Annotated in this window: 49 protein-coding genes (2 of these 49 running past the window's edge); 38 read left to right on the forward strand and 11 right to left on the reverse strand. The window is 50.1% G+C overall.

Translation table 11 applies throughout. The features are described 5' to 3' along the window. The 8 genes from rseP to rnhB all read left to right on the forward strand — a co-directional run. On the forward strand, positions 1–945 hold the 3' portion of the coding sequence (rseP, locus tag V5J35_RS21605) for a sigma E protease regulator RseP (RefSeq protein WP_354009115.1). The gene continues 441 nt to the left of window position 1, outside the view; the window shows 945 of its 1,386 coding nt (coding positions 442–1,386); its start codon lies off the left edge, out of view; it ends in the stop codon at positions 943–945. A 170-nt stretch (positions 946–1,115) separates the two neighbouring features. Next, positions 1,116–3,473, forward strand: a complete 2,358-nt coding sequence (bamA, locus tag V5J35_RS21610; protein WP_354009116.1) for an outer membrane protein assembly factor BamA — start codon at positions 1,116–1,118, stop codon at positions 3,471–3,473. Between the two features lie 329 nt (positions 3,474–3,802). Then, positions 3,803–4,312 (forward strand): OmpH/Skp family outer membrane protein, encoded by a 510-nt coding sequence (locus V5J35_RS21615; protein ID WP_354009117.1) that lies wholly within the window; start codon positions 3,803–3,805, stop codon positions 4,310–4,312. Between the two features lie 4 nt (positions 4,313–4,316). Further along, positions 4,317–5,336, forward strand: a complete 1,020-nt coding sequence (gene lpxD, locus V5J35_RS21620; RefSeq protein WP_354009118.1) for a UDP-3-O-(3-hydroxymyristoyl)glucosamine N-acyltransferase — start codon at positions 4,317–4,319, stop codon at positions 5,334–5,336. Positions 5,337–5,563: 227 nt separating this feature from the next. Continuing rightward, positions 5,564–6,004, forward strand: a complete 441-nt coding sequence (gene fabZ, locus V5J35_RS21625) for a 3-hydroxyacyl-ACP dehydratase FabZ (RefSeq protein WP_262598457.1) — start codon at positions 5,564–5,566, stop codon at positions 6,002–6,004. 56 nt (positions 6,005–6,060) lie between these two features. Further along, positions 6,061–6,849 carry an acyl-ACP--UDP-N-acetylglucosamine O-acyltransferase gene (gene lpxA, locus V5J35_RS21630; RefSeq protein ID WP_354011335.1) on the forward strand — a complete coding sequence of 263 codons (789 nt, stop codon included), beginning with the start codon at positions 6,061–6,063 and terminating at the stop codon, positions 6,847–6,849. Positions 6,850–6,877: 28 nt separating this feature from the next. Beyond that, a complete protein-coding gene (lpxB, locus tag V5J35_RS21635) occupies positions 6,878–7,972 on the forward strand; it encodes a lipid-A-disaccharide synthase (RefSeq protein ID WP_354016495.1) in 1,095 nt (364 codons plus the stop codon). A 50-nt stretch (positions 7,973–8,022) separates the two neighbouring features. Further along, on the forward strand, positions 8,023–8,694 hold the full coding sequence (rnhB, locus tag V5J35_RS21640) for a ribonuclease HII (protein ID WP_354009120.1): 672 nt from the start codon (positions 8,023–8,025) through the stop codon (positions 8,692–8,694). 38 nt (positions 8,695–8,732) lie between these two features. Here rnhB and V5J35_RS21645 read toward each other — a convergent pair whose 3' ends face one another. Beyond that, on the reverse strand, positions 8,733–11,927 hold the full coding sequence (locus V5J35_RS21645) for an ATP-binding protein (RefSeq protein WP_354009121.1): 3,195 nt from the start codon (positions 11,925–11,927) through the stop codon (positions 8,733–8,735). A gap of 273 nt (positions 11,928–12,200) precedes the next feature. Here V5J35_RS21645 and dnaE point away from each other — a divergent pair, with 273 nt between their 5' ends. The 16 genes from dnaE to rpoS all read left to right on the forward strand — a co-directional run bounded on the left by dnaE (position 12,201) and on the right by rpoS (position 32,643). Continuing rightward, positions 12,201–15,710: a DNA polymerase III subunit alpha gene (gene dnaE / locus V5J35_RS21650; protein ID WP_354009122.1), complete on the forward strand. Its 3,510-nt coding sequence runs from the start codon at positions 12,201–12,203 to the stop codon at positions 15,708–15,710. Between the two features lie 386 nt (positions 15,711–16,096). After that, complete coding sequence (locus V5J35_RS21655) at positions 16,097–17,167, forward strand: protein kinase domain-containing protein (RefSeq protein WP_354009123.1); 1,071 nt, start codon at positions 16,097–16,099, stop codon at positions 17,165–17,167. A gap of 199 nt (positions 17,168–17,366) precedes the next feature. Then, positions 17,367–18,317, forward strand: a complete 951-nt coding sequence (accA, locus tag V5J35_RS21660; RefSeq protein WP_354009124.1) for an acetyl-CoA carboxylase carboxyl transferase subunit alpha — start codon at positions 17,367–17,369, stop codon at positions 18,315–18,317. After that, a complete protein-coding gene (gene tilS, locus V5J35_RS21665; RefSeq protein ID WP_354009125.1) occupies positions 18,317–19,762 on the forward strand; it encodes a tRNA lysidine(34) synthetase TilS in 1,446 nt (481 codons plus the stop codon). The genes accA and tilS overlap by 1 nt, the downstream gene beginning before the upstream one ends. A 130-nt stretch (positions 19,763–19,892) precedes the next feature. Next, positions 19,893–21,518: a CTP synthase gene (locus V5J35_RS21670; protein ID WP_354009126.1), complete on the forward strand. Its 1,626-nt coding sequence runs from the start codon at positions 19,893–19,895 to the stop codon at positions 21,516–21,518. A 105-nt stretch (positions 21,519–21,623) separates the two neighbouring features. Further along, the gene (gene kdsA / locus V5J35_RS21675; RefSeq protein ID WP_354009127.1) at positions 21,624–22,475 is read left to right on the forward strand and encodes a 3-deoxy-8-phosphooctulonate synthase; all 852 of its coding nucleotides are present in this window, start codon (positions 21,624–21,626) and stop codon (positions 22,473–22,475) included. 407 nt (positions 22,476–22,882) lie between these two features. Further along, positions 22,883–24,175: a phosphopyruvate hydratase gene (gene eno, locus V5J35_RS21680; protein ID WP_354009128.1), complete on the forward strand. Its 1,293-nt coding sequence runs from the start codon at positions 22,883–22,885 to the stop codon at positions 24,173–24,175. Positions 24,176–24,344: 169 nt separating this feature from the next. Beyond that, positions 24,345–24,617, forward strand: a complete 273-nt coding sequence (locus V5J35_RS21685; RefSeq protein WP_354009129.1) for a septum formation initiator family protein — start codon at positions 24,345–24,347, stop codon at positions 24,615–24,617. A 69-nt stretch (positions 24,618–24,686) separates the two neighbouring features. Beyond that, positions 24,687–25,421 carry a 2-C-methyl-D-erythritol 4-phosphate cytidylyltransferase gene (gene ispD, locus V5J35_RS21690; protein ID WP_354009130.1) on the forward strand — a complete coding sequence of 245 codons (735 nt, stop codon included), beginning with the start codon at positions 24,687–24,689 and terminating at the stop codon, positions 25,419–25,421. Next, positions 25,421–25,903: a 2-C-methyl-D-erythritol 2,4-cyclodiphosphate synthase gene (gene ispF / locus V5J35_RS21695; RefSeq protein WP_354009131.1), complete on the forward strand. Its 483-nt coding sequence runs from the start codon at positions 25,421–25,423 to the stop codon at positions 25,901–25,903. The genes ispD and ispF overlap by 1 nt, the downstream gene beginning before the upstream one ends. Before the next feature lie 66 nt (positions 25,904–25,969). Beyond that, positions 25,970–27,028: a tRNA pseudouridine(13) synthase TruD gene (gene truD, locus V5J35_RS21700; protein WP_354009132.1), complete on the forward strand. Its 1,059-nt coding sequence runs from the start codon at positions 25,970–25,972 to the stop codon at positions 27,026–27,028. Beyond that, positions 27,009–27,752: a 5'/3'-nucleotidase SurE gene (surE, locus tag V5J35_RS21705; protein WP_354009133.1), complete on the forward strand. Its 744-nt coding sequence runs from the start codon at positions 27,009–27,011 to the stop codon at positions 27,750–27,752. The genes truD and surE overlap by 20 nt, the downstream gene beginning before the upstream one ends. 33 nt (positions 27,753–27,785) lie before the next feature. Then, positions 27,786–28,421, forward strand: a complete 636-nt coding sequence (locus V5J35_RS21710; RefSeq protein WP_472924770.1) for a protein-L-isoaspartate(D-aspartate) O-methyltransferase — start codon at positions 27,786–27,788, stop codon at positions 28,419–28,421. 82 nt (positions 28,422–28,503) lie between these two features. Then, the gene (locus tag V5J35_RS21715) at positions 28,504–29,430 is read left to right on the forward strand and encodes a polyprenyl-phosphate transporter (RefSeq protein ID WP_354009135.1); all 927 of its coding nucleotides are present in this window, start codon (positions 28,504–28,506) and stop codon (positions 29,428–29,430) included. A 1,374-nt stretch (positions 29,431–30,804) separates the two neighbouring features. Next, entirely contained in the window at positions 30,805–31,503 is a 699-nt protein-coding gene (locus tag V5J35_RS21720) for a peptidoglycan DD-metalloendopeptidase family protein (RefSeq protein WP_354009136.1), read from the forward strand. Between the two features lie 111 nt (positions 31,504–31,614). Further along, positions 31,615–32,643: an RNA polymerase sigma factor RpoS gene (gene rpoS / locus V5J35_RS21725; protein WP_354009137.1), complete on the forward strand. Its 1,029-nt coding sequence runs from the start codon at positions 31,615–31,617 to the stop codon at positions 32,641–32,643. Positions 32,644–32,760: 117 nt separating this feature from the next. On the opposite strand, the gene V5J35_RS21730 is transcribed toward rpoS, so the two are convergent. Then, positions 32,761–33,051, reverse strand: coding sequence for a hypothetical protein (locus tag V5J35_RS21730; protein WP_354009138.1), 291 nt, complete (start codon positions 33,049–33,051; stop codon positions 32,761–32,763). 318 nt (positions 33,052–33,369) lie between these two features. Here V5J35_RS21730 and V5J35_RS21735 point away from each other — a divergent pair, with 318 nt between their 5' ends. The 3 genes from V5J35_RS21735 (at position 33,370) to V5J35_RS21745 (ending at position 34,914) form a co-directional block, all read left to right on the forward strand. Further along, a complete protein-coding gene (locus V5J35_RS21735) occupies positions 33,370–33,780 on the forward strand; it encodes a hypothetical protein (protein WP_354009139.1) in 411 nt (136 codons plus the stop codon). Between the two features lie 91 nt (positions 33,781–33,871). Further along, entirely contained in the window at positions 33,872–34,342 is a 471-nt protein-coding gene (locus tag V5J35_RS21740; protein ID WP_354009140.1) for a hypothetical protein, read from the forward strand. 242 nt (positions 34,343–34,584) lie between these two features. Further along, on the forward strand, positions 34,585–34,914 hold the full coding sequence (locus V5J35_RS21745) for a hypothetical protein (protein WP_354009141.1): 330 nt from the start codon (positions 34,585–34,587) through the stop codon (positions 34,912–34,914). 64 nt (positions 34,915–34,978) lie between these two features. Here the strand turns inward: V5J35_RS21745 and fdxA are convergent, their stop codons facing one another. After that, positions 34,979–35,302 (reverse strand): ferredoxin FdxA, encoded by a 324-nt coding sequence (gene fdxA, locus V5J35_RS21750; protein WP_354009142.1) that lies wholly within the window; start codon positions 35,300–35,302, stop codon positions 34,979–34,981. Positions 35,303–35,502: 200 nt separating this feature from the next. Then, positions 35,503–38,109: a DNA mismatch repair protein MutS gene (mutS, locus tag V5J35_RS21755; protein WP_354009143.1), complete on the reverse strand. Its 2,607-nt coding sequence runs from the start codon at positions 38,107–38,109 to the stop codon at positions 35,503–35,505. A 327-nt stretch (positions 38,110–38,436) separates the two neighbouring features. Between mutS and ovoA the strand changes: the two genes are divergently transcribed. The 4 genes from ovoA (at position 38,437) to V5J35_RS21775 (ending at position 42,565) form a co-directional block, all read left to right on the forward strand. Next, positions 38,437–40,569, forward strand: coding sequence for a 5-histidylcysteine sulfoxide synthase (gene ovoA / locus V5J35_RS21760; protein WP_354009144.1), 2,133 nt, complete (start codon positions 38,437–38,439; stop codon positions 40,567–40,569). 89 nt (positions 40,570–40,658) lie between these two features. Then, the gene (locus tag V5J35_RS21765) at positions 40,659–40,937 is read left to right on the forward strand and encodes a hypothetical protein (protein ID WP_354009145.1); all 279 of its coding nucleotides are present in this window, start codon (positions 40,659–40,661) and stop codon (positions 40,935–40,937) included. A 117-nt stretch (positions 40,938–41,054) separates the two neighbouring features. Beyond that, the gene (locus V5J35_RS21770; RefSeq protein WP_354009146.1) at positions 41,055–42,239 is read left to right on the forward strand and encodes a thiolase family protein; all 1,185 of its coding nucleotides are present in this window, start codon (positions 41,055–41,057) and stop codon (positions 42,237–42,239) included. A 47-nt stretch (positions 42,240–42,286) separates the two neighbouring features. Beyond that, the gene (locus V5J35_RS21775) at positions 42,287–42,565 is read left to right on the forward strand and encodes a peptidylprolyl isomerase (protein WP_354009147.1); all 279 of its coding nucleotides are present in this window, start codon (positions 42,287–42,289) and stop codon (positions 42,563–42,565) included. 7 nt (positions 42,566–42,572) lie between these two features. Here V5J35_RS21775 and V5J35_RS21780 read toward each other — a convergent pair whose 3' ends face one another. The 4 genes from V5J35_RS21780 to V5J35_RS21795 all read right to left on the reverse strand — a co-directional run bounded on the left by V5J35_RS21780 (position 42,573) and on the right by V5J35_RS21795 (position 44,771). Then, positions 42,573–43,130, reverse strand: coding sequence for a ProQ/FinO family protein (locus V5J35_RS21780; RefSeq protein WP_354009148.1), 558 nt, complete (start codon positions 43,128–43,130; stop codon positions 42,573–42,575). 98 nt (positions 43,131–43,228) lie between these two features. Then, positions 43,229–43,612 carry a DUF2237 family protein gene (locus tag V5J35_RS21785; RefSeq protein ID WP_354009149.1) on the reverse strand — a complete coding sequence of 128 codons (384 nt, stop codon included), beginning with the start codon at positions 43,610–43,612 and terminating at the stop codon, positions 43,229–43,231. 167 nt (positions 43,613–43,779) lie between these two features. Further along, positions 43,780–44,019 (reverse strand): hypothetical protein, encoded by a 240-nt coding sequence (locus V5J35_RS21790; protein ID WP_354009150.1) that lies wholly within the window; start codon positions 44,017–44,019, stop codon positions 43,780–43,782. A 200-nt stretch (positions 44,020–44,219) separates the two neighbouring features. Next, positions 44,220–44,771 carry a hypothetical protein gene (locus V5J35_RS21795; RefSeq protein WP_354009151.1) on the reverse strand — a complete coding sequence of 184 codons (552 nt, stop codon included), beginning with the start codon at positions 44,769–44,771 and terminating at the stop codon, positions 44,220–44,222. A 223-nt stretch (positions 44,772–44,994) separates the two neighbouring features. On the opposite strand from V5J35_RS21795, the gene V5J35_RS21800 reads away from it, so the two are divergent. Genes V5J35_RS21800 through V5J35_RS21810 form a run of 3 tightly spaced genes read left to right on the forward strand, consistent with a single transcriptional unit; the run spans position 44,995 to position 48,403 of the window. Beyond that, positions 44,995–46,428: an efflux RND transporter periplasmic adaptor subunit gene (locus tag V5J35_RS21800; protein ID WP_354009152.1), complete on the forward strand. Its 1,434-nt coding sequence runs from the start codon at positions 44,995–44,997 to the stop codon at positions 46,426–46,428. After that, positions 46,428–47,177 (forward strand): ABC transporter ATP-binding protein, encoded by a 750-nt coding sequence (locus V5J35_RS21805; protein WP_354009153.1) that lies wholly within the window; start codon positions 46,428–46,430, stop codon positions 47,175–47,177. Before V5J35_RS21800 ends, V5J35_RS21805 begins: the two co-directional genes overlap by 1 nt. Next, on the forward strand, positions 47,174–48,403 hold the full coding sequence (locus V5J35_RS21810) for an ABC transporter permease (protein ID WP_354009154.1): 1,230 nt from the start codon (positions 47,174–47,176) through the stop codon (positions 48,401–48,403). The genes V5J35_RS21805 and V5J35_RS21810 overlap by 4 nt, the downstream gene beginning before the upstream one ends. Before the next feature lie 49 nt (positions 48,404–48,452). Here V5J35_RS21810 and V5J35_RS21815 read toward each other — a convergent pair whose 3' ends face one another. Next, positions 48,453–50,003, reverse strand: a complete 1,551-nt coding sequence (locus V5J35_RS21815) for a hypothetical protein (protein ID WP_354009155.1) — start codon at positions 50,001–50,003, stop codon at positions 48,453–48,455. 299 nt (positions 50,004–50,302) lie between these two features. On the opposite strand from V5J35_RS21815, the gene V5J35_RS21820 reads away from it, so the two are divergent. Then, positions 50,303–51,697 carry an SET domain-containing protein-lysine N-methyltransferase gene (locus V5J35_RS21820; protein WP_354009156.1) on the forward strand — a complete coding sequence of 465 codons (1,395 nt, stop codon included), beginning with the start codon at positions 50,303–50,305 and terminating at the stop codon, positions 51,695–51,697. A gap of 135 nt (positions 51,698–51,832) precedes the next feature. On the opposite strand, the gene dcuC is transcribed toward V5J35_RS21820, so the two are convergent. Next, complete coding sequence (gene dcuC, locus V5J35_RS21825; protein WP_354009157.1) at positions 51,833–53,206, reverse strand: C4-dicarboxylate transporter DcuC; 1,374 nt, start codon at positions 53,204–53,206, stop codon at positions 51,833–51,835. Between the two features lie 382 nt (positions 53,207–53,588). Here dcuC and V5J35_RS21830 point away from each other — a divergent pair, with 382 nt between their 5' ends. Next, the gene (locus tag V5J35_RS21830; RefSeq protein ID WP_354009158.1) at positions 53,589–54,257 is read left to right on the forward strand and encodes a DUF3313 domain-containing protein; all 669 of its coding nucleotides are present in this window, start codon (positions 53,589–53,591) and stop codon (positions 54,255–54,257) included. A 44-nt stretch (positions 54,258–54,301) separates the two neighbouring features. On the opposite strand, the gene V5J35_RS21835 is transcribed toward V5J35_RS21830, so the two are convergent. After that, positions 54,302–55,345 (reverse strand): phospholipase A, encoded by a 1,044-nt coding sequence (locus tag V5J35_RS21835; protein ID WP_354009159.1) that lies wholly within the window; start codon positions 55,343–55,345, stop codon positions 54,302–54,304. Between the two features lie 172 nt (positions 55,346–55,517). Between V5J35_RS21835 and V5J35_RS21840 the strand changes: the two genes are divergently transcribed. Both V5J35_RS21840 and V5J35_RS21845 read left to right on the forward strand, forming a co-directional pair. Next, positions 55,518–56,588, forward strand: a complete 1,071-nt coding sequence (locus V5J35_RS21840; RefSeq protein ID WP_354009160.1) for an efflux RND transporter periplasmic adaptor subunit — start codon at positions 55,518–55,520, stop codon at positions 56,586–56,588. Continuing rightward, positions 56,585–57,671 carry the 5' portion of an efflux RND transporter permease subunit gene (locus V5J35_RS21845; protein ID WP_354016496.1) on the forward strand. 2,012 nt of this gene lie beyond the right edge of the window, so the window shows 1,087 of its 3,099 coding nt (coding positions 1–1,087); it begins with the start codon at positions 56,585–56,587; its stop codon lies beyond the right edge, outside the window. Before V5J35_RS21840 ends, V5J35_RS21845 begins: the two co-directional genes overlap by 4 nt.

Below are 57,671 nucleotides of genomic sequence, written 5' to 3' on the forward strand. Positions count from 1 at the left end.
CCGGGAGATGAAATCGTCAGTATTGATGGTGAGGAAACCCTTGGCTGGCAGCAGGTTAATATGGAATTGCTGTCTTCTATTGGCGATACCCGTGACCTGGCTGTTGGTGTGCGGGCTGGTGAGCCGGGACAGCTTTCTTCCGCCGCCGTTCGGGAAAAAAATATTGCTATTTCAAACTGGCTCGTCGATGACAGCGGTGAAGGCATTGCTGATCCGATCAGGCAGTTAGGTATTGAACCTTACACGCCACTGGTTCCCGCTGTGTTGGGTGAACTGACACCTGACGGGGCTGCGCAGGCTGCAGGGCTGGAGCCGGGTGATCGTATTGTTGCCACTAACGGGCAACCGGTACGTGACTGGTTGAGCTGGGTTCAGGTGATCAGGGCCAATCCTGGTCAGGAAATTCAGGTTGAGCTGGAGCGTAACGGTAAAATTCTTGATCTGGTACTGACGCCGGGCGTCAGAGAACTGAATGGTGAGCCGTCCGGTTATATTGGTGCAGGTGTTCAGCAGGTTGGCTGGCCGGATGAGATGGTTCGTAAACTTCAGTACAATCCTGTTGCCGCTTTGCCCAGGGCGCTGGACAGTACCTGGTCTCTAACCAGTATGACCGTTGAGTCGTTGTGGAAAATGGTCGCGGGGCTGGTTTCGGTTAAAAACTTGAGCGGCCCGATAACCATTGCTAAAGTGGCTGGCGCATCACTGCAATCCGGATTGGAAAATTTTCTCTATTTCCTGTCGATGCTGAGCGTCAGTCTGGGTGTTCTTAACCTGTTACCGATACCGGTACTTGATGGTGGGCACCTGTTGTTTTATCTGGTTGAGCTGGTTCGGGGTAAGCCGGTTTCAGAGCGGGTGCAGCTGCTCGGTCTGAAAATTGGTGTAACCTTTGTGGTCGGCATTATGATGCTGGCTCTGTATAACGACCTGAGCCGACTGTTTTGATGAAGGTCAGGTGCTATGCTGCATTGAGCTATGTTGTATCGAGCTATGCGGTTTAATGGCACCTGATCATTGGTTAATAGCCATGAGCGAAGAAAGTCACGTTTTCATCGCTTCTCGAACTGGAAAGTGACTTTTATGGTAAAAACGAACACGGACAAAGAACGGATTCCATGAAGCGATCATTGTTGTCTTTGCTGATTGGCTCGATGGCCTACGCGTCAGGCGCCAACGCATTTGTTGTGTCTGATATTCGAATCGATGGCCTGCAAAGGGTATCAGCAGGTACGGTTTTTAATTCACTACCTATCGAAGTGGGTGACGATGTACTGTCTCCGCAGATTGCCGAAGCAGCCAAGTCGTTGTTCCGGACCGGGTATTTCAACGATATCCAGATGGGGCGTGATGGTGATGTCCTGGTGGTCTCTGTGGTCGAGCGTCCTTCCATCAGTGAGATCAAAATTGAAGGTAATAAGGCGATCAAGACCGATGACCTGATGAATGGTTTGCGTTCCTCGGGGTTGTCAGAGGGCGAGATTTTTCAGCAGGCTACGCTGGAAGCGATCCGTCTGGAGCTGGAGCGACAGTATGTTTCTCAGGGACGTTATGGTGCCAGTATTTCTGCCGATGTTGAGGCTTTGCCACGCAATCGGGTGAAGCTGACCATTAACGTTAAAGAAGGAAAGGTCGCGACCATTCGGCATATTAATGTCGTCGGTAACACCGTATTCCCTCAGGATGAAGTGCAGGGTCTGTTTGAGCTGAAAGAGACAGGCATGTTCTCTTTCTTTGGTTCCAGTGACAAGTATTCCCGGGAAAAACTCTCCGGTGATCTGGAGCGACTGCGTTCGCACTATCTGGACCGTGGCTATATCAACTTCAATGTCCGGTCTACACAGGTTTCTATCAGCCCGGACAAACAAAGTGTATTTATTACCGTTAACATCGATGAAGGTGAAAAATACACCATCAATGAAGTGAACCTTTCAGGCGACCTGATCATTGGTGAAGAAGAAGCACGTAACCTGGTACTGGCGAAGCCTGAGCAGACATTCTCCCGTCGTGTGATTACCACTACGGAAGAAATCCTAAGTCGCCGACTGGGTAACGAAGGTTATACCTTTGCCAATGTTTCGGGTATTCCAACGCCGGATCATGAAAATAAGACCGTTGACCTGACGTTCTTTGTTGACCCTGGTCGCCGTGCTTATGTACGCCGTATCAACTTCTCCGGTAATACCAAAACGGAAGATGAAGTGCTGCGCCGCGAAATGCGCCAGATGGAAGGCGGGTCTGCCAATACTGAGAATATTGAGCAATCCAAGGTGCGACTGGAGCGTCTAGGCTTCTTCCGTCAGGTGGATGTGGAAACTCCACCGGTACCGGGAAGCAGTGATCAGATTGATGTGAACTATACCGTAGAAGAACAGCCCTCCGGCAGCATTACTGCCAGCGTGGGTTATTCTCAGTCTGACGGTCTGCTGTTGGGTGGTTCTGTCAGCCAGAGTAACTTCCTGGGTACCGGTAATAACGTGTCGGTGGGTCTGAACAAGAGTGACGTGAGTCAACTCTATAACTTCAGCTTTACTGATCCTTACTACACAGTTGATGGTGTCAGTCGTGGCTTTGGCCTGTATTACCGTACCTATGATTACGATGACTCTGATATCTCCAGTTACGCTGCTGACACCTGGGGAACGGATGTACGCTTTGGCTATCCGATTTCCGAGACGCAGTCGATCAACTTCAGCGCAGGTGTGGAAGGTACCAAGATTTCAACAGGCACTGATACACCACAGTATATTCGTGACTATATCGCCAGTGAGGGTAACCAGTTTACCAATGTTCAGGGTACTATTGGCTGGTCAGAATCCGAGTTGAACCGGGGCCTGCTGCCAACCCGAGGTTATTCCCAGAGTGCTTCAGCCCAGGTGACGATCCCCGGTTCGGACGTGACATTCTACAAGCTGAATTACCGGGCGCAGTACTTCCAGCCACTGACCAAGAGCCTGACTGCCCGCTTTGCAGGTCGCATTGGTTACATTGGTGGCTACGGCAGTACGGATGACATCCCATTCTTCGAACACTACTACGGTGGTGGTTTCGCTTCTGTCCGAGGCTACAAGGATAACACCTTGGGACCTAAGGCAAAGGAGTATAACGGTAGCAGTTATAACTCCATTGGCGGTGATGTCATCTTTGAAGGTACGGCTGAAATCCTGTTTCCGATGCCGTTTGTATCGGACCAGCGCTCAATGCGAACCAGTTTGTTCCTGGATTTTGGTAACGTCTTCGACACCAGTTGCAGTGGCAAGAAAAGCAGCTCGAACCCGGGTGTGGAGCCTTTTAGAGGCGATGACATCGTTGACTGCTACAGTCCTGACCTGAGTCAGCTGCGTTACAGTGTTGGTCTCGGTCTGACCTGGATTACTCCGCTGGGACCTCTGACTTTCAGTCTGGCCAAGGCGCTTAACGCAGAGGGTGAGGACGAAACTCAGGTGTTCCAGTTCTCTCTTGGTGCGCCGTTCTAATCGCTGTCGTTTGTATAAATTCAGGGGCTTTAATAGCCCCTGATTAGTTTCTAAACTATTATCCTGCTCTTGGAATGGGTGTAGAAATTTTGTCCTGAGACAGTTTTTTATTATTTTTTCAATGAGTTGCGAATATCTGGTTGATAAAGTGATGCGTTCTAGCGTCTTTTCATTATAATAACCATTTGCCTTAATTCTGCTTATGCACGAAGCCTGAGAGGAATCTGCTTTGAACCGTTTTCAGGCGTCCGGGTATTGGTCGCCTCAGGCAGGGTCTGAATATCAGTCAGGCAATAAGCACGTATATTATCTCAGGAATTATCAGGAGAATGAGCTTGAAACAGATTGGATTGGCACTACTGGCTCTGGTCATGCTGGTACCTGCAGTTGAAGCTGCGGACATGAAAATTGCGGTTATTGATTCAGAGATGGCGGTGCTGGAGTCTGATGCTTCCAAACGTTACGCGAAAGAGTCTGAAAAGAAGTTTGCGCCTCGTATCAAACTGATTCAGTCTCTGCAGGAAGAGTTGCAGAAAATGGAAGCTGACCTTGAGAGAAACGCCCCGACCCTGTCCCAGACCCAGGTTGAAGCGAAACAGCTAGAAATGCGCCGAAAATATGAAGATCTGCAGATGCAGGATCGTCAGCTGCGCATGGACAAGAACCAGGCAGACCAGCAGGAGCTGGGCCAGCTGCGTCCGAAGCTGGAGAAGGCTATCGAAGAAGTCTCCAAAGAACAGAAATACGACATGGTTATCGAGCGTGGTGCTGTTCGTTATGTTAAGTCCGATTACGACATTACCCGTCAGGTCATTGAACGCCTGAACAAGATGAAGTAATTCGATGAAGCAGTCTTATTTCTACACCCTGGCTGAACTGGCAGACAGACTTGGAGCCAGTTTGAAGGGTGATGCCGGCAAAGTGGTTACAGGTCTGAACACGCTGCAGGAAGCCGGTGAGTCCGAGCTGGCATTTCTGGCTAATCCAGCATATTCCCGCTATCTGGAAACCTGCCGGGCTGCGGCCGTCATCCTGTCACCGGCGTCGGCAGAAACATACGCCGGCAATGCTCTGGTTCTGGATAATCCGTATCTTGGTTATGCGCAGGCGTCGCACCTGTTTGAAACCGATAAAGGCCAGCCTGCCGGTATTGCTGAATCCGCAGTGGTCAGTCCCGATGCGCAGGTGCATGAAACGGCGGCTATTGGCGAAAATGTGGTGATTGAAGCCTGTGCGGTGATTGAAGCCGGTGTTCGTATCGATGCCGGGGCTGTGATCGGCCACGACTCCGTTATCAGCAAAGACGCTCACATCTGTCGCAATGTTACCGTTTGTCATGGCGTGTTTGTTGGACAGCGAACCATTATTCATGCCAATGCGGTGATCGGGGCGGACGGTTTTGGTAATGCTCATGCCGATGGTCAATGGCATAAAATTGCTCAGATAGGCGGTGTGGTCATTGGTGATGATGTCGAGATCGGCTCATGCACCTGCATTGACAGAGGGGCTCTGGGAGACACTGTGATCAAAAACGGTGCCAGATTGGATAACCTGATCCAGATAGCCCACAATGTGGTGATTGGCGAAAATACAGCGATTGCGGCCAATGTTGGCATCTCTGGCAGTACTGTCATTGGTAAAAACTGTACCATAGCGGGTGCTGCTGGTCTGGCTGGTCATATAACCATTGCGGATAATGTACACCTTGGCGGTATGGCCATGGTGACCAAGTCGGTGTCGAAATCCGGTGCTTACGCTTCGGGTACGGGACTGATGGAAGCGGGAGAGTGGCGGCGCAACGCGGTCAGGTTTCGCAAGCTGGACGATATAGCCAGACGAATCAGGCTGCTTGAAAAACGTTAGGAGCTTGTCGGACCTAAGCGTCCGTAGCGAGGATTGCAACCGCAGTAGGACAGCCTTAAGTCCGACAGGCTACTAGCTACGGTTTAATGACCCGGATTAACCGTGATTTTTTACAGAGAGGCTGGAATTTCCAGCCTTTTTGTGTAAGTAAATGACTGTTTGGTTATTTGCTGTGTGCGCGCTTTGCTGTGTGATCTTTTTCAATTTAACAGTTGAGTCGACATTACATGATCTCGATCGAGGAAATCAGGAAAATTTTACCCCATCGCTACCCCTTTCTGCTGGTCGATCGGGTACTGGACGTAGATCTTGAAAAAAATGTGATTGAGTGTATCAAGAACATTTCAGTCAATGAACCGCAGTTTAACGGCCACTTTCCGGAACATCCGATTATGCCCGGAGTGTTGCTGATCGAGTCAATGGCCCAGGCTGCCGGCATACTCGGTCACCAGATGAGAGCTAAAGATGTCGATGACCACAAGATTTATTATTTCGCCGGTGCCGATAAAGTGCGCTTTCGCCAGCCAGTGGTCCCCGGTGACCAGGTCAGACTGAGAGCTGAATTTATAGCGATGAAGCGTGAAATCTGGAAATTTTCCTGTGCCGCCTCGGTTGATGGTAAGATAGTCTGCTCTGCTGATGTAACCTGTGCAAGAAAGGAACTTTAGTCTTGGCTGATTCCCATTCCAGCGACCTTTCCAGTTGTGCTACTGCCGATGATCAGCTGGCAGTACACCCTACGGCCGTTATTCACCCTGCGGCTATTGTTGATCCGACTGCCCGAATTGGTCCAGGCGTAAAAATTGGACCCTGGACCCTGATTGGACCCGGTGTAGAAATTGGTGAAGGAACCATTGTCCACTCCAATGTTGTTATCAAGGGGCCTACACAGATTGGCCGTAATAACCAGATTTTTCAGTTTTCCAGTGTTGGTGAGGACTGTCAGGACAAGAAGTTTGCCGGTGAGCCGACGCGTCTGGAAATCGGTGACAATAATGTTATTCGTGAAGGCTGTACCATTCATCGCGGTACGATTCAGGATCATAGCCTGACTCGCATTGGCAGTAATAACCTGCTGATGGCTTATGTTCATATTGCCCATGACTGTATGCTGGGCGATAACATTATCATGGCCAATAATGCGACACTGGCGGGTCATGTAAAAGTCGGTGATGGTGTTATTCTGGGCGGTTTTACGACGGTTCATCAGTTCTGTCATATTGGTGCCTACAGTATGAGTGCTGCGCAGGCTGCGATTTTTAAAGATGTTCCTGCCTTTGTTATGGTCAGTGGCAACCCGGCCAAACCTCACGGGATGAACTTTGAAGGTATGCGCCGCCGTGGCTATAGCCCCGAGCTGATTCGCACGTTGCGTAGCAGCTACAAGATTATTTACCGTCAGGGACTGCGAACCGCCGAAGCCCTTGACCGGCTGGAATCCATGCCTGCCTGCAATGAAGTGCAGCTTCTGATTGATTCACTGAAAGCCTCTACCCGTGGCATCACCCGATAATCACTGTGCAGTTAGAAAGGGATAGAGAATGTCAAAACCTCTGACTTTTGCCATGGTGGCGGGTGAAGCATCGGGCGACCTTCTGGGCGCGGCCCTGGTTCGCGAGATTAAACGTCATCACCCGGACGCACGTTGCTACGGTATCGGCGGTCCCAAGATGATAGCCGAAGGTTTTGAAAGCCTGTTTCCCATGGAACGGCTCTCGGTCATGGGGCTGGTTGAAGTGCTCGGGCGTTTGCGTGAATTGCTGGGTATCCGCAAACGCTTGCGGGAAACCTTTCTGCAGGATCGTCCGGATGTCTTTATTGGTATTGACGCACCTGATTTCAACCTGGCGCTTGAGCGTCATCTGAAAAGTAACGGCATTCCCACGGTGCATTACGTCAGTCCGCAAGTCTGGGCCTGGCGTGAAGGGCGGCTGAAAAAGATACGCCGTTCAGTGGATCACATGCTCTGTCTGCTGCCATTTGAGGCGGAGTATTATCAGGGGCATGATGTACCAGTCACTTTTGTTGGACATCCGCTGGCCGATCAGGTCGCGATGGAGCCTGATCAGACTCAGGCCCGTCAATCATTGAATATTGCTGGCGATGGGCCGGTAATGGCTATTTTGCCGGGTAGTCGTAAAGCGGAAGTGGCTCGTCTGGCTGAGTTATTTCTGGATACTGCCCGTCAGGTTCACCAACAGATTCCATCCATTCGATTTCTGGTTCCTGCAGCGAACGAACGTCGAAAGCAGCAGTTGTTGCCACTTCTGGAAGGTTACCCCGATCTTGATATTGTGCTAACCGATGGCCGTGCCTCAGAGGTGATGGCGGCGTCAGACGCGATTCTGATTGCTTCGGGTACGGCTTCACTGGAAGCCGCCCTGCACAAGCGCCCCATGGTGATCAGTTATCGTATGGCAAAACTGAGCTTTGCAATTTTAAGCCGGTTGGTAAAAGTGAAGTATGTGGGATTGCCTAACCTGTTAAGTGACAGGCCAATGGTGCCTGAGCTGTTGCAGGATGATGCGACCGTCGAAAATCTTACGAATGCCATGCTGAAAGCCTTGCAGGATGAAAACTGGCGTCAGGAAGTGACCGGTAATTTTTGCCGACATTCACCGAACCCTGAAACGTGATGCCAGCGTTCTGGCCTGGCAGGCCATTCAATCTGTGATTGGGAAATACGATGTCAGGTAATAGAAAGTCAGGCAGTGAAAATCATCAGGCTGAACTGGATCTGTTTGCACAACCTTTGTTTGAACAATCTAAAGTTGCGGGACAGCTTGTTTGCGGTGTTGATGAAGTGGGGCGTGGGCCTTTATGTGGCCCTGTTGTTACGGCAGCGGTCATCCTTGATCCTGCCAGACCCATTGAAGGGCTGAACGATTCCAAGAAGCTGTCAGAGAAAAAGCGCGATGCCCTGTTTGATGAAATCAGGGAAAAGGCGCTGGCCTGGTGTATCGCCAGGGCGGATGTGGAAGAAATTGATGAACTCAATATCCTTCATGCCACTATGCTGGCCATGCAGAGGGCTGTTGCTGGCTTAAGCGTAAAGCCTGATCTGGCGTTGATTGATGGCAACCGTTGTCCGTCTCTTCCCTGTCGTGCAGAAGCGGTCATCAAGGGTGATGGAAAAGTGCCGGAAATTGGTGCCGCTTCCATTCTTGCCAAGGTGGCAAGGGATCGTGAAATGGCGGAGATGGAAAGGCAGTACCCCGGTTATGGTATTGGCGGGCATAAAGGCTATCCCACTAAAGTGCATATGGAAGCACTGAAAAAGCTGGGGGCAACGCCTATACATCGTCGTTCATTTAAGCCTGTCAGGGAAGCGATCGAGAAAACCAGAACCCCGGTGTAGGTCATGCCCATAATCTGGTTCTGAGTATTCACTCCCGGTTAAGACTTGTCTGGGTGCCTTCGGATTTTGCTGAAGGCATCTTTCAGGAGTAACTGAACTGTCAGGCTTCTGAGTCTAAGGGCGAGGCCTTTATAAACGGTGCCAGCGAGTGAGCCGGTTGAAATCAGTTGAATGCATCTTTCTGTGCTTTTATAAGCGTTGCGCAGAAATTTCGGGTCTTTCTCTTTGTTGATCTGCCATTTCCGAATGCTAAGAAGAGACAGTGCAAGATGATACTGGATATTCAGGATGCCATTTTCGATCAGGGGCTGTTCAACCTGGCTTATAAGGGCTTTTCCATCTTCAAACTGCCGTATAAGGATTTCTTCCTGCTCCGGGTGTTGGGTGCTGTCTCGCTGTAACCAGGAGCGGCCTGTCCAGAGTATGGCGATTGCTTTGTTTATTATGGCCTCCTGCGTCAAGTGGGTACCTAGGTTCAGGCATTCCAGACTGACGAGTCGGGCATATTTCAAAGCGTTCTCAAAATTGCTAACCGCCTGAACAGATAACTCAATGCTCCTGTCTGCGACAGCGATTTCACTTGCTTGCTCCATGGCCACTAAGCCAGCCTGTAAATTCAGCAAAGCTTGCATTACGCCATCGTCCGCTCTCGTGGTCAAAAGCCCGTGGCATAGGCGGTTGTAGTTGTCCGCTAACGAGATGGTTCCGGACTCATGCCCTAAAATGGAGCGAAGCCAGATGGTGTACTGTCTGGGGATATCAGGATGATTTTCATCACGCTCATATTCCTGCAGCAGTTGGTGTGCTTTCCGATGGAGGCCTTTAGCAGAGGTTCGGATAATTTTAAGCCCTTCAAGAAGCTGTTGAGCCGCCTGATTATTCGTTTTCGCAGCCTGTGATTCCATGCGCTGTCGAATGGCCTCTGTATCAATGCCGTCCCTGAAGTCAGCGTATATTTCTTCCAGGGGGTGCCAGTACTTTTTCATTGTGATATGGGTGTTCAGGCGAGATCTGGCTCCCGGGTCTGCGGGCATGAACTTGCTCAGCCAGTTAGCCCAGGGCATTCTCTCAATACGACCATTTTGTATCCAGTAGGCTTCTGGTCCCGGACTCTCGAGAAATACACAGCCATTTAGCGCGGCGACTGTAAGGACAATGACGTAAGTGTCAGGGACAGGGCTGCCGCCCTGCTCATGAAGAACTTCCCTGAACTCTATATTCCAGTGGGTACCTCTTTCTATTATGTTGCCAGAGTGAAAGAGTCTGGCTACAGCTTTGGCTACTTTATTTCTGATATTGTCAAAACCTTCTGAGGTGATCCGTTCGCCCTGCACATTACCGTTGTTATCTACTCCGTAATAAATAGCCCCTCCATCTCCGTTTGCCATACCCGATACGTAGTGCGTGAGTTTATTGCTCTTGCCCGTGATTCTGTCAGCAAGGGTTGTCCTTTTGGATTCCTCGCTCTTAAGATGTTTAAAGACAGCTTGTTCATTGCCGGGAAGAGGAGGTTTTTCCCCCTGAATAAAAACAAGATCTGAAGTTTGGCATTTGATTGGTTTGGCGGTTGGGCGTCTTAATATCTGTTTAAACAGTTTTTCGTCAGATAATACGTTGACCTGCTCGTCTGTCATTATGCAGCAGTTAGGCGAAACATTGCAGGGTTCGGGTGAGGCATAAATCGTATAACAAAGTGCATTTTCTTCATTATTTTTTTTGATGAAGTTATAGTAGATGTACTGCCCGAAAGAACACATTACTTTTTGCTCAATAATCCGCGCCCAGTCGTTGCGGCCTTCTCCCTTGATAGCAGGGCCGCGCACCGTTAGTGTTCCTCCATCACTATTTAATAATGCAGACAGGCATATGGAAATTTCCTGTAAATAAGATTCCTTGTCTTTTTTTGTTCCTGTTCCTTTAATGAGCACCTTCAGATGGTCTGGTGGTGGCTGGGCAGCACGGGGTCTGACTTTTTCCGGGATATTGTTCTGGTTCGTGTTCAAAGAGGCGCTGCTATGACCAGTATCGTTATTTTCGGCAATTGCTTCTGAGGCTGGCAGTTGCTGTTGTATATGCGGCGCTGGTGGAGTCCCGGAAGAAGGGGGAGAGGGGGCGTTGGTTGAGGGTGTGTCGCCATCGGTTAATTCTTTAGTGTCCGCTGTTGTTTCGGAGCGCTCTGTTTCAGGTTGGTATAATCTGATTCTGACTGGCAGTACGGGGTTTAATGCGCTTTCGGGTTGGCGTGTATGGTCTATTCCCCCTGTGGTCATCTTTTCTATCAGCCCCTCAAACCAGATGGACTTTCGATTCCGATACTCTTCCGCTGTCATGGTTTCCGTCTGGCCATCTGGAGTGCGGATGGTAACCATCAATACGCCGGCGGCATTGTAGCTGAAGATAATGGATCGATGATTATCGTGTACTTCCTGCACCGTTCCCGGAGCCTTAGGGAAGTCATCACACAGGAGTGTCAGACTGCTGCCATCCTCATCGGTGACGAACAGTGCCGGGCAGTAACCTTTGATGATGACCAGAGCTTTGGAAGGCGGTCCGGCGCGGTCATCGTCCACGTGAAGGTAAGGCTGGCCATCAGGGCCGGGGAAGAGCCAGAGACGGTCATTCAGGAAAGGAGCGAGGTCAGCTTCTGCGATATAGGGCGTATATCTCTGTCCGTTTCTTAACAGTTCGGGCTGGCAGTTGTTTCGTCGGGTGCCGTTGCCCGTCTGGTTGTGTGCAGGTAAACGATCAGGGTACGGGTTGCTCTCAGTTACTTTTTCACTGAAGTCCGGCAGCTCCGGGTCGCCATCCCCGTTATCAACCGATAATGGTTTTGGAATGGACAGAAGTTGGATATAAACCGGACCGTCCTGAGTGCTGATCTTGTTCAGCCCTCTGGTCAGAGGATAGAAAGGGCCGGTTTCATCAGTGGTACCATAACCTTTGTACTGAGAGGGAAGTTGAATGGCGATGTTATCTGTGTCCGGGGCCAGAGGGTCAGAGATAATTACCCAGTGCTTACTGGCGCAGCTATAAGGGGAAGGCGCTGGCGGCGTGTCTGGCCCGGGAACCAGAGGATCTTTTTGCGACAGTCTGTAGAGGTCGGCTGCCGGGTCAGCCAGTCCGGGAGGAATAGAAAAATCCGTAGTCAGACCTGCCAGAACATAGTTGACCTGGAGAAGCAACAGGATGTTGACAAGCCTGCGGAAAAAGGCTTGAGGGCTTCGAAATGCCATTTCAGGTCTTACTATTGTTATATCGTTTGTAAGATTGGTCAGGTTAGACCAATACAGGGTTATGACAAGTTCTGTTTACAGGCGACTTCCTGCTGGAAAAACAAGTGGCTGTTTTCCTGACTACAGGCTTCACAATGAAGCTCTCTGGCGACATCAGGTTAACGGATTATTATTCGGGCCTCATGTTCTGCCTGGTTGCTCAATGTCAGGGCTGGAGAACAGTCCGGCAGAGCTGTTAAACTGGTGTTTTACGGTTTCTGGTTTCCTACCCCCATGTCCGCACGTTTTATACACCTGAGATTACATACCGAATTTTCCCTGAGTGATGGATTGGTCCGGGTCAAGCCTTTGATCAAGGCGGCTTCGGAGGCAGGCTTTCCTGCTATAGCGGTTACGGATCAGTCGAATCTGTGCTCGCTGGTGAAGTTTTACAGTGGTGCTCAGGGAGCGGGTCTCAAGCCCGTCAGTGGTGCAGACCTGTGGATTGCCCACAGTGACCCGGAGCTGGAACCGGTTCGGGTGGTACTGCTGTCCATGAATGAAAAAGGTTATCGAAACTTGACCGAGCTGATCTCCCAATCCTTCCTTGAGAACCAGGTGCATGGCAGAGCCATCGTTAAACGTGAGTGGATCAGGGAGAAGTCTGAGGGTTTGATTGCCCTGTCTGGTGCTAAAGACGGCGATGTAGGGCAGGCGATTATTAACGGTAATCTGCCTCTGGCGGAACAGCTGGCCCGTGAGTGGATGGAAGTGTTTCCGGATCGATATTATCTGGAGCTGCACCGAACCAATCGAACCGGCGACGAGGAGTGTGTACACGGTTCAGTGGCGCTGGCAGAAAAACTGGGCTGCCCGGTAGTCGCGACCAATGATGTCATGTTCCTGACCCGTGAAGAGTTTGAAGCCCACGAGTCCAGAGTGTGTATTGGCGAGAGTATGACGCTGGACGATCCACGTCGTATAAAGCGCTACAGTGAGGAGCAGTATCTCAAATCGGAAGACGAGATGCTTGAGCTGTTCTCGGACATTCCTGAGGCCATTGAGAATACCGTTGAGATTGCCCGGCGCTGTTCGGTCTATGTGCATCTGGGGGAATACTTCCTGCCGGAATTTCCGGTACCGGAAGGCATGACCATGGATGAGTATTTCCGCAAGTTTTCCCACGATGGTCTGACTGAACGCCTGCGGTTTATTTTGAAGCCGGACGATCCTGAGTACGCTGAAAAAGAAAAGATTTATCGGGATCGTCTCGATTTCGAGTTGGATATCATTCTGCAGATGGGTTTCCCCGGCTATTTCCTGATCGTAATGGACTTTATCCAGTGGTCCAAGAATAACGGCATTCCGGTAGGTCCCGGGCGGGGTTCCGGTGCTGGTTCCCTGGTGGCTTATGCCCAGCAGATTACCGATCTGGACCCGATTCAGTACGACCTGCTGTTCGAACGGTTTCTGAACCCGGAACGTGTTTCCATGCCTGACTTTGACGTCGATTTCTGCATGGACGGACGGGACAAGGTGATTGATTACGTTGCCCAGACCTACGGGCGTAATGCGGTTTCCCAGATCATTACCTTTGGTACCATGGCTGCCAAAGCGGTAGTGCGTGATGTAGCGAGGGTTCAGGGCAAGTCCTTTGGCCTGGCTGATAAACTGTCCAAGCTGATTCCCTTTGAAGTCGGCATGACCCTGAACAAGGCCTATGAGCAGGAAGGCATGTTACGTGACTTTCTGGAAGGGGATGAGCAGGCCCGGGAAATCTGGGAGATGGCGCTGAAGCTGGAGGGTGTTACCCGGAACGTAGGTAAGCACGCCGGTGGTGTGGTGATTGCGCCGACCAAACTGACCGACTTTGCCCCCCTGTATTGTGACGAACACGGTCAGGGTGTAGTGACCCAGTTCGACAAGAATGATGTGGAATCAGCGGGTCTGGTCAAGTTCGACTTCCTGGGTCTGCGAACCCTGACCATCATCGACTGGGCGCTGAAAATGATTAACCCCCGTCGTCAGCAAAGGGGTGAAGAGCCGCTGGATATTATGCAGATCGACCTGGAAGACAAGACTTCCTACGATATGCTCAAGCGCGCTGAAACTACCGCAGTATTCCAGCTCGAATCCCGTGGTATGAAGGACCTGATTAAACGACTTCTGCCTGACTGTTTCGAAGACATTATCGCACTGGTGGCACTGTTCCGTCCCGGGCCTTTGCAGTCGGGCATGGTAGATAACTTTATTAACCGCAAGCACGGGCGTGAAGAGTTGTCGTTCCCGGATGCCCAGTACCAGCACGAATGGTTGAAGCCAATTCTGCAGCCCACCTACGGCATTATTCTGTATCAGGAGCAGGTAATGCAGATCGCTCAGGTACTGGCAGGCTATACCCTTGGTGGTGCAGACATGCTGCGCCGGGCGATGGGTAAGAAAAAGCCGGAAGAGATGGCCAAGCAGCGTTCCATATTTGAGAAAGGGGCGATAGAGCAGGGTATTGATGGCGAGCTGGCCATGAAAATCTTCGACCTGGTGGAGAAGTTCGCCGGTTATGGTTTTAACAAATCCCACTCGGCGGCTTATGCGCTGGTGTCCTATCAGACTCTTTGGCTGAAGGCCCATTACCCTGCGGAGTTTATGGCGGCGGTGATGAGTTCAGATATGCAAAACACCGACAAGGTCGTGACCTTTATTGAAGAGTGTCGGGATATAGGGTTGACCGTTCTGCCGCCGAACGTAAACAGTGGCGAATACATGTTTGGCGTTAACGACGACGGGCATATTGTCTATGGGCTGGGTGCGATCAAGGGGGTTGGTGAAGGCCCGATTGAAGCCATTGTTGAAGCACGGCAGGAAGGCGGTGACTTCAAAGACCTGTTCGATTTCTGTGAGCGTGCTGATGCCAAGCGTATCAACAAGCGTGTGCTGGAGGCGCTGATTCGTTCTGGCGCCCTGGACCTGATGGGGCCAAGGCCCGGGGCGAAAAAAACGCTGAATTTTAACCGGGCCGTACTGGAAGCCAGTCAGGCTGAGGCAATTAAGGCAGCTGATCAGGCAGCAAAGAGTTTTGATTCCGGTCACAGCGATCTGTTTGGTGCATTGGTGCCAGCTGGTGAAGAGAATGTGTACGACAGTTATCAGTCGGTGTCAGAGTGGACTGACAAGTTTCGCCTGAGTGGTGAAAAGGATACCCTTGGGCTGTACCTGACCGGTCACCCGATTGATGAATACGAGCAGGAAATAAAGCACTTTATCCGTAACCGGATAAAAGACCTGCAGCCAGCCCGTGGGGATACCCAGAATATTGCCGGACTGGTCGTGGCTATGCGGGTTATGAAGAACAAGCGTGGTGACAAAATGTGCTTTATCACCCTGGATGATCGTACCGGTCGAATAGAGGTGTCTATTTTTGCCGACGTCTTTGAGCAGTTTCATGATTTGCTCAAGATGGATGCTGTGATAGTCGTCGAAGGCGAGGTCACCCACGATGACTATTCCGGCAGTCTGAAAGTGAGAACCAGAAAAATACTGAATATTGTGGATGCCCGCAGCCATTACGCGCGTCAGATTGTTTTGCAACTGGACGCTGAACAGATGGATCGTGGTTTTAATCAGCGTCTTTCCGGTTTGTTGCAGCAGCATCCGGGGCGTTTGCCAGTGCAGATCGACTATAGTCGTGATGACGCGTCTGCCAGCATGATTCTGGGTGAAAAATGGAATGTCAGCCCAAGTGACGACCTGGTTCTCAGTCTTCGGCAGTGGCTGGGTAAAGGCGCAGCAAAAATCGAATATCGGTAGGTTGAATTTTCTCCCCCTGACGTTGTATCAGGACTTCAGGGGGAGAACGTTTCTTCAGCTGATATTTTGATAGCAGAACTAACTCTATTGTTATGAACTCTTCGTTTATTTTCTGGCTCTAAGCAGACGATATAAAGTCGTGTTTTTGCTGGAGTTTATTAATGGAATCATCAATACAGGGAACGTCGCCAAAGACAGGGTTTCTGGTAAAAGAATTTAAACAGGCAGGTGTCAGAAGTGGAGCTTCTGTAGCTGGAAAAACGGTGCATATTCATGAACCGAATGTTGCTGGTCTGGTTGATGGGGCGGCCGGGTCTACTGTCATTGGTTCAACCATAGAGAATAGATCGTCTGAAGTTTTGGCCAGCCGGATGGCTGGATTAGAAGTGGCTGACACTGAAGGCATTGCAGAAAAACCGCCTGAACCATTGATTTTGAGTAACCACTCAAGCCCTCAGGCTGCATTGAAATCTTTATCAGGTTTGGGTATCGGGCAATGGCTGGGCTATGGAGCCTGGAGTGAGGTCTATAAAGCTGAGAGGGCCGGTGATAAGCTTCAGGCAGTAAAGATTAATTCAAAAACAAATAAAGACCACAGGTATTTGCAAGCCAATCCCAATAAATACGATGTGGCTGCTCTTTGGTTGCCAGATAATCCAAATTTAATGAAAACCTATGCTGTTCTGGTTGCCTCAAAGTCAAATCCGAATCATTGTGGCATGATCTATCACCCTGATCAGTTACCTGCAGGTGCTATGAAGTCTCTTTACATAGCAGCCGTTGTTTCAGAATTTGTCGTTGGAGAGACTCTGGATAAAATCATAAAGAACTATCGAATCCACCACGATCACCTGATCGATATTGCCCGGAAGTTAGCAGGAGCGCTTGCCCATATGCATAAACACGGCTTCACTCATCGTGATGTCAGCCCCCGGAATATTATCTATCATCCGGAAAATGGGCTAAAGCTGATTGATATGGGAAGCATGATAAAAACAGTTGGAAAGGCTGATTCTTATATTGGCACCACTCAACTTCTTGCAGTTGATGGCTATAATCCCAATCGTGTCAATAAGCCTGATGGTGTTAACTATGATGCAAAAGCTCTGGATAGCTGGGAGTTGGGTTGTGTTTTGCTTTATTGTATGACAGGGAAGTATATAAATTATTACAGACCTTTCATTGACGACTTTAAGAATTATGAGTGTGGGGGAGGTAACTCAGAATATGCTACGCACTTTGTCAGGAAAAATGACTCACAGAAAAAAAGAATTATTCTGAATCATCTGAAGCCTGAATTGATACAGAAAGGTATACACCCGAAATTTATGAATATTGTGCTTGAGCTTCTCAGGGAAAATCCTGCTGAAAGGCCTTCTGCTGAAGACGTTGAAAAGCGGTTGGGCAGCTTGCAGGGCAATGATAACAGGGAAGGAGCAAAGTCTACTGAAGTCTGACATTTTCAGGTAGTCTGGCATATTGAATAGCTCGACCATCGGCCTGCTCTGCCACCTGTCTCTCCAGAGTGCAAAGCCTGAGCTTACGAAGAATTACGCTTTTTAACTCGACTTTTCAGTGTTGTTTACGTATTTTTTGCAGTAGTTGGTATTGGCGATAAACGCCTGTTGCCATGACAGCCTGCAATAAGTGGATTTCATGAACCCGAATTATCTGGAATTTGAACAGCCGATCGCTGAACTGGAAGCGAAAATCGAAGAGCTGCGCCTGGTCAGCAGTGATGCGGAGCTGAATATTACTGAAGAAATCAGCAATCTGCAGGAGAAGTGTAACACTCTGACCCGGCAGATTTTTTCTGACCTGTCCCCCTGGCAGGTAGCCCAGCTGGCACGTCACCCTCGTCGCCCTTATACGCTGGATTATGTTAAGCACCTGTTTACCGAGTTTGATGAGCTGCACGGTGACCGGCACTTTGCTGATGATCCGTCCATTGTCGGTGGAATGGCTCGTTTTAACGGCCGGCCGGTGATGGTGATTGGTCATCAGAAGGGCAGGGAAATTGAAGAAAAGGTTCGCCGTAATTTCGGTATGCCTAAACCGGAAGGCTATCGCAAAGCCTGCCGCCTGATGGAAATGGCAGAGCGGTTTAATATGCCGATCCTGACCTTTATTGATACGCCGGGCGCCTATCCGGGCATTGGTGCGGAAGAACGTGGTCAGAGTGAGGCCATTGCCTACAATCTGGCGGTGATGTCCCGTCTGAAGGTGCCGGTTATCTCGACAGTGATCGGAGAAGGCGGTTCCGGTGGGGCGCTGGCTATTGGTGTCTGCGACTCGCTGGTGATGTTGGGGTATTCCACCTATTCCGTTATCTCGCCTGAAGGTTGTGCCTCGATTCTCTGGAAAAAGGCAGAATATGCCTCTGTGGCCGCTGAAGCCATGGGCGTAACCGCAGAGCGCCTGAAAGAGCTGGGTCTGGTGGATCATCTGGTGCCTGAGCCGCTGGGTGGCGCTCATCGCAGTCAGGATGTTGCAGCCGCCAGTCTGGGCGAGGTGCTGGGTGCCGAACTGGATCGCCTGTGCAAGCTGGATATCGACACCCTGCTGGATCAGCGTTACAAGCGCATCAGGGACTACGGTTCTGTTTGATGTCCTTGTCTTCTGAATCGCCCTCTGAATCGTCTTCGGAACAGACACTTTCGCCATTGGTTGAAAGCGTCTGTTCTGCACTTCAACAGTTCACCGAATTTCCTTCATCGCTCCCTTTCGTTGTGGCACTGAGTGGTGGTGTGGATTCAACCGTCCTGCTCCATGCTCTGGTGCAGTTGCGCCATGCCGGTCTGATCTCTTCTTTATCAGCCATTCATGTTCACCATGGGCTGAGTGTTAATGCGGACAGCTGGGCAGAGTACTGCCAGAACCTTTGCCGGCAATGGCAGGTTCCGCTGGATGTCCGGCGAGTCGATGTAAATGAGGCGTTGGGTGATGGCATCGAACAGGCTGCCCGCTCCATGCGCTATCAGGTGTTTGAGCAACTGCTGCCCGAACAGGGCTGTCTGTTGCAGGGGCATCATCAGGATGATCAGGCGGAGACGCTGCTGTTCAGGCTGTTTCGTGGTTCCGGACTGGATGGGCTGACAGGGATTCCTGCGCGGCGACCTCTGGGGAAGAGAGGGCATGTGGTCAGGCCGCTGTTATCCGTGTCCAGGGCGTCTATTGAAGCTTATGCGAAGGATCATCAACTCCAGCCTGTCGAAGATGAATCAAACACTGATCAGCGATTTGCCCGCAACTATCTGCGGCAGAACCTGATTCCGCAAATTGAGCAACGCTGGCCGGGCGTGTCAGAGCGTCTGGCTTTACTGTCCGGTGAAGTGCTGGAGAATCAGCAATGGCAGCAACAGGCTGTGGAAGAAGCGGCTGATTCGGTGCTGACAGTGGCTCCGGATTACTGGAATGCCGGACAGGTCGTTAACATTGAATCATTGCTAAAGCTTTCGGAGTCAATGGCATTCCGGGTGGTACGTTACTGGCTGAAACAGAAAGGCCTGTTGATGCCGGACCGGTCGGTGCTGAACACTCTGTTCGCTGAGGTTATTCACAGCCGGGAAGATGCAGAACCTGTTTTGCAGCTGGGTGACTATGAGGTTCGCCGCTTTGATGGCCTGTTGGTGCTGGTGCCGGTACTGGAGCCTTTTTCGGATAAAGTCATTGGCTGGAACTGTGAATCCCGGTCAGAACTGCATGTACCTGCCTCTGGCTGGCTGACTCTGGACAAAGACAGTGCCAGACAGTTAAAAAAGGTGTCGGTCTGTTTTCGTCACAATCTGCCCGGCTCTGAAAAAGTTCGGGTCGCAGGACGGCAGGGCAGTAAGTCTGTTAAGCGCTGGCTACAGGAGTATAGGGTTCCGCCCTGGCTGCGTGACCGGGTGCCGTTTCTTTTTTACAACGGACAGATGTTGTGTGCTGCAGGACTCTGGGTGTGCGACCTGTTGGAAGAAAAATCGGGGAAAAAAAGGCCGGATGAGGCGGGAGGGTCGTTAGACAGTATTGGCATAAAGGTAAGGGCTGACTGGCGATTTGATCCGTATTAGAGTCAGTAATGACCGCATTTTGAGCGAAAAACAGACGTTCCTGTTTTACGTATTGCGACACTTTTGGTATCCTGATCTCCCATCTTGAGTATTCTTTTTTTCCCGCTTTTTTAAGAGTCTGCATAAACTAATGACGCGTTATATTTTCGTCACAGGTGGTGTTGTTTCCTCATTGGGTAAAGGCATTGCCTCCGCATCCCTGGCCGCCATCCTTGAGGCACGAGGCCTGAAGGTGACGATGCTCAAGCTGGATCCTTACATCAACGTCGATCCCGGCACGATGAGCCCGTTCCAGCACGGTGAAGTATTCGTTACTGAAGATGGCGCTGAAACTGACCTGGATCTGGGTCACTACGAGCGCTTTGTTCGTACCACCATGAAACAGGGTAACAACTTTACCACGGGTCGTATCTATCAGGACGTTCTGCGTAAGGAGCGTCGTGGTGACTATCTGGGTGGAACCGTTCAGGTGATCCCGCACATTACCGATGAGATCAAGCGCCGTGTCGTACAGGGTGCCGGTGATGCTGATATCGCCATGGTAGAGGTCGGTGGTACCGTGGGTGATATCGAGTCCCAGCCGTTCCTGGAAGCGATTCGCCAGCTGAAGGTTGAACTGGGTTCCCAGCGCGCGATGCTGATGCACCTGACCCTGGTGCCTTACATAAAGACCGCTGGTGAAACCAAGACCAAGCCGACGCAGCACTCGGTAAAAGAGCTGCGTTCTATCGGCCTGCAGCCGGATATTCTGGTCTGCCGCAGCGAACAGTTTATTGAAGCATCTGCCCGTCGCAAGATCTCCCTGTTTACCAACGTGGAAGAGCGTGCGGTTATCTCTCTGGAAGATGCTGAGACCATCTACCGCATTCCGGAAATGCTGCATGAACAGAGTCTGGATCAGATCGTGGTTGACCAGTTCCGTCTGGACTGCCCGGCTGCTGACCTGTCCGAGTGGCAGGATGTAGTGGATCGTGACCTCAACCATGAGCATGAAGTCACCATTGCCATGGTCGGCAAATACATGGAACTGCTGGACGCTTACAAGTCCCTGATTGAAGCGGTTCGCCATGCCGGTCTGAAAACCCGCACCAAGGTGAATATCCGCTACATCGATTCCGAAGTGCTGGAGCAGGAAGGTCTGAGCCGTCTGGAAGGCGTCAGTGCTATTCTGGTACCGGGTGGCTTTGGTCATCGTGGTGTTGAAGGTAAGATCGAAGCGGTTCGTCATGCCCGTGAAAACAATATTCCGTTTCTGGGTATCTGTCTGGGTATGCAGGTGGCAGTGATTGAATACGCCCGCAACGTGGCAGGTCTGAAGGGTGCGAACAGTACCGAGTTTGACAGCAAGGCTGAACATCCTGTGGTGGGTCTGATCACCGAGTGGCTGGACGCTGAAGGTCAGGTTGAGACCCGTAACGAGCAGTCTGACCTGGGCGGCACCATGCGTCTGGGTGCACAGGAATGTAACCTGACCGCAGGTACTCACGCCCATACTGCTTATGGTGCGGATCAGATCACCGAGCGTCATCGCCACCGTTATGAAGTGAACAACCATTACGTAGAGCAGCTGGAAAAGGCTGGTCTGGTGATTGCTGGTCGTTCTATTGATAATACGCTGGTTGAAATGGTTGAAGCGCCAAATCATCCGTGGTTTGTTGCCTGTCAGTTCCATCCGGAATTCACTTCCACGCCGCGCTACGGTCATGGCCTGTTTACTGCCTTCATCGACGCTGCGCTGAAGCATCAGGATCAGTGATCTGACCCTTGTGGTGTAAATCGCTGGTGCTATAGAATGCCGCCGACTCTGATTTCAGACGGCGGCATTCTTTTTTGTAGAAAGGTTTGTAGTAAAGGATTGTATATGCAACAGAAGACTATAAATGTTGGTGACCTGCAGGTGGCTAACGACAAGCCCTTTGTTCTGTTTGGTGGTATGAATGTGCTGGAGTCCCGTGACCTGGCCATGACCATAGCCGAGCATTACGTGAAGGTGACGGAAAAGCTGGGTATTCCCTATATCTTCAAGGCGTCTTTTGACAAGGCAAACCGCTCTTCTGTCCACTCCTATCGTGGGCCGGGTATGGAAGAAGGTCTGAAAATCTTTCAGGAGCTGAAAGAGACCTTTGGTATGCCCATTATTACCGACGTGCATACAGAAGAGCAGTGCCAGCCGGTGGCAGATGTGGTCGATGTGATTCAGCTGCCTGCTTTCCTGGCGCGCCAGACTGATCTGGTGGTGGCGATGGCGGAAACCGGAGCGGTGATCAACGTCAAGAAGCCCCAGTTTATGAGTCCGGGACAGATGGGCAATATTGCCGAGAAGTTCGCTGAAGCGGGTAATGAAAACGTGATTCTGTGTGAACGTGGCACCTGCTATGGCTACGACAACCTGGTAGTCGATATGCTGGGCTTCCGAACCATGAAAGAAGTCAGCAAAGGTTTGCCGGTGATTTTTGATGCCACTCATGCGCTGCAGTGCCGTGACCCTATGGGGGCTGCGTCTGGCGGTCGTCGTCATCAGGTGACCGAGCTGTCTCTGGCGGGTATGGCAACACGTCTGGCGGGTCTGTTTATTGAAGCGCATCCTGATCCGGATAATGCCCGTTGTGACGGACCTTCCGCACTGCGTCTGTCTCAGCTGGAAGGTTTTCTGACCCAGATCAAGGCGATTGATGATACGGTGAAGGCTTTCCCCGAGCTGGATACCCACTAATAGTCGTTTAAGTCGTAGGTTGGGACGAGCGCAGCGACTCCCAACACGGTGACTGGCTCTGCAGTCCCCCAAGCCCCTGTTTTCTGTTTTTCTCAGAAATTTCTTCTATCTTTGTGATATTTACTGTGTTTTAGCGTGTATCTTCAGGTGTCTGAGTGTCCGTTTTTGCAATAGTTGATAACCGCCTGAGAGTTGGTATAGTTGCGTCGTCAAATGGGTGATGCAGCCTGATTACGGGCTTGCGGCCACGCAACTGCGCTTTTGACTTGCGTCAATGGTTTGCACGATGTGGCGAAATATCCATCGCTGGTTCGGTACTTCCGGTCAGGAAATCCGATAGTATTCCCGGCTTTATTAAGTTCCCCCTTACGTTTCTCTTTAATGAGAAGATGCTGAGAGAAAATACCATGTCTAAGATTGTTGAAATCAAAGGTCGCGAGATCATGGACTCCCGCGGTAACCCAACTGTTGAAGTTGACGTTATCCTGGAATCCGGTGCTATGGGTCGTGCAGCTGCTCCTTCCGGTGCATCCACTGGCTCCCGTGAAGCTCTGGAACTGCGTGACGGCGACAAGTCCCGCTATCTGGGCAAGGGCGTTCTGAAGGCGGTTGCCAACGTAAACGGCCCAATCCGTGAAGCCCTGCTGGGTCGCGATGCTCTGGACCAGAAAGGTCTGGACCTGGCGATGATCGAGCTGGACGGTACTGACAACAAAGAAGTACTGGGCGCGAACGCTATCCTGGCGGTTTCCCTGGCTGCTGCAAAAGCGGCTGCGACTTCCAAGAACATCCCTCTGTACCAGCACATTGCTGACCTGAACGGTACTTCCGGTCAGTTCACCATGCCTGTTCCTATGATGAACATCCTGAACGGTGGTGAGCACGCTGACAACAACGTAGATATCCAGGAATTCATGATTCAGCCTGTTTCTGCCAAGACTTTCTCCGAAGGTCTGCGCATGGGTGCTGAAGTATTCCACGCTCTGAAGAAGGTACTGTCTGCTAAAGGCCTGAACACTGCGGTAGGTGACGAAGGTGGTTTCGCTCCAAACCTGGCTTCCAACGCTGACGCTCTGGCAGTCATCAAGGAAGCGGTTGAAGCGGCTGGCTACAAGCTGGGTTCCGACATCACTCTGGCTATGGACTGTGCAGCTTCCGAATTCTACGTTGACGGTCAGTACAACATGAAGGGCGAAGGCAAGATCTTCTCCTCCAACGAATTCTCTGACTACCTGGCCAAGCTGTGTGAAGAGTACCCAATCATCTCTATCGAAGATGGTCTGGACGAGTCTGACTGGGACGGCTTCAAGTACCAGACTGACATCCTGGGTGACAAGATCCAGATCGTTGGTGACGACCTGTTCGTAACCAACACCAAGATCCTGAAAGAAGGTATCGACAAGGGTATCGCTAACTCCATCCTGATCAAGTTCAACCAGATCGGTTCCCTGACCGAGACTCTGGAAGCGATCAAGATGGCTAAGGACGCTGGTTACACTGCCGTAATCTCTCACCGTTCCGGTGAAACTGAAGACGCTACCATCGCTGACCTGGCGGTAGGTACTGCGGCTGGCCAGATCAAGACCGGTTCCCTGTGCCGTTCTGACCGTGTATCCAAGTACAACCAGCTGCTGCGTATCGAAGAAGCTCTGGGTGAAAAGGCGCCTTACCGCGGCCTGGCTGAATTCAAGCGTGCATAATCTGGCGGCTTGAATCACCTTGTGATTCCGGGTTAACCCCATAAAAAGGGAGGCATATCGCCTCCCTTTTTATTTTGTTTTTTTCAATTTAAGTTTTCCCTGCAATACCGGCTTTTATCATGCCCTGGTGGTTTGTTAGACTGACAGGCTGCATATCAGGGAATTTCACATGCACAGGCTGGCCATTTCGGTTCTAACCATCACATTTATTTTTTTGCAATCCCAACTCTGGTTTGGCGAAGGCAGCATCAGTGAGCTGCTTTATACCCGTGAACAGATTGAGCGCCAGCAGAATGAAAATGAGCGCCTTTACCGGCGTAATCGTTCACTGGCTACAGAAGTGGTTGAGCTTCAGAATGGACTGGAAATCGTTGAAGAACAGGCCCGGCTCGATCTGGGTATGGTTCGCAAGGACGAAACCTTCTACCTTATCTATGATTAACTTCCCGTGCTGCCATGCAGCCATCAGTCGTCTGGCGGATTATCCGGTGGATTAATAGTGAGTACCGCAATGACTCGTTCTCGTGAAACTCTTCGTGATAAGTACTGGGCTGTTGTGCCTGCAGCAGGCGTAGGGCGCCGCATGAATGCGGATATGCCTAAACAGTATCTTGAAATCCAGGGCAAAACCCTGATGGAACATACCCTGCAGCGGTTGCTGGACTTTCCCTTACTGGAAAAGCTGGTCGTGGTATTAGGGGCCGATGACGAATATTATCCGGATGTGGCTCTGCTGCGTGACCCCCGTATCATTCTGGCAAAAGGGGGCAAAGAGCGTTATCACTCGGTGGTGAACGGGCTGGCCGTACTGGATGAACTGGCTGAAGACACGGACTGGGTACTGGTTCACGATGTTGCGCGTCCGTGTATTCGCCAGTCTGATCTGGACTGGCTGGTGAAATCCCTTGAAAACGACCCCATTGGTGGTTTGCTGGGAATGCCGGTCAGGGATACCATGAAGCGTTCCAACAAAGATGGCGTTATCTCTGAAACGGTTGATCGTGAGAATCTCTGGCATGCTCTGACCCCCCAGATGTTCCGCCTGAAACCCCTGATTGATGGGCTGAGTAAGGCCATGGAAGCCGGCGTTAACATTACGGATGAAGCCAGTGCCATGGAATTTGCCGGTCATAAGCCGCGTATGGTTGAAGGTCATGGCGACAATATTAAAGTCACCAGAGCTTCAGACCTGGCTCTGGCCTCATTATATCTGCAACAACAAGCGAAACTGATAGAGACAGTCTGATGCGAATAGGACACGGTTTTGACGTCCACCGTTTTGCCGGGCCAGGCGACGGTGATCATATAATCCTGGGCGGTGTCAAAATTTCCAGCCCCCAACGTTTGCTGGCCCACTCTGATGGGGATGTGCTGTTGCATGCCGTATCCGACGCCCTTCTTGGTGCGGCGGCCCTGGGTGATATTGGTCAGCACTTTCCGGATACCGACCCTCGCTATAAAGGCATCGACAGTCGTAAGTTATTGCGTCATGTGGTCAGCCTGCTGGCAGAGAAAGGGTTTTCGGTCGTTAATCTGGATACCACCATCGTGGCTCAGGCACCAAAAATGGCTCCGCATATAGAAACCATGTGTTGCCACCTGGCTGAAGATATGGGTGTTGAGCGGAGCTGTGTCAACGTCAAGGCAACCACCACCGAAAAACTGGGTTATACCGGCCGTAAAGAAGGTATAGCTGTCCATGCTGTTGTTCTGATCAGCCCAAAATAACACAGCGGCTAATTGAAGTGGCTATTTCAAGAGGCTATTTCAAGAGACTATTTCAAGAGAAGATGTATGAGTGATCTTTCCTATCCCATGGACTGGGCGTATGCATGGGGTGGCCCTGCAGGCAAGGCGCTGTTTAAAGAACAGCCTGAAGATTTTATTGTTGAGGAGCTGCTGCCCTTTGAGCCGGACGGTGAAGGGGAGCATGTTCTGCTCTATGTTGAAAAACAGGGTGAAAATACGGACTGGGTGGCAGGAAGGCTTGCCCGGTTCGCCAGAGTTAAACGACTGTCGGTCAGCTACGCCGGGCGCAAGGATCGCCACGGAATTACAAGGCAGTGGTTCAGTGTCTGGATGCCGGGCATGGAAGAACCCCGCTGGAGTGATTTTCAGGAGGAAAATATCCGTATTCTGCAGGTCAGCCGACATCGTCGTAAGCTGAAAACCGGTGCGCTGAAAGGCAACCGGTTTATCATCACCCTGAAAAGTGTTGATGCTGACCGGGAACAGCTTGATACGTTACTCGACCATGTTTCAGTCAAAGGCGTCCCCAGCTATTTTGGCGAACAGCGTTTCGGACGGCGGGGTGAAAATCTGGAACGGGCTATCAAAATGTTTGCCGGTGAATTTCGGGCTCACAAGAATAAACGTTCAATGTACCTGTCTGCCGCGCGTTCCTGGCTGTTTAACCGCATCGTTTCTGAACGGGTCAACCAGAACAACTGGCTGGATTATATAGCGGGCGACGTTCCCGGATTTCAGGACAGCGGCAGCCTGATACTCAGGGATCATGATGACGAACTGATGGCGAGAATACATCGTGGAGAGGTGGTACTGACGGCACCGCTCTGGGGAGAAGGTGAACTCCTGTCTGAAAATGACTGCAAGGCTCTGGAACTGGCAATGCTGGAACCGTATCCGGTTCTGAAATCAGGGCTGGAAGATGCCCGGATGAAGCAGGAGCGGCGTGCTATACGACTGATTCCTGATCAAATGCAATGGGAGTGGAAAGATGACCTGACCCTGCAGATCAGCTTTGCACTACCCAAAGGATGTTTTGCTACTTCGATACTGCGAGAGCTGTTGCTGTGTGAAGAGAGGGACCGGTTTGAACCTGCTGCTGTGTAATGACGATGGTGTAACTGCCCCGGGGCTTGCTGCTCTTTACCAGAGCCTGAAAGGGCTGGGTCATTGCTCGGTGTACGCTCCTGACCGTAACTGCACTGCTGCCAGCAGTGCCTTGACTCTTAACCGCCCGCTGCGCCCCAGTCTTCAGGACAATGGTTTTTATGCCATTGATGGCACTCCGGTTGACTGTGTACATCTTGCTGTGAACGCTCTGCTTGAAACTGCTCCGGATATTGTGGTTTCTGGCATCAATCACGGAGCCAACCTGGGAGACGATGTACTCTACTCCGGTACGGTGGCTGCGGCGCTGGAAGGGCGCTTTATGCGTAAACCGGCGATTGCCGTATCACTGTGCGGTGACAGCGATGAAGGGTTTGCAGCAGCAGGGCGTGTCGTCTTTGAACTGGTTCAGAAACTGGACCAGTTAACCCTGCCAGCCGGTTCGGTTCTGAATGTCAATGTACCAAATCGCCCTTATGACGATATAAAGGGAATAAAGGTCACCCGTCTGGGGCATCGTGAACGACCCGATGCGCCGTTAAAAGTGGTTGACCCCCGTGGGCGGGAAGCCTGGTGGATTGCACCGGTGGGCAAAGAGCAGGATGCCGGAGATGGCACTGATTTCCATGCTATTGCCACCGGTTATGTGTCAGTGACGCCACTGCAATATGATCAGACGGATCACGGAACATTGACTCAGGTACAGCACTGGCTGGGAGGCTGAAGGATGAGGGATGCAGAACTGAAGGGAATAGGAATGACATCCCCTCGAACCCGTAACCGGCTGATTAACCGTCTGGCGGAGCAGGGGATTGTTGCAACGGATGTTCTGGACGTCATGCGGGAAGTTCCCCGTCATATTTTTGTTGATGAAGCACTGGCGCAGCGGGCGTATGAAGATACCGCCCTGCCCATAGGTCATAACCAGACGATATCCCAGCCCTATATTGTTGCCCGTATGACGGAAGCGCTTATGGCAGGGGGAGCGTTGAACAAGGTGCTGGAAGTGGGGACGGGTTCCGGTTACCAGACTGCAGTACTGGCTCATCTGGTGAAGCAGGTCTACTCAGTGGAACGAATACAGCCATTGCATGTAAAAGCGCGCAGTCGGCTGCGGCGGTTATCGCTGCTCAACGCGCACCTGAAGTTGAGCGATGGCACCATGGGCTGGCCGGGTCTGGCGCCTTTTGATGGGATTATGGTAACGGCTGCTCCGGGCAAGGTTCCTGTCGAATTGTTGGAACAGTTGTCTGAAGACGGCGGGCGTCTGGTGATTCCCGTGGGTGATTTTCATCAGGAGCTGCTGCTGGTGGTACGCCATGGGCAGGAGTTTCATCAGGAAGTGCTGGAACTCGTGCGGTTTGTTCCCATGCTGAGCGGTGTTATACGGTAGTTGTCCAGATGTACCCGAACAATGACTTTTAATAAATTAAATTCAGGCGGCATGACGCCTGCTTATTCAGGATTGTTAGACGATGTCTGATAAAACAGATTTTCTTGGGCTGGTGCTCAGAGGCATGGCCATGGGGGCTGCGGATGTGGTACCCGGTGTGTCCGGTGGCACCATTGCCTTTATTACCGGCATTTATGACCGGTTGCTGAATTCTCTGCGCAGCTTTTCACCGACTCTGCTGTTGCTGTTGAAAAACGAAGGTATCGGAGCCTGCTGGAAAAAGGTAGACGGCACTTTTCTTGTCTGTGTATTCAGCGGCATTTTGATCAGTATTCTGTCCTTCGCGCATCTGATCAGTTATCTTCTGGCGGAATACCCGGTACTGATCTGGTCGTTTTTCTTCGGGCTGATTCTGGTGTCCGGCTTACACATGGTTCGACAGGTTCGCCATTACAGTATGACTGGTGGGATACTGTTTGTACTGGCGGTAATCACAGCCTATATGATTGGTACCCTGACGCCTGCCAGCCTGTCGCCAACACCATTGATTTTGTTTTTTGCCGGTTCGATCGCTATCTGTGCCATGATTCTTCCGGGAATCTCCGGTAGTTTCCTGCTGTTGCTGATGGGTTTGTACGCAACGGTTCTGCAGGCAGTGAAAACGCTGGACCTGATGGTTCTGACGATTTTCGCATCTGGCTGTGTTGTCGGGCTGTTGAGTTTTTCACACGTTCTGTCCTGGCTATTACGCAAACACCGGGATCTGGCCCTGTCTCTGTTAACCGGTTTGATGGTCGGGGCGCTTGGCAAGGTCTGGCCCTGGAAGCAGACGCTGGAAACCCGCCTCAACAGCTCGGGTGAAGAAGTCCCGTTTCTGGAAGTAAATGTTTCTCCATTCAACTATGAGTCCCTGACCGGGGAGCCTGCTTTATTCCTGCCTGGCTTATCATTGATGGCTGCAGCGATTGTGATGTTTCTGGTTATTGAGTGGTTAGGAAACCGGAAGTAATCAGCTCCTGCGTGACGGTATTTGCCCCCTGTCTCTGAAGCATCATGGTTCAAATCATAAACCATGATGCTCTTCTGCTTGCTCTGAAATCAATTTGAGTCTAGACCGTGTGGTGTTTGTGGAAAGGCCAAATGTTTTGATGGGAGTAGCAGGCTTTGTCAGATGTTGCAGCGGGACGAAATTCGACGTGGTTGCTCTTGTGCCTGGTTGTTGTTCTTTTTACAGCAGATACAGGAGCGAGTGAGCTTTGTCTGGTGATTTCAGATCATCATCGCATAAGCCCTGGGAATGCTATCTTTCTTCCCCGTCTGGCAAGTTTTCAGTGTTTTTATCAGCGTGGAGTAGGCAGTACATCAGGAAAAAAAGAATCTTCCGTAGTCTATAACGCTGACTCTGATCAGGTATGGGTGTTACGTTCAGGCAGTTGTTGTCATTCTGTTCAGGGCAGCGCCTCAACCGGATCTGGCGGAAATGAACCACCGGAGCGCCCTTCTGATTACTCCCGGCAAGAGCCTTACGACTATCTTGTGCATCAAAGTCCCATAAGGCGCTGGTTACTGCGACTCTTGTCTTTCTTTTTTCGCATGTGTGGCAGAGATTGCTTTACGGGGGGATCGGGTGATGAGGGTGCTATCAGGCTTATTTCCGCAGATGATGATTCAGATCCGTATTCTGAAGCCTGTGAAAATGCCCTCGAAAATTATGCTCATGAACTGGACTCTTTAACACAAGAGAGAGTTATGGGTATCTTAACTCAACACTCAAAAATAGTTGTGGATGTTTCTGAGCTTGGAGAATGGATCAGGCGCTGCATCGAGTCAGGAAGATATTCGCAGGCTGCTATTGAGCAGCTGGAGGCTGAGCATCTTAAACTTCGTCTTAAAGAGGCTGATCTCAGAACGTGCTTTGAAAATCTCTTGAGATCGTACTGCAGAGAACGTCGGGATAACCCGGAGCGCTGAGTATCAAAAGGCATCCTGACGGAGCTTGCTGCCATTATGCGAATGCTGGTTCCGTAAGGATTTTGCAAAAGCAGAGACTTGCTGTTCGCAGTGTGCGACTATTTCTCTGAACGTGTTCTGGACGTTAGTCTTATTGGGTCGCTGTACAGATAGTATTAATGTTTTCTAAAAAAGGACGTTTATTAATTTGTTCAGGATGATCTGTATAAAAACCGGAATATAGATGAATCCGATAACTTGTATATATTTTTTTAACTTAAAATTGTATTTTTAAACTCAATTTAGTTATAAATTCTCTGGATCGTACGTGGCGAAAATTGGGATAGCGCCGATGGTTTTGTTCGCAAAGTACCATCAAATTAAATTGAGCGTTTGCTCAAAAATAAGCCTGGTTGTTCTGGCGATTATAACGTTGGCTGCCTGCAGCCATGACCCATCCGGCGTAGTTGTCAGGGAACTTCGCTCGCCTCCGAGGGTGACATCCGGTACTCATATTGTCAGGCAGGATGAGACCCTGTATTCCATAGCCTGGCTCTATGGCAGGGACTTTCGTGAGCTGGCAGACAACAACGGTATCCGCTCCCCCTATATTATCCAACCTGGTCAGCACATCTCTCTGGAGCAACGAAAGCGAGCCGTTACACCACCCCCGCAACGACAGCCTGCTACATCGCCTAAGCAGCAAGTGGTTAAAAAAGAACCAGTTCAGAAAAGGCCAGCAGTCAGTCCAAACCCCCAGACTGTTTCCTGGCGCTGGCCAGCAAAGGGAAAAGTTATCCAGCGTTTTTCGTTGTCAGGATCTGTTAACAAAGGGATTGATATCGACGGCAATTTGGGAGAGCCTGTAATGGCAGCTGCAGCTGGTGAGGTTGTTTACGCAGGTAGTGACCTGGCTGGTTATGGCAGGCTGATTATTATGAAGCACAATAACAGCTATCTGAGCGCTTACGCTCATAACAGGGAATTGCTTGTGGGTGAGGGAGACTCAGTTAAAGCAGGCCAGAAGATAGCCGAAATAGGTTCTACAGGAACTACAGAGCCTAAGCTGCATTTCGAAATTCGGCGTGATGGCAAACCAGTCGACCCCATGCGATTCCTGCCAAAGCGGTGAGATGAGAAGTACAGCGTCTGTAGAGGGATCTCACGGGTGTTGGGCGGACTGGATCATTTGGTTCAGGCATGACTCAACAGAGAGTGGGACTTTCGGATAGGACTGACTCTTATGGCAGCGAAGAGGGATGGCTCAGAGCAAGGTTTTGCTGAGGAATTAACCCAGGGACAGGATGATCTTGAGAATCTGTCGGATATCGGGCTATTAGAACCCGGGGAAGCGCCGGAAGCGGCGAACAAGACCACTAAGGTGGCTTCTTCCACTACAGATTATGCCCGTCAACGACGTGATGATGATGGTTTTTATAAAACCATTGATGCAACACAGTTGTACCTGAATGAAATAGGCTTCTCTCCGTTGTTGACTCCGGAAGAAGAAGTACACTATGCACGGCTGGCACGAAAGGGGGTTGAAGCCGGTCGTCGGCGTATGATTGAGAGTAACCTGCGGCTGGTGGTAAAAATTTCCCGCCGCTATGTTAATCGTGGCCTGACCCTTCTGGATCTGATCGAAGAAGGTAATCTGGGCCTGATCCGGGCAGTTGAGAAGTTTGACCCTGAGCGTGGCTTCCGGTTCTCGACTTATGCCACCTGGTGGATTCGGCAGACCATTGAGCGGGCCATTATGAACCAGACCCGCACGATTCGTCTTCCCATCCATGTCGTTAAGGAGCTGAACGTTTATCTGCGTGCAGCCCGGGAACTGACCCAGAAGCTCGATCACGACCCGACTCCGGAAGAAATAGCTCAGCTGCTGGATAAGCCGGTAGAAGACGTCAAGCGTATGCTGGGTCTGAATGAGCGTGTCACCTCCGTTGATACGCCTCTGGGGCCTGACTCTGATAAATCCATACTGGATACGATTTCCGACGATAAGGAATCGGATCCGGCTGAGCTGCTTCAGGATCTGGATTTGAACGACAGTCTTGATAAATGGCTGGGCGAGTTGTCTGAAAAACAACGCGAAGTGGTTGCCCGTCGTTTTGGTCTGAGAGGCTATGAAACCAGTACTCTGGAGGAAGTCGGTAAAGAGATCGGGCTGACTCGTGAAAGAGTACGGCAGATACAGGTCGAAGCTCTGAAGCGCCTGCGCAGTATTCTGGAAAAGCAGGGTTTGTCCGGGGAGTCATTGTTTAGCTGAAAGAGTTCAGCTGAACCATTTCGGAAGTAACATAAAAAAGCCATGTTCAGTCAAATGAACATGGCTTTTTTATGAGCTGTAGTCAGAAATCACTCCGCCTTGGCGCCTCATTTAATGTCAGACGGCTGGTTCAATGGGTTCTGGATGCAATGCAGGTTGCAGTGCTTCTGGCGCAAAATGACCTTTTGCTGGCTGTGACAATAAATAAAATACCTCAGTCTTTTTGTTATTGCGCTTGACAGTGATTGTTTGAAACGCTGTCAAATTTGGTTGAGTTAAAGCGTGTGTCGTCTCACGACCAACAATTTGTAAACATTTTCGGTGTAGTACTGCTGTGAAGTTTTTTTCCATTTTTTTGTTGTTGCTTTCAACATCTGCTTTTGGCCATTCCCAGTATCCTTCACGCATTGTCAAAGAACCTTTCTATGAAGAGCAGGTTGTTGAGATCACCCTGAATAACCTGAACAGCTATGTTCAAAGTTACGAAGTATCTGTAGATGAAAAAATAGTGGGAACCGTGAAAAACCTGGGTTCAGGTATCGAAAGAAGGTTGACTGTCAACCTTAAAGGGGTCAGAGAGGGAGAGGAAAAACTTGTCTGTAGTACTTCGATTCTTGATAGAGGTCAATCGGTTCGTACGCGTGTCTGCACAAAGGTTGAGTTTAAATGGTGATTCGTCAGTCTTCAGTTCGAAGTAAAGTATTTAACAGGAAAAACTCGTTCCTTGTGAGCCTATTACTTTTCACGACAGGCCATGTTCTGGCAAATATCAATCTGCCTTACACGCCCAACTTTGAGAATAACAGTCGTGTCAGGACAATGGACGGTGCCACCTGTGAAGCCAGAACTGCGCAGGCGACAGTTCAGATGGGTGTTTACGATACGGGAAACAGCCTCAACCAGTATGACCAAATCAATCCGATAGACAGCAGGGACAGGGATCGTGGCGTCTATGCCCAGATTGCTATTCCTCTGGATCTGGGGGGAGGGCGGCAACCCGACTGCTCTTATTTTCAGCAGATTATGGAAGAAAACGCTGAGCTTGATCTGCAGCTGAAACGACTGGAAGTCGAGCTGAAAATGAACCGTTTGAAAAAAATGCAACAAGTCGATGGCAATAACACCTTCTCTGAATAAGAAAAGCTGATGACGACTTGTTTCTTTTACGTCTGTGTTTGCGTTGAAAAAATTGAGAGAAATAACTCTCTGATATTTATGGAGTGCTGTTATGAGCCTTAAAAAAACTTCTTCTGTTATCGCTTTGAGTGCACTTTCTTTCGTTGCCAGTGCCAGTTCAGGAACCATAGAGTGGACACGTGATGTGCCAACTGTATGTGGAATTACCATTGATGATGGCAGCGGCTCTATTTTATTTCAAGACGATGAAGGTGGTAAACCAACTGTTTTTACCGTGAAAAGTAATTCTAATTTTCAGGGTAACCAAATGGGTGCAAAACTGTCTGTTCAGGTTCAGTCTAAATCTGACAACCTTCGGGACATTGAAGAAGGGGACACTATTCTTCATGTTCTAAATTCAAAATCGCAAAGTAAAAGTATTGATCAATGGGATGGAAGTCCTAATGCTTTTATTCCTAGCGGTCGGCATGAATCTTATCTTGAAATTATGAAAGAATCTAAAGATATAGAAGGTGGCGTAGCCAGTATGACAACTCTGCTGACTGTTGACTGCAGTAAGTAACTTCTTTCACCTGAATTTGCAGCGCATTAGCTTTTTTGTTCAGGGTATTTTCGGTGCCTGTCGTGTATATAGAAGGTTTAACCATGCGATCCGCAACATTACTGTCAGCGATGGCCAGTGTTATCAGCATTTTATTTTCGGTTCAGGTGTACGGGAATGTCAGTTGGAATAAGAAAGTTCCAAACCGCTGCGGCATAAAATTGCAGCGAAGTACAGGAGGGATTTCATTCAGGGGGGAGTCAATGGAATCGGTGCCTCCCATGCATTTTATCATACAGAGCAATTCTGGAAAAAATACCACTCCTCATGATCGCGGAGTCTATCTCCGGGTCGATATGGAGTCTGTCTCCGATAACCTCCGGGATATTCATGACGGCGATTTCATACTGCGAGTAAGAAGTGCTCGTGGGGATCAGGTAGAAGAAAACATCAGCCGCTGGAGTCTGTCACCGGGCCTCTATCTCCGAAATGGTGATCATCAGGCCTGGTTTGGCGTTGATCGGCGCATCGAGTCTATCGGTGCTGGTGAGACCGTGGCAAATACGACCCTTTCACTCACATGCGATCACTGACCAGCACTCGATGAAACATTGCAGCAGGGCTGGGGCGAGAGCCTCACCCTGTCTGCTATAAGGCTTAACGTTCCAGATGTTCCAGTTTGCCCTTTACACCGTCCCACTCGTCGGCCCCGGGCAGTGGATCTTTTTTCTCGGTGATGTTGTCCCAGACATCTGCCAGAACCGCATTCAGTTCAATGAATTCCTGCTGGTCTTCAGGCACTTCGTCTTCAGAAAAAATGGCGTTGGCAGGACACTCGGGTTCACACAGGGCGCAGTCTATGCATTCGTCCGGGTGGATGACCAGAAAGTTGGGTCCTTCGTAAAAGCAGTCCACCGGACATACTTCTACACAGTCAGTGTATTTGCATTTGATGCAGTTTTCACCCACTACGAAAGCCATGGTTTAAACTCCGTTTGTTCAGGCTGGTACAGCAATAGACGTTTGCGGTTGTCTATTGCTGTTGCTCGTTACTGTTGTAAGTTGTTGCTGGCCATATTGCCGTAATGGCGCAAAGTCTAACAGCAATATGACCGGGGTTGTAGGTTAAGCCCGTGAAAGGCTTAACAAAATCTATACCAATGCTTTATAAGCTAAAGCGTTTATTTTGTCAGGCTTTTCAGATCATAGATCAGATCCAGCGCCTGTCTCGGTGAAATTTCATCAGGGTTGATTTCATCCAGTCGGTCAATGGCCGGATGTGGCTGTGCCGCAGCAAACAGGTCATTTTGCAGCGGTTGCTCCTGAACGACCCTGATTGTCGACTGTGCAGTCACTTCCTGACTGGAAGAGGTTTGTTCCAGTTGTGTCAGTCTGGTTTTTGCCTGGTTCACCACATGCCTTGGCACACCTGCCAGCTGGGCAACCTGCAAACCATAACTCTGGCTGGCCGGACCTTCCTGTACCGCATGTAAAAATACTATACGGTCGTCGTGTTCGGTAGCGTTCAGATGAACGTTGACAACGGTGTCGCATTCGTCTGGCAGCTGTGTCAGCTCAAAATAGTGAGTGGCAAACAGGGTGAAAGCCTTCACCGAATCGGCAAGATAATGGGCGCAGGACCAGGCCAGGGACAAACCGTCAAAGGTACTGGTGCCGCGCCCCACTTCGTCCATCAGGACCAGGCTGCTCTCGGTGGCATTGTGCAGAATATTCGCGGTTTCCGTCATTTCCACCATAAAGGTTGAACGGCCACCGGCCAGGTCGTCAGAAGAGCCAATACGGGTAAATATACGGTCAACAACGCCTATTCTTGCCTTGCTGGCAGGTACGAAACTACCCACATGCGCCATCAGAACAATCAGGGCAGTCTGGCGCATATAGGTGGATTTACCGCCCATGTTGGGACCCGTGATGACCAGCATACGACGCTGGTGATTGAAGTTGACACTGTTGGCGACAAAGGGTTCATCCAGCACCTGTTCAACAACCGGGTGACGACCTTCTTCAATGGCGATACCCGGTGCCGCTGTCAGTTCTGGTTTACAGAAGTTGAGAGACTCCGCACGTTCAGCCAGATTGGTCAATACATCAAGTTCTGCCAGCCCCATTGCAGTTTCCTGCATCCGACCCAGTGCTTCAACCAGCTTATCCAGAAGTTCATCATACAGAGCTTTTTCCCGGCTCAGGGCACGGCTTTTGCTGGACAGTGCCTTATCTTCAAACTCTTTCAGTTCCGGTGTAATAAATCGTTCAACGTTTTTCAGTGTTTGACGACGTATGTATTCTACCGGGGCATCCTCAGACTCACGACGGCTTAGTTCTATGTAATAACCATGTACACGGTTATAACCGACTTTCAGACTGGCAAGCCCTGAACGTTCCCGCTCTCTCTGTTCCAGTTGAACCAGATAGTCACCAGCGTTTTCACTGAGCGCGCGGAATTCGTCCAGTTCGGCATCGTAGCCCGTTGCAATCACACCGCCGTCCCGAATCACGACAGGCGGGTTTTCAATAATGGCGCTGTCGAGCAGACCCGACAGCTGCGGGTGTTCGCTGATGATTGTGGACAGGTTGTGAATTGCTTCACTGTCGATAGTACGCAGAATGTCCTGCAGCTCCGGCAGTTGCAGAAAAGCGTCACGGAGTCGGGCAAGGTCGCGTGGACGGGCTGATTTCAGCGCAACCCGTGCCAGAATTCGTTCAATATCACCAATACCTTTCAACACCGGTTGCAGTGTTTCAAAGTGAAAACCCTGCTTCAGTGTCTCAATACTGTCCTGACGATGCTGAAGTTTTTTGAGGTCGCGCAGTGGACGGTTGATCCAGCGTCCCAGAAGACGGCTGCCCATCGCTGTAGAGGTGTGATCCAGTACTGACATCAGAGTATGTTCCCGGCCACCGGACAGGTTAGTGGTCAGCTCCAGGTTTTTACGACTGGCGGCGTCCAGTACCACGCTGTCTTCACGGTTTTCCAGTTGTATACCGCGAATATGGGGCAGGGCAGTACGCTGAGTCTCTTTGGCGTATTGCAGCAGGCAGCCTGCGGACTCTATGGCGACCGACAGTTTGTCGCAGCCAAAGCCTTGCAGGTTTTTGGTCTGGAATTGACGTGTCAGCTGTTCAACGGCGGTTTCCCGGTCAAAATCCCAGGGTGGGCGTTTGATGGTGCCGGGGCGACCTGTAACGCTTTCAGGCCAGGAATGTTCATCGTTGACCAGAATTTCTGCCGGACTGAGGCGTTCGACTTCCGCCAGCAGGGCTTCTTCGTCCCTGACTTCCAGTACGGTAAAGTGACCGCTGCTGATATCCAGAGTGGCTATGCCATAAAGGTGATCCCGGCGGTTTACGGCGGTTAGCAGGTTATCCTGACGATCATCCAGCAATGCTTCATCACTGACGGTTCCCGGTGTCAGTATGCGCATGACCTTGCGCTCCACAGGCCCTTTACTGGTAGCCGGATCGCCCACCTGCTCACAGATGGCCACCGAAACGCGCAGACGGACCAGCCGGGCAAGGTAGCCTTCAGCGGCGTGATAAGGAATGCCCGCCATAGGAATCGGCTCGCCACCGGACTGCCCCCGGGCTGTCAGGGTAATATCGAGCAGTTTGGCGGCTTTTTTGGCATCGTCATAAAACAGTTCATAAAAATCCCCCATACGGTAAAACACCAGGTGTTCCCGGTGTTGCTGTTTGATGCGGAGGTATTGCTGCATCATCGGGGTGTGTTTTGACAATTGTACGTCAGTCTTATCTTCGGAATTTGCCATGTAATTCACTAAATCAGGGTATAACGGAGGATTAACAGTTATCTGGAAGGTTGGAGGGCATCTCAACAAGTTCCAGATGAGACCAACAAATTGTGGGGGCTGGTTGTGTTGAAGAGAAATAATAACAAAGTGGTGATGAAACCTCTAACCAGAGTCTTCTCCAGCATACCAGGGGTTAAAGGGTTGCAAGAGTCAAACTGATACTTCCGTTTTATTTAATCCAACGATCAAAATTTGCCGTAAATAGCAGAGCCCGTTTGTAAAACAACACCGTGATCTATTATTTATTTTCTGTTTCAGGCAACTGAAAAATCCCTCAGGAGAAAAATGACAGTGCTTAACTTTGTGACTGCTGATATGAGTTTATCCGCCCGGATGCCACTCCTGAATACCGGTACACCGGATAGTAAACGACAAGAGATGCTTAATTATTTTTGCCAGACCTTTGATCTTTATGACCGTCTTTTTGAGGTGCTAGGCAGTAATGATGCCTGGTATAAAAAAGCCATTTCACTGCGTCACCCCCTGATTTTTTACTACGGACATACGGCCACCTTTTTCGTTAATAAACTCATCGCTGCCCGACTGATTGAAAACCGGATCGATCCGGACATTGAGGCCATGATGGCGATTGGTGTCGACGAAATGTCCTGGGATGATCTGGATGATAATAATTATGACTGGCCTCCGGTTGCTGCATTGCGAGCCTACCGGCAGAAAGTGCGCTCAATGGTCTGTGAGTTCATCAGAACAATGCCTCTGGAGATTCCGGTGCAATGGGACAGTGCCGCCTGGCTGATTCTGATGGGGATAGAGCATGAGCGTATTCACCTGGAAACGTCATCGGTACTGATCCGTCAATTGCCGCTTTCCTGTCTGAACAATAATGGACTGTGGCCGGTCTGCGGCGAAACAGGCACCCCTCCTGACAATACGCTGGTGGCCTTAGCCGGAGGCCGGGTAAAACTGGGCAAGTCATACGACGATCCATTGTATGGCTGGGATAATGAGTACGGTTCACAGGAGGTAGACGTAGCTCCTTTCAAAGCGAGTGCGTACCTTGTCAGCAATGGTGAGTTTCTTGCCTTCTTAAACGCAGGTGGCTACGACACGGAACGCTGGTGGACAGATGAAGGCTGGGCGTGGGCTACCTTTGCTGAAGCCAGACACCCTGAATTCTGGGTAAGAAAAGATGATTGCTGGCACTACCGGACTCTGCTGGAAGAGATTGATATGCCATGGAGCTGGCCGGTGGATACAAATTGCCACGAAGCCCAGGCATTTTGTCGCTGGAAATCGGAAGTGACCGGAAAACCGATTCAGCTGCCGACCGAAGCCGAGTGGTATTATCTCAGGGAACAGATAGACACAGACCTGCCTTACTGGGAACAGGCACCCGGAAACATCAATCTTGAATACTGGTCTTCTGCCTGCCCCGTTGACCGGTTTCGAACCGGAGAGTTCTGCGACATTATTGGTAATGTCTGGCAATGGACCCGTACCCCGATTGATGCTTACGAAGGCTTTCGTGTCCATCCTTATTACGATGACTTCTCTACCCCGACCTTTGACAGTAAACACAACCTGATCAAGGGGGGCTGCTGGATATCCACCGGCAATTATGGCATCAAAGACTCCCGATATGCGTTCCGTCGCCACTTTTATCAACATGCCGGTTTTCGTTATGTGGAATCGACCGCTTTGGGCCAGGAAACCATTAACCCTTACGAAACGGATACCCTGGTATCTCAGTACCTTGAGTTTCATTTCGGTCAGGAATACTTCGGGGTCAGCAATTACCCGAAGAATTGTGCAGAGCTGTGTCGCAGCCTGATGGGGAGCGAGCCGATGACCCGCGCGCTTGACCTGGGCTGTTCGGTAGGACGCAGCAGTTTTGAGCTGGCCCGCTGGTTTCAGCACGTTGATGGCATTGATTTTTCCGCACGGTTTATCTCAGCCGCTGCCGAGTTACAGAAAAACGGCAAAATCCGTTATTTCATGCCAACAGAAGGAGAACTGGGGGAGTTTAAGGTTGCCAGCCTTAAGGCGACAGGGCTGGACGCCATAGACGTTAACCGGATTCTGTTTAGCCAGGGCGATGCCTGTAACCTTAAGCCGAAGTACCGTGATTATGACCTCGTGTTTGCCGGTAACCTGATTGACCGGCTGGCTGATCCGCAAGGGTTTCTGGGCAGTATCCACGAACGTATCCGTTCCGGAGGATTTCTGGTGCTGACCTCTCCCTACACCTGGCTGGAAGACTATACCCACAAAGAACAGTGGCTGGGCGGACTTCGTGAAAATGGTGAAGTACTGGAGACTTATACAGCCCTGAAACGGGTTTTGGGCCAGCATTTTGATGAGGTGCAGCCACCGGCGGATATGCCGTTTGTTATACGGGAAACTGCCAGAAAGTATCAGCACACGGTTGCTCAGTGTACCGTCTGGCGCTGTCGATAATCAGAATATCAGGCACTTATGGATTCCTGCTGGAATATCGTGCCGGCCGGCCGATGCCTCTCAATAGGATCTACCAGAGGGGAGACATTATGAGCAAAGAAGCGAACAGGGCCGTTCTCACAATGACCGAATCCACCCAGGGCGAGTATCTGATCCGGGTCACTCAGGGAGGGAGTGTCATTTTTGGTGATGTTATTTTGCGTTTGCCAACCGGTCTCAGCACCAGCCTGCAGACTGAACTGGCGTCTTCACTGGCGAATGCCGTTTTGCGCCATATCAGCAATGCCGACAAAACCGCGATGGAGGAAGTGCAGCAACTCTTTTATGACTGGGGTTGCTTTGATGTTATTGACGAAGACTGTCTGTAACACCGATTCTGTCAGTGGCCCTGGTGGTCACTGACGCTTAACCTTCTCTTTTTATATCGTTTACACTCATACTCTGAACAAAACCAATAACATCCAATTCTTTTGGGAAGGTGTCCTATGTCCCGGTCTGATGACATCGTAGTTGTTAATTGTGCCAGAACGCCCATGGGCAGTTTTCAGGGTTCCCTGTCAGGACTGTCTGCCACAGAGCTTGGGCTGGAAGCTGTACGTGCCAGCCTGGAGCGCAGTGGGGTGGATGCTCACACTGTTTCCGAACTGATTATGGGCTGTGTCTTGCCTGCCGGGGTGGGGCAGGCTCCTGCCCGGCAGGTTTGTCGGGGTGCCGGTTTACCCGACTCAGTCACCTGTACAACCGTGAATAAAGTCTGTGGTTCTGGTATGAAGGCAGTGATGATGGGGTGTGCGCAGCTTCTTACGGGAGAGTCTGAAGTCGTGGTGGCCGGTGGCATGGAAAGCATGACCAACGCCCCCTATCTCCTGAAAAAAGCCCGACAGGGGTTGAGAATCGGACATGCCGACCTTCAGGACTCAATGTTTGTCGACGGGCTTGAAGACGCCTATGGCGGGCAGTTGATGGGCGTGTTTGCCGAACAGACAGCGGTTCGTTTCAAGGTAAGCCGGGAAACCATGGATGATTTCGCCATTGAATCACTGGAAAGGGCGCAGCAGGCCATTGCCAACGACTGGTTTGCGAATGAAATTACGCCGGTTGATGCAGGAAAAGCTGGGCTGGTGGAGGTCGATGAACAGCCCGGTAAAGCCAGAGTCGATAAGATTCGGAAACTTCGGGCTGCCTTTGCGGATGAGGGTTCTGTGACGGCAGCAAATTCCAGCTCAATCTCTGACGGTGCTGCTGCCCTGGTTCTGATGCGTGAGTCAGACGCCCTGAACAGAGGGCTTCAGGCAGTGGCAAGAATCCGGGGATTTACCAGCCATGCCCGTGTTCCAGCCGAGTTCACCATTGCCCCTGTAACCGCTATTGAGCAATTGCTTGGCAAGGTTGGCTGGTCAGCCAGTGACGTGGATCTGTTTGAAATCAATGAAGCCTTTGCCGTGGTGACTCTGATCGCCATGCAGGAACTGAGCCTGCCTCATAGTAAGGTAAATGTCTTTGGCGGAGCCTGTGCGCTGGGTCATCCACTGGGAGCCAGTGGCGCACGTATTATGGTTACCCTGATCAATGCCTTGCGGCAACGGGGTGGCAAGCGCGGGGTTGCTTCACTGTGCATTGGCGGTGGAGAAGCGACGGCTATTGCACTGGAGTTGATTCATTCTCCGTAATAAGCATAATCGGTGCCTCGTTTGAGTTTAATGAGAGAGATGTTGTCATGGCAGTCGCCAGTGCAAGACACATTCTGGTAAACACCAGGGAAGAGGCTGAAAAGCTGAAGAAACAGCTGGAAAAGGGTGCTGACTTTGCTCAGCTGGCAAAAAAACACTCTACCTGCCCGTCAGCTAAGCAGGGTGGCGACCTGGGCGAGTTTCGCCGTGGGCAGATGGTGAAGGCGTTTGACGATGTTGTGTTCAAAAAAGAAGTACTGAAAATTCATGGACCAGTGAAAACCAGTTTTGGTTTTCACCTGATCCAGACGATTTACAGAAACTGATTCTGATCTATACGACAGAGGCTTCACAGGTTTCGGATTGTTCTGGAGATAGCTCTGGAGATGAATCAGGAGCCTGTGAGCCTTGGGAGACCAGCCGCAGTTGACCAACATGCGTGCGCTGCTTTTTCTGGCGCACTGTTTCCGAGCGCATAAACAACGTGATTTCAGCGTTGACTGCTTCTTTCAGTTTTACCTTGCCCGCCGGTTTGCCGTTCAGGTCGATGCGGCTGCGTCCGGGTTTGATGGACATCAGGTAACGCTCCTGAGACGTAAACAGTTTTAATGCACTTTTAATGATGGGCAGTGGGAACTCGCCAGTCTGTTTCATTTCGTTATGAATGCCGACTTTCAGCGGTCTGGGTGAGGACACCCGAAAGGCTTCCGGCCAACGCTCACGAACCATTCTCAACGCTTCTGATTTTGATACTTCTGCGGTTTGTCCGGCGTCTGTTGATGTTGGGTGTTCTTCCATGTGACTCTGCTTGCTGACAGACTGCTTCAGAGTGGTGTTCTCTGGCTCTGACAGGGATTCATTCCGGTTTTCAGTTGTGCATTCGTACTGCATTGTCTGTTTCTGTTTGACGTTGATGTAAACGCTTTTTATACCAGCTCCGCCTTCAAACGATGACCTTGAGCCATTCATGTTCAAAGGCAGAATGAGTATCAGTGTATATCGATGGCACAGGATTTCAGATCCTGCAGTGATGTTACTTCCAGGGCCTGTTCATGAGTTGACTTCAGATAAACCGGCGGTGCCAGTCCTGCATCGAAAGCCTGCTTCCAGCGCATGGCACACAAACACCAGCGATCGCCTTCCTGAAGTCCGGGGAAATCAAACTCTGGTTTGGGTGTAATCAGGTCGTTGCCCTGTAGCAGGGAGTATTCCAGAAACTCTCTGGTTATGCGGGCGCAGACAAGGTGTAATCCCGGATCGTTGCTGTCAGCATGACAAAACCCGTCACGAAAAACACCGGTGGCTGGATCAAAGCAGCACGGTTGCAACGGTTCCCCAAATACATTTTTCTGTTGGCTGGTTTGAGCTTTCATGACCGACTCCCCTTGGTAACGGCAACACTATAGCCTGCCAGTCACAGAAACAGAATGTTTCAGGACAGTTTTCTGAACGCTTTATGATGTTTTTGTAGAATCAGGGCGCTGTTATTATAGCTTTTGGTATCAAAAAAGACAGTTGTCTTATATTTTCAGGTCTTCTGTCACTGACGGTCAACCGGCTGGCTCGTTACTGAATTGCTACATGAATTGTTAGCAGACTGGTTGCCAGGTTGGATACTGGTTTGCTGTCGTGCCTGTTTCAGTGACATGTTCAGTGCCTTTTTCCTTGGCAGAACTCTGTAAATACTGCGCAGATACTCAGACTTAATATTGTTTTTGCCGGTTCTGATACCAAGGTGTTTCAGATAGGCTTCCATATGAGTGTCTGAAGGAATTTCCATAGAATTCACTTGTTACTGTTTTGGTTATAGCCGAATTCAATCCTGTTGAGCCCTGTAACTGTAAGCAGAGTTTGTGCCACTTTTTCTATTAGCGCTTTCTATAGCGCAACATCGCAGAACAGCTACTCGATACGGCAGAGTATTTTGGGAGTTGTTCCTGTCCGGATGTCACTAATAGTGACTGCAGGTAACAGAGCTGTCTATGGGCCTGACGCCTGATCCGGTAAAAACATCTCTGGTGTCATCACCTGGTTGGGTTTGATGGTTTTGACAGCGTGTAAGCTTTTCAGCTGACTGATCTCCCTGAAGTAGCCCTGTTTAAGATGACTGATATCATGAAGCTGCCAGCTGCTGTTGCTTTCAGTCACCTTACTCCCTCCCCGAATGTGGTCGGTACTGATTAATACCGGTAGAAACAGGCTGATATTGGCATGAAGCAGCAGACTCTGGTTATCACGTTCCCGGCAGATGACCTTCAGTGATTGCCGGCCAGGAGCCAGCGGTGTCATCAGCTTTATTTCAGGAGTGCCTGGACATAAAGGCAGCTTTATGCGTTTTGGTGGTGCTTCTACGCCGACTTTGAAATAAGAGGCTCCCAGAGAGTCAGCCAGCTCTTTCGCACGGTCATTTAAAAACGCTGTTGAGGCATGGACTGCCTGGGAGGAAAAACTTTCCGATCTGCAGTTGCCTGCTATTAACAGTAACGTCGACAAAATGAAGAACAGCCGAAAAGAACGGGTAACAAACGGCATGACCCTTCCGCACATTGACCGGTAGATAGTCAACATATTAGCAGAGAATATCCGTGTAAAAGGCGAAGGTTTGAACGATAGATGACGTATATCAGCTGCTTGATACAATTTGCGACAAATTGGCTAACTGTCGACAAGATTGGGTGTTAAATTCCTGATTAAACAACGGTTTTATGCCAACAGTCGCTCGTGCACTGTTAAACAAGGTCAGGAAGTATCCAGAATGTTAAAAAAACGGATTCTCGTCGTAGGTATGGCAGCAGCCATTGGTGGGGGCTACGCATGGTTTGGCAGTAACAATCAGGTAGCGGAATGGTCATTCCAGACGGCGCAGGTGGATACCGGACGAATAGAGTCCGTGGTTGCCACGGCGGGTACTCTGGAAGCCGTCAGTACCGTCACAGTGGGTGCCGAGATTTCCGGTCGTATTGATCATATTTTTGCCGACTACAACAGTGTGGTTGCCCGGGGGGACCTGCTGGCACAGATTGATGACCGTTCAATTGTCGCCAAACTGCGTCAGGCCGAAGCGGACCTGGCATTGTCTGAGGCTGCGGTGGAAAAAAGCAGGGCTTCCCTGTTGGAACAGGAAGCTAACTACACTTTCCGCATTCAGGAAGCCCGTCGTCTGAAAGAGTTGACCGACAAAGGCCATACGACAGATAGCGAATACGAAAGAGCCTTGTCGGAACAGTCCATGGCCCAGGCCCGGATCGCTCTGGCGAACGCTGAAATCAGCCGTTCCGAAGCGGAGTTGCAGAAACGTCAGGCGGCACTGGAAGAAGCGCAGCTGGATCATGAGCGTACCCGAATTTATTCGCCGGTCGACGGGGTGATTCTTGAGCGAATTGTTGAGGAAGGGCAGACGGTAAACGCTAACCAGAGTACACCAGAGCTGTTTATCATTGCCGAAGATATGCGACGGATGCAGATCGAAGCGGATGTCGACGAAGCGGATATCGGACAGGTACAGGAAGGGCAGTCAGTACGCTTTACCGTGGACGCCTATCCGTCCCGGACGTATCAGGGCGAGGTGGAACAGGTGCGGCTTGCCGCGACCGTGGCATCCTCTGTCGTGACGTACACCACGATTATCTCGGTAGATAATCAGGATCTGAGCCTGTATCCGGGCATGACCAGTAATGTTGATATTATTATCGGACAGCAGCCCAGCGCATTGAGGGTTCCCAACAGCGCCCTGCGTTTTTCTGCCCCCAGGGAACTGCAAAGCCAACAGCAGCGCCAGAGCATTAATCTGCCAGATGAACTGTTTGATTCTCAGGAGCAGAAGCAGAAAGTACAGACCCTGCTGGCCTCAGCCCGGAAAGAAGCCATGGCTCAACGCCGCGAACAGCCTGTAATGGCTGGTGGAAGCCAAAGACAGCGGAGTCCACGGCTGGATCGTTCAGAGCTGGAGGCAATACTGGGTGAAGAAAAGACGGTTGAAGTGATGCGTGTCCTGCGAAGTCAGCATAGTGGGAGAGGACATAGTGGCAGAGGCCGGAATGGAACCGATATCTGGGTGCTTCGTGAAGGTGAACCCCAGCGCCTGAGAATCCAGACCGGCCTGAGTGATGAGCGTTTTACGGAAGTACTGACAGATTCTCTGGAAAACGGGGAAGAGATTATCATCTCTGCCAGACAGGAGCAGGGCTGATGTCGCTGATTACTGCTTCAGACCTGTGTCGTGTTTATGATGTAGGCAGCCAGAAGCTGCACGTCCTGAAAAATGTCTCCCTGACCATTGATGAAGGTGAATTTGTTGCCCTGATGGGACCTTCCGGTTCGGGCAAATCTACACTGATGAACCAGCTGGGCTGCCTTGACCGTCCGACCAGTGGTGAAATCACCCTGAATGGTCAGGCTCTGTCGCAATGCACAGCGGATCAGCTGGCAGAGGTTCGGTGTAACACCATCGGTTTTGTTTTTCAGCAGTTTAATCTTCTGCCGCGTCTGACCGCCCTGGATAATGTCGCTCTGCCGCTGATGTATGCAGGAAAGGACAGAAAGCAGGCGAGGGAGCGAGCCCTGGACTGTCTGAGCCAGGTCGGGCTGGCAGAACGGTCTTCGCATCGTCCGGCCGAACTGTCCGGTGGACAGCAGCAGAGGGTGGCGATTGCCAGAGCTATCGTCAATGAACCCCGGCTGATCCTTGCGGATGAACCGACAGGGGCGCTGGATACCCGTACCGGGCATGACATCATGCAGCTGTTCCGGGAATTGAATCAACAGGGTATTACACTGGTTGTTGTTACCCACGAGGCGGATATTGCCGAATACGCTAAGCGACAACTGATGTTTCGTGACGGAGAGCTGGTTTCTGACAGCCACTCACGTACTGCCAGACTGGCGGAGGGGCTCGTGGAGGGACTTGCGGAGGGACTCGTGGAGGAAAAAGCCACATGAAATTTATTGAAACCCTGCTGACAGCTCTGTCGGCGCTGGCAGCTCACAAACTACGCAGTTTCCTGACCATGCTGGGTATCATTATTGGCGTATCATCCGTGGTGGTCATGATGGGGCTGGGCGGAGGCGCTCAGAAGCAGGTGGAAGCCCAGCTGGATTCCATGGGAACCAATATGTTGCTGGTGCGGGGACCGAGCCGTCAGGACCGGGGTGTCAGCCAGGGGGCTGGCGGTGTCGCCACGTTGCAACAGGCCGATGCCCGGTTTATTGCTGAAGAAGTGCAGGGGGTTAGCTACGCGGCTCCCTGGATATCGGGCAGTGTGCAGGTTGTCAGTGGTAATTCCAACTGGTCAACCCGGGTGAATGGCATTACAGCAGATTTTCTTTATATCCATAACTGGCAGCTGGCGTATGACCAGCAGATTGATCAGCTTGAGTTTCGTACCAATGGCAAGGATGTGATCATTGGCTCGACAGTGGCGGAAGAACTCTTTGGCCGGGATAACCCGTTGGGGCAGCAGATACGTATCAATAAAGTGCCGTTTACGGTACAGGGCGTACTGGAAAGCAAAGGGGAGGATGCCAGAGGTTCTGACCAGGACGATATTATGATGGTGCCTATTCAGACGGCGCGCAGAAGTCTGTTCGGTACTCGTCGGGGTCTGCCGACAGCGGTTGATTCGATCTGGGTGCAGGTGGCTGAGCTGGATGATATGGAGTGGGTTGGTGGTGAGATTAATGCTCTGCTGGAGCAGCGTTATCGCATCAAGCCCGGGTCTGCCGGATTTCGAATTACCAATATGACTGAGCGCCTGAAAATGCGAGCGGAAGCCGGACAGGTGTTTAACAGTCTGCTGGCCGGTGTCGCCTGTGTATCCCTGCTGGTAGGCGGCATTGGCATTATGAATATTATGCTGGTGTCGGTGACTGAGCGAACCCGTGAAATTGGTGTGCGGCTGGCACTGGGCGCACGACAGGCCGATGTGCTGGCACAGTTTCTGATTGAGGCGATTGTGCTGTGTGGTATTGGTGGCTTACTGGGGATTGGTGTTGCGGTGATTGGGCTGTTTGGCGCAGAGTACTTAACGGGTCTGCCGGTTTATATTGAATGGTGGATATCCATCGTCAGTGTCCTGTTCTCGGCGTTAATCGGTCTGTTTTTCGGGTTTTATCCTGCCCGAAAGGCATCCAGGCTGAATCCGGTGGATGCGCTGCGGTATGACTAGCCGATGATAGTCAGGCCGGGCTGAGCAGCACTCTGGCAGCCCGGTTTTTTCAATGATTGATATTTATTTGCCGGGTATAAGCAATGAACTTATCTTTCCATTCTGCCCGTTGCTGCTCTTCTTTCTCTTTAGCCTGTGTTTCTGAGTTTATGAGCTTTTCCCCGGCTGCTTTCTCTTCCGCTTTGATGGCTTTATCAAGTTCTTTCAAGGAGTCTTTTACTGTCTTTTTCCAGTCTTTTTTGTTTAAAGGTGTCGATACCTCAGTGTATGTCTGTTCCTGCAATGATTTGTAATTTGACTTCATTGTCTCAATGGTTTGTTTGCTTTTCTGTTTCAAAGAGGCTATTTCATCTTTGCTGTCTGAACTGATTAAGAACACTTCTTCAGCCAGCTGCTCAAATCTCTTCAGGTTTTCATCGACACAGCTTCCCTGCTGGATTTGGCTGAAGGTCTGTGATACCAGATCAAGCAAGGCTTTTTGTACTTCAGCCTCTGCAGGTACTTTGCTGGCTGCCAGTAAAGTGCGCTCTATTAAACTCAGGCGGCTGAGTTCTACCTCAGAGGCATTTTCTATCATGGGGACGTACTGAAGAATTTTCTGCAGTATGGATAGCATCTGTCTGCAACATTCCTGAGAAGCCAGCCCCTGAGTTCTGCAGGCTTGAAAGTTTTTGATAAGGCTTCTGAATTGATCAATCAAAACTTTTTTATCAGCATACTGGTCATCACTTTTGGCTATCTTCAGAATGTTAACAAGCAAATCGGCAACCTGGTCGACGATCATACTGCTGGCTTGCAAATCGTCACCGGCTCCAAAGTCAATTTTCTGGTTGTCCTGTTTAATCGTACCGACACCTATAAACCGGCCAGGCAGGCTGGACGGACTCATCAAAATGGTTCTGATATTGTGTGCTATGCATTCAAAAGGGGTTTTAGGGTTGAAGTCCAGATACCCTCCGCCAATTTTACGGTGTTTTAATTCACAGGGTATATGTTTATTAAACATACTCCCCATGACGCCCATCTGTCTGACTATATTAAATCGCTTCTGGTTATCCTGTTGTTCTCTGGCTTCTTCTGTATCGCCTGGCAAGGGGGCTGACGCGCATTCATATAACCTCGTAACCATTGGATGGAGTACATTGGTTGCCAGTTGCCCAAGTGACTTTTTATCCATGGCGCGATGAATATCTTCAGGGTTGAGGGGGTTGGTGTAACTGGCAGACGGAGCCACCTTAACCCAGTGTTTTGATGATTGAGCCACTGAGGCAGACAGAAGCACATTTTTCAGGCTGGTATCTGATTTCGATCGTTTGACTGGTTTGCGAATCGGTGAATCGCGCCTGATTGTAGAAGCAGGTTCATTATCTTCATTCAATTTAAAGACAATATTTGATGTGGACTGGGACAGTGGACGAGCGTTAGCAAATAACCTTCCGGCTGTTGCATGAAGATAAGTTTCTGCTCTGCGTAAACCCTGTGTTGTCTGAATATCTTCCTTCATTTCAACACCGACGGGTTGTTGTGAGGGCTTTTTAGCGCCTGGTTCAGGTGACGGAGGCGTTACCTGTATTTGTGGTATAGAGAGAGTAGCATCCATGCCAGAGATTCCTTAAGTTAATGATGCCCCTTTGACAACAGGAATCATCGATTTGCTGCCTGAATCACTAACCAGAGTGTTAGCGGAAGTAACATTCCTGTCGTTAGACGGCCTGGTTCCGGATAGTTAAAGTGCGGATTTCACTGTTCATTGAACTTTTCATATTTTGCTTGTCTTAATAATTTTAAAAATCTGGCTTATGCCGTTATTGAGCTGTCTTGATCTTTTTGGTGAGTTGAATGGTTCAGTAACTACGAAAGTAATTAACTGACTTTTAGTGTTGAAAGGATAATAAAGTTATGGATAAAGCATCTTTTCCGTCCGGCTCCCTGCCTGTGAACAGAACATATATCAGTAGTACCCAAGATGCGTCAGCATCATTTGGTGGTAACAGCGTTGTCATACAAAACAAGAGCAAACGATTTTGCTCTGATGGTCCGAACTCAAATGAGCCACCCAAAAAGAATAGAAAAGTCACTATTGATTTAGATTCCTGTACTGAAAACAGGGCAGCTCCAGCAGATCCATCGACTAAAGATCATATCAAGAAAATATCTACATTATTGGAAGTAAATGTCAGTTTTTTTTGTAATTTATTTGACAATAATAAAAAAACCATCACAGGGGCTGCAGATTTCAGATACCTTGCAGAGTCAATCATAAAAAAATTAGGTTCTGTTACCGGTAAAACTCCACAAAAAATAAGCAATTCCCAAAAAGAACTTTTAACCAAAGAAATGGCCAGGTTGGTTGGAATCGAAGTTATATTGGAAAATAAAAAGTACCATGTACCCTCTCCTGATGGCAGTAAGAAGAAAGTCAGTGAAAAAGAGATGTTTTCGCTTATTGAAAGTGCTTTGGATGAGCTTGTAAAAAATAAAGAAAGAGGATTGCCTGAGACGCCTTCAAGTCAGCATGGTCGTCAACCTGATAAAGAACCTCACCGAAACTCAATGGATGAAGTCGTGTTAGTGAAAGTAGAGGCAGAGACAGAAACAGATATTTTTTTCAGACAGCATCGTTTCAGTAATCGGGCGCCACTTTGGCATGCAGAGCTGACTGTAAAACAGGAAGTTGAGGAATCTCGCCCAAAGAAACGGTTTAGAATGGACTTTGAAAGTATAGGGGTTCCTAAATGTAAAAAAATAAGGATGGCAATAAATACTGCTATTGATCAATATAAAAAACTGAATATTGATGATAGAGAATCCTACCTTAATGAAAGGATGAGATTAAGCAGGAATGACGGTCTACTTTTCCCTAAACTGAAAGGTCAGAATGAAGTTGTTGCAGCAAAAGATATTCAACAGTGGGAGGTTCTGGGACATTATGCAGGCAAGCGGCTTTCTGAAAGCACCTACGAAAAAGGAGCGCGGGCGGTAGGAGCACTATTGCAAAAAATTGATACCTATAGCTATGATTCCGGGGCAAATCAGTTAATATCTGGCTTCAGAGAGGGAAATATCACCACTTGTATAAACAGTTGCACTACCTATGATGAATCTGATACGTGTTTGCCTGAAAAAAATGTATCTTTTATAAACCACTATCATAAGGAAGATAAGGTAAACATCCCCTTTCTTATTGCCCTGAAGCCAATAAAAGCGGGTGATGTAATCTGGATAGATTATGGGGAAGCTTATTGGGTGATAATGAACAGATCCATAGAGGTTGAATCTGAAGAAAACAGTTGAGTCAGGTTGTGTTATGGTCTGATTTTGACTGTCATGCAATATGCGTTTTAGCGGTAGTAACCAGAAAAACGGCTATGCACTCAGTACATGGCCGTTTTTCTGTTCAGGGCTGTTTATGGATAGTGAACTAAACAGTTACATAAACAGGATCAGGTGCAGTGCCATACCCACGATGAAAGCACCAATCATCGGGATGGAAGTACGCTTAACCAGATCAAAAGGTGATACCTTGGCGATACCGGCACAGGCAATAACCACCGCTGAGATAGGCGACATGGTTCGGCCTACACAGGCAGCGAAGTTCATCGGGAGCAGCATGTTGACCGCCGGAACACCGAAGCTGTTGGCGACTTCTGGAGCCAGAGTAGCGAAGGACAGGAAAGAGGCGTTGCCGGAACCCATCATGATCGCTGAGATAGCAATCAGTACAGACATGAAGACGGCCATGAATCCAGCACCAATGCCCAGCCCCTGAGCGGAAGCCAGCAGAGAGTCGATAGCCCCAATCTGTTTCAGACCCATGGCGAACACTTCTGCACCAATGATCAGACCGACCACCGGGCCGAATACAGCGCCCATGCCGTTCAGGAACTTGTCAAAGCCAGCCAGAGATTCTTTTATATTGCGGGTACGGATCAGTTCGAAAATCATGCCCACAAAGACAGAGATCAGCATAGCCGCTACCAGATTCATACTGATAGAGGTGACCAGCATTTTGGAGAATACCAGCAGCAGAACGAACGGAATCATTGGCAACAGGGCATAAATGCCCGGAGCCTTGGGCTTTTCTTCCTCGTTGCTGTCGTCATCTTTAGCGCCAACATGTTCAGCGGCAACATGACCTTCTTTAAGATCGCAGCGACGCTGCCAGAAGAAGTGCAGGCCAGCAGCTGTGATCGCCATTGGGATGGTTACCCACGCCTGATAGCTCAGGAAGTACTCAGTGATGTCCATGCCGGCCTGGCTGGCAGCAAAGTTGGCATTAACCTGGGTCACACCGATCTCGAACGCTGCCGGAGAAGCACACAGTGCAGCAGCGGAAGCACGGCTAAGGCCAATGCTGCGCAGAACCGGGTACAGGGTAACCATCAGCAACAGACCGAGGCCGGTTGCAGAGGTCACAAACATCTGCAGTACGACAGTTACCAGGTAAACGATGGCCAGTACGATATAAGGCGACTTGAAGCGTCTGATTGGCTTAACAGCCAGGTTGACCAGAGACTCCGATGCACCAATGTGCGACATATAGGTAGCGAAACCACCACAGGCCATGATGGTCAGACCCAGACTGGCCATGCGCATGCTGAATACGCCGTTCATCAGTTCGAACAGGTCAAAGGGGGCAAAGCCGGTCGCCTTGTCGACAGGCAGGATATCGGAAATGCCGAGAACATGAGCAGCACTCAGAAGCACCATACCGGCCACTGCCAGCGTTGCTGCCGCACTGAAGTTTTTAACAATGCCATAAACGACAAGCGCCACGACCGGTATGACAATAAGTATATCCATGCATTCCTTACCAGAACTGTACAAAATTTCGGCAAGGTTATTTTTTGTTCCGCTGTGTGTAATTGATACAGATCAATGTTTGAAAATATTTAACAAAGAAAGTTTTTCACTATTGGTAGATGTGCAGAAACTGTTGAGGAAGTCTGACAGTAGTGGGTGGAAAGCGCTAAGGTGTATGTAGAAATATACAGTTGTGGTATTTTCAATGCTGCGACTGGTTTGCAGCTGTTTCTGTGTGGTCACGATATTACCTGTATGGTGGTTTATTGTTTTTTCAGAGTTTCTTAAATCTATTGCTTGCGTTGTGCAGCGTTGATTTCTTGAGGAGTGATAAGAGATTTGCCATCATGGTCACAAAAATAAGAGCCGGAGAAGCCATGCCATGTTTCGTATAAGGGATCTGTTGTTTATTTTGTCAGTTGTTATGCTGGCAGGTTGCGCGGGAAAACCTGAAATTAAGAACCACAGCGGGTTCCTGAGCCGGTATGAAAATCTGGTGTGGTTACCTTCTGGTGAAAAAGAACAGTTTCTCGGTTTTAACGTCAGTGAGTCGGTGCTGGCAGAATACGATCGCCTGATCGTCAACCCTGTGTCGCTTCATGTCTCTGATGAAACATTGCAGAAATGGCAGATACAGCCTGAACGTTATAAAAAACTACAAAGCTACTTTACCAATCAACTGAACTACCGGATGGGGCAGCACTATGAGCTGGCGGTTCGTCCCGGTGAGAATACCCTGCGGCTACGGGTGGCCATTACTGGTGCGGAAACCGACCTGAAGCCACTTGAACCCTATCAGGTTTTGCCCTGGGCTCTGGTGATCAACGGACTGGGCGAGCTAACGGGGGAGCGGGACAAAATGCTGAATATCTATCAGGAAGGTGAGCTGGTTGACAGTGTCACTGGGCAGCAGGTGGCGGTTCTGGTCGGCGGAATGCAGGCTGGCCCTGTTGATATTGGTGATTTACGCTCAATGTCTGCAGATGAAATGAAGCCGCTGGTGGATAACTGGATAGATGCTTTTTGTCGTCATTTTCCTAACTGCGAATAGAGAATAAGAGGGAAGCCTCTGCCAAAGAGAGGCTTTTGTCGTTTTCAGAGCCAGTCGGTCAGCATAACCCCCACACTGAAACGGTTGGAGCTGACATTATAATCGATCAGGCTTTCGCCATAGCCATTAAAGTACTGAACATAGCCTCTGAAACGATCGGTCAATGGGAATGACCAGTCAAGCTGGACGGCACCTTTGTTGTCAGAGCGCAGGTTGTTTCGCACCATTGCAGTAATGTTTTGCCGGTTGAATTTATAGCCGAAATAAAGTTCACCGTTACCCATGTATTGATTGATATCAGGGTTGTCGTCGCCTTTTGAGTTGGGGTTATCGTCTTCTTTTTTATCTTCAGGGAGGCGATGCCAGGTTTTCAGGCCGGCATAGAACGAGCCTTTTTCCAGCAGGAAGCTCAGATAAGCCCGGTTCCAGCTTCTGGAGAGGTAGTTGCTGCGGCCATTGGACTGGTGGCTGAAACCCACAGCTGCGGCTTTCAGTTCCATGCCAAGCAGCTGGTACTGAGTGGGAAAAAACATAAATATTTCGGGTTCGTGGTTAGTCTCCCTGAATGGCGCGGACTCGGAACTGTTGTAAGCCTGCCACCAGGAGGTGTTGGTGTAAGCAGCATAAACTGTGCCATAGCCATTAAATACACCTTCCCAGACCGGGGCTTTGAGGCTCAGCTGGAACTTGACTTCAGTATTGTCAAGGTCAGGAATCTGGGCGTTGTATGGTTGGTAGGGCTGAGTATTGGGTGAGGATACGTAAGACACTGGCAAAATGTAATTCGGCTTGTGGGGTGTGATCACGAACCGGTTGGCAGTGGCCGCTTTTTCGCCGGCAATACGGCTATCAACAGGACTGGCTTCAGAAGGTGGAGACGGTTGGGCTGTAATCACCACGTCAAATGACTCCTGTTGCAGCGCCTCACACTGTGACCGTACTTCAGCAAGCGTCATATCCGCATCACCTTTGAGCGCAAACCTGACCAGACATTGTTCAAGGCTTTCACCGCTGGCATTGGGTGCAGACAGTGACAATGGTGCAAGCAGGCAGAATAAAAGGTGATTACTGTCTTTTGATATGTTCATTATTACGTACCTTTCATTCTGGCTCTTTATAATTGTTATTGGTGTATGACTGTACAGGGTTTTACCATAACCTTCTATATACAATTACTGTCGTTTTCTATACAGCGATAGACGTATGAATGTAGGATAGTTTCAACGGATAACAACGAATAACAATATCGGGTCGATCCGAATGATCAGGAAATCAAACTTCTCTCTTCCTTTCGTATTTCTGGCTACAGTATGGCTGCCCGGTTGTGATCAGACGGTTTTTGAGCCACAGGAGACGCTTCGGCCTGTCCGCTTCATGACCGTGTCGTATTCAGAAACCGGATTACAAAAAAAATTCCCCGGTGTTGTGGAAGCCGCACAGCAGGCGAATCTGAGCTTCAGGGTGTCAGGTCGCCTTGCCTCGTTAAATGTTAAAGAGGGTAGCGCTGTCGTTGGTGGACAGGTAGTCGCAGAGTTGGAATCCGTTGAATTTGATATCCGTCTGAAAGACCGGCAGGCCACTTATGATGCGGCTAAAGCCGATTATGAAAGGGCGGTTCAGTTAATTGGCAAGGGTGCTATTGCCCGGGCAGATGTTGATAACCTGAAAGCCAAATTAAGCACTGCGACGGCACAACTGGAGACTGCGCGCCATGAGAAGGCTCATACCCGGCTGCGGGCGCCTTTCAATGGTCAGATTGCCAAAGTGTATGTGGATAACTACGAGGAAGTGTCGGCGAAACAGGACGTAGTAGCGTTGCACGATCTGTCGTCACTACTGATCAAGGTGGAGATGCCTGAGAGTGTGATTGTGAATGCTCAGGAAGAACGGCAGCCTCTGCGATATAGCGCACGCTTTGATGGTCTCGGAGATAAGGTATTTCCTCTGCAATTGTCGGCATTTGCCGCCCTGGCTGATGATAGCAGCCAGACTTATACCGTTACCTTCATGCTGTCTGACCGGCTTGGCAGCCGGATCTTACCCGGTATGAGTGCCAGCGTGATGATAAAGCAGATGGTGCCAGCGGGCGACTGGCTGGTGATACCGGCTCACTCGGTGCAGGAAGACAACGATGGACGTTTTGTTTATGTGGTTGAAGCTGCAGAGGCCGGTGTGGGAGTGGTATTTCGGCGTCCGGTGCAGACCGGCCGGTTGCTGGCTTCAGGTATTGAAGTGACTTCAGGTCTTGTCGCAGGAGAGCGGCTCGTCACAGCTGGTATGAGCCAGATGGCAGAAGGCATGCGGGTAAAATGGATGGAGGGGGGGCAATGATGTCTTTAACCCGTGTTGCCATAGAGAATAACCGAACGACATTGGTTTTGTTGTTGGTATTGGTTCTGTCGGGCTTGCAGGCTTATCAGAACCTCCCGAGGGCCTATGATCCGGGTTTTGTTATACGTGTTGCCAAGGTGGTTACCCAGTTCCCCGGCGCCAGCCCTGAAAGAGTTGAGACTCTGATTACGGACAAAATTGAAAAAGCGGTTCGGGAAATTCCGGAGCTGGATTATGTCAGGAGCTCATCCCGGACCGGAACGTCGATTGTCACCGTTAATATTCAGGAGCGCTATACCGATATGCGTCCGATATGGGGCAGCCTGCGACGTAAAATGGAAGACATTGTCAGTGAGATGCCTGAGGGGGCCATTGGACCCATTGTCAATGATGAATTTGGTGAGGTTTTCGGGGTTATGGTGACCCTGACTGGTGTGGACTTTTCTTACAGCGAGTTAAAAACCATTGCTGACGAAGTCCGTGATGAGTTCCTGCGGTTGCCGGAAGTCGCCAAGGTAGAGATATACGGTGCGCAGGAAGAACGGATTTTTATTCGCTATGACAATGACCACCTTGGGCAGCTGGGCTTGTCGCCAGGGTTTCTGGCGCAGCAGCTGAGCAGCCGGAATATTGTTGTTCCCGGTGGTGCCGTCAATTTGCACCATGAGCGTATTGAGCTGGAACCGACCGGCAATTTTGAAAGTGTTAACGACATTCGTCAGACAGTTATTCCATTACCGGTTAGCGACAGGGCTTTATATCTGGAAGATGTCGCCACGGTTGAGCGAGGCTATGTTGATCCTGTCCGAAGCCTTGTTAAAGCGTCTGGTGTCCCTGCTCTGGCTTTAGGTATTGCCATGGGTGAGGGAGGAAATAATATAAAGCTGGGACATCAGGTTAAAACAGCCATGGCGCAGTTGCGGCAGACCTACCCGGTCGGCATTGATTTCGAGCTGATGCATTTTTCGCCCGGAGAAGTGGAACACAAGGTTAATGATTTTGTCTCTAACCTGATTCAGGCAGTGCTGGTGGTTTCGGCGGTCATGCTGCTCAGCCTTGGACCCCGAACCGGGTTAATTGTTG

Origin of the sequence: Endozoicomonas sp. NE40 (assembly GCF_040549045.1) — a bacterium.
Taxonomy (GTDB): domain Bacteria; phylum Pseudomonadota; class Gammaproteobacteria; order Pseudomonadales; family Endozoicomonadaceae; genus Endozoicomonas_A; species Endozoicomonas_A lisbonensis.

What these genes read in the sequence shown, in the direction of transcription:
- V5J35_RS21645 (WP_354009121.1), bottom strand. Translation starts at nt 11,927, where the DNA reads ATGGCATTTCGAAGCCCTCAAGCCTTTTTCCGCAGGCTTGTCAACATC.
- V5J35_RS21715 (WP_354009135.1), top strand. Translation starts at nt 28,504, where the DNA reads ATGTCTGATAAAACAGATTTTCTTGGGCTGGTGCTCAGAGGCATGGCC.
- V5J35_RS21805 (WP_354009153.1), top strand. Translation starts at nt 46,428, where the DNA reads ATGTCGCTGATTACTGCTTCAGACCTGTGTCGTGTTTATGATGTAGGC.
- rpoS (WP_354009137.1), top strand. Translation starts at nt 31,615, where the DNA reads ATGGCAGCGAAGAGGGATGGCTCAGAGCAAGGTTTTGCTGAGGAATTA.
- accA (WP_354009124.1), top strand. Translation starts at nt 17,367, where the DNA reads ATGAACCCGAATTATCTGGAATTTGAACAGCCGATCGCTGAACTGGAA.
- V5J35_RS21785 (WP_354009149.1), bottom strand. Translation starts at nt 43,612, where the DNA reads ATGAAAGCTCAAACCAGCCAACAGAAAAATGTATTTGGGGAACCGTTG.
- V5J35_RS21790 (WP_354009150.1), bottom strand. Translation starts at nt 44,019, where the DNA reads ATGGAAATTCCTTCAGACACTCATATGGAAGCCTATCTGAAACACCTT.
- V5J35_RS21780 (WP_354009148.1), bottom strand. Translation starts at nt 43,130, where the DNA reads ATGCAGTACGAATGCACAACTGAAAACCGGAATGAATCCCTGTCAGAG.
- V5J35_RS21800 (WP_354009152.1), top strand. Translation starts at nt 44,995, where the DNA reads ATGTTAAAAAAACGGATTCTCGTCGTAGGTATGGCAGCAGCCATTGGT.
- tilS (WP_354009125.1), top strand. Translation starts at nt 18,317, where the DNA reads ATGTCCTTGTCTTCTGAATCGCCCTCTGAATCGTCTTCGGAACAGACA.
- rnhB (WP_354009120.1), top strand. Translation starts at nt 8,023, where the DNA reads ATGTCAGGTAATAGAAAGTCAGGCAGTGAAAATCATCAGGCTGAACTG.
- V5J35_RS21730 (WP_354009138.1), bottom strand. Translation starts at nt 33,051, where the DNA reads ATGCGTGAAGGATACTGGGAATGGCCAAAAGCAGATGTTGAAAGCAAC.
- dnaE (WP_354009122.1), top strand. Translation starts at nt 12,201, where the DNA reads ATGTCCGCACGTTTTATACACCTGAGATTACATACCGAATTTTCCCTG.
- bamA (WP_354009116.1), top strand. Translation starts at nt 1,116, where the DNA reads ATGAAGCGATCATTGTTGTCTTTGCTGATTGGCTCGATGGCCTACGCG.
- ovoA (WP_354009144.1), top strand. Translation starts at nt 38,437, where the DNA reads ATGACAGTGCTTAACTTTGTGACTGCTGATATGAGTTTATCCGCCCGG.
- lpxB (WP_354016495.1), top strand. Translation starts at nt 6,878, where the DNA reads ATGTCAAAACCTCTGACTTTTGCCATGGTGGCGGGTGAAGCATCGGGC.
- V5J35_RS21615 (WP_354009117.1), top strand. Translation starts at nt 3,803, where the DNA reads ATGAGCTTGAAACAGATTGGATTGGCACTACTGGCTCTGGTCATGCTG.
- V5J35_RS21830 (WP_354009158.1), top strand. Translation starts at nt 53,589, where the DNA reads ATGTTTCGTATAAGGGATCTGTTGTTTATTTTGTCAGTTGTTATGCTG.
- V5J35_RS21795 (WP_354009151.1), bottom strand. Translation starts at nt 44,771, where the DNA reads ATGCCGTTTGTTACCCGTTCTTTTCGGCTGTTCTTCATTTTGTCGACG.
- V5J35_RS21670 (WP_354009126.1), top strand. Translation starts at nt 19,893, where the DNA reads ATGACGCGTTATATTTTCGTCACAGGTGGTGTTGTTTCCTCATTGGGT.
- fabZ (WP_262598457.1), top strand. Translation starts at nt 5,564, where the DNA reads ATGATCTCGATCGAGGAAATCAGGAAAATTTTACCCCATCGCTACCCC.
- kdsA (WP_354009127.1), top strand. Translation starts at nt 21,624, where the DNA reads ATGCAACAGAAGACTATAAATGTTGGTGACCTGCAGGTGGCTAACGAC.
- V5J35_RS21840 (WP_354009160.1), top strand. Translation starts at nt 55,518, where the DNA reads ATGATCAGGAAATCAAACTTCTCTCTTCCTTTCGTATTTCTGGCTACA.
- V5J35_RS21685 (WP_354009129.1), top strand. Translation starts at nt 24,345, where the DNA reads ATGCACAGGCTGGCCATTTCGGTTCTAACCATCACATTTATTTTTTTG.
- V5J35_RS21820 (WP_354009156.1), top strand. Translation starts at nt 50,303, where the DNA reads ATGGATAAAGCATCTTTTCCGTCCGGCTCCCTGCCTGTGAACAGAACA.
- V5J35_RS21770 (WP_354009146.1), top strand. Translation starts at nt 41,055, where the DNA reads ATGTCCCGGTCTGATGACATCGTAGTTGTTAATTGTGCCAGAACGCCC.
- V5J35_RS21765 (WP_354009145.1), top strand. Translation starts at nt 40,659, where the DNA reads ATGAGCAAAGAAGCGAACAGGGCCGTTCTCACAATGACCGAATCCACC.
- ispF (WP_354009131.1), top strand. Translation starts at nt 25,421, where the DNA reads ATGCGAATAGGACACGGTTTTGACGTCCACCGTTTTGCCGGGCCAGGC.
- truD (WP_354009132.1), top strand. Translation starts at nt 25,970, where the DNA reads ATGAGTGATCTTTCCTATCCCATGGACTGGGCGTATGCATGGGGTGGC.
- dcuC (WP_354009157.1), bottom strand. Translation starts at nt 53,206, where the DNA reads ATGGATATACTTATTGTCATACCGGTCGTGGCGCTTGTCGTTTATGGC.
- V5J35_RS21745 (WP_354009141.1), top strand. Translation starts at nt 34,585, where the DNA reads ATGGAATCGGTGCCTCCCATGCATTTTATCATACAGAGCAATTCTGGA.
- lpxD (WP_354009118.1), top strand. Translation starts at nt 4,317, where the DNA reads ATGAAGCAGTCTTATTTCTACACCCTGGCTGAACTGGCAGACAGACTT.
- V5J35_RS21775 (WP_354009147.1), top strand. Translation starts at nt 42,287, where the DNA reads ATGGCAGTCGCCAGTGCAAGACACATTCTGGTAAACACCAGGGAAGAG.
- ispD (WP_354009130.1), top strand. Translation starts at nt 24,687, where the DNA reads ATGACTCGTTCTCGTGAAACTCTTCGTGATAAGTACTGGGCTGTTGTG.
- V5J35_RS21710 (WP_472924770.1), top strand. Translation starts at nt 27,786, where the DNA reads ATGACATCCCCTCGAACCCGTAACCGGCTGATTAACCGTCTGGCGGAG.
- eno (WP_354009128.1), top strand. Translation starts at nt 22,883, where the DNA reads ATGTCTAAGATTGTTGAAATCAAAGGTCGCGAGATCATGGACTCCCGC.
- fdxA (WP_354009142.1), bottom strand. Translation starts at nt 35,302, where the DNA reads ATGGCTTTCGTAGTGGGTGAAAACTGCATCAAATGCAAATACACTGAC.
- mutS (WP_354009143.1), bottom strand. Translation starts at nt 38,109, where the DNA reads ATGGCAAATTCCGAAGATAAGACTGACGTACAATTGTCAAAACACACC.
- V5J35_RS21815 (WP_354009155.1), bottom strand. Translation starts at nt 50,003, where the DNA reads ATGGATGCTACTCTCTCTATACCACAAATACAGGTAACGCCTCCGTCA.
- V5J35_RS21835 (WP_354009159.1), bottom strand. Translation starts at nt 55,345, where the DNA reads ATGAACATATCAAAAGACAGTAATCACCTTTTATTCTGCCTGCTTGCA.
- V5J35_RS21810 (WP_354009154.1), top strand. Translation starts at nt 47,174, where the DNA reads ATGAAATTTATTGAAACCCTGCTGACAGCTCTGTCGGCGCTGGCAGCT.
- V5J35_RS21740 (WP_354009140.1), top strand. Translation starts at nt 33,872, where the DNA reads ATGAGCCTTAAAAAAACTTCTTCTGTTATCGCTTTGAGTGCACTTTCT.